The organism is Pseudomonas sp. YQ_6 (assembly GCF_043103245.1).
Classification (GTDB): Bacteria; Pseudomonadota; Gammaproteobacteria; order Pseudomonadales; family Pseudomonadaceae; genus Aquipseudomonas; species Aquipseudomonas alloputida.
The window spans coordinates 57012-113134 of record NZ_JBICJR010000061.1; the positions used below are offsets into that span (position 1 = coordinate 57012).

At 61.6% G+C, this 56123-nt stretch carries 53 protein-coding genes and 2 pseudogenes (2 of these 55 cut by a window edge); 16 read left to right on the top strand and 39 right to left on the bottom strand.

From position 1 onward, the window contains the following. From ACF8FG_RS20860 to ACF8FG_RS20870, 3 genes and pseudogenes are all read right to left on the bottom strand, one after another. Positions 1-626 (bottom strand): annotated as a pseudogene (locus ACF8FG_RS20860) (thymidylate synthase); its annotated part reaches 70 nt to the left of the window's first position; the annotation flags it as partial. Positions 627-677: 51 nt separating this feature from the next. After that, a complete protein-coding gene (gene lgt / locus ACF8FG_RS20865) occupies positions 678-1484 on the bottom strand; it encodes a prolipoprotein diacylglyceryl transferase (RefSeq protein ID WP_014592753.1) in 807 nt (268 codons plus the stop codon). 16 nt (positions 1485-1500) lie between these two features. Further along, positions 1501-2283 carry a sulfite exporter TauE/SafE family protein gene (locus ACF8FG_RS20870; protein WP_064613749.1) on the bottom strand — a complete coding sequence of 261 codons (783 nt, stop codon included), beginning with the start codon at positions 2281-2283 and terminating at the stop codon, positions 1501-1503. A gap of 129 nt (positions 2284-2412) precedes the next feature. On the opposite strand from ACF8FG_RS20870, the gene ACF8FG_RS20875 reads away from it, so the two are divergent. Then, the gene (locus ACF8FG_RS20875; protein WP_392519175.1) at positions 2413-3159 is read left to right on the top strand and encodes an NRDE family protein; all 747 of its coding nucleotides are present in this window, start codon (positions 2413-2415) and stop codon (positions 3157-3159) included. Between the two features lie 178 nt (positions 3160-3337). On the opposite strand, the gene ptsP is transcribed toward ACF8FG_RS20875, so the two are convergent. Then, complete coding sequence (gene ptsP / locus ACF8FG_RS20880; RefSeq protein WP_014592756.1) at positions 3338-5617, bottom strand: phosphoenolpyruvate--protein phosphotransferase; 2280 nt, start codon at positions 5615-5617, stop codon at positions 3338-3340. A 22-nt stretch (positions 5618-5639) separates the two neighbouring features. After that, a complete protein-coding gene (locus ACF8FG_RS20885; RefSeq protein ID WP_318079974.1) occupies positions 5640-6119 on the bottom strand; it encodes an RNA pyrophosphohydrolase in 480 nt (159 codons plus the stop codon). Between the two features lie 141 nt (positions 6120-6260). On the opposite strand from ACF8FG_RS20885, the gene ACF8FG_RS20890 reads away from it, so the two are divergent. Continuing rightward, positions 6261-6917, top strand: coding sequence for an HAD family phosphatase (locus tag ACF8FG_RS20890; protein ID WP_012054017.1), 657 nt, complete (start codon positions 6261-6263; stop codon positions 6915-6917). Between the two features lie 100 nt (positions 6918-7017). Here the strand turns inward: ACF8FG_RS20890 and ACF8FG_RS20895 are convergent, their stop codons facing one another. Then, on the bottom strand, positions 7018-7443 hold the full coding sequence (locus ACF8FG_RS20895) for a DUF2269 domain-containing protein (RefSeq protein WP_012054018.1): 426 nt from the start codon (positions 7441-7443) through the stop codon (positions 7018-7020). A 147-nt stretch (positions 7444-7590) separates the two neighbouring features. Further along, positions 7591-9105 carry a threonine ammonia-lyase, biosynthetic gene (gene ilvA, locus ACF8FG_RS20900; protein WP_014592757.1) on the bottom strand — a complete coding sequence of 505 codons (1515 nt, stop codon included), beginning with the start codon at positions 9103-9105 and terminating at the stop codon, positions 7591-7593. Positions 9106-9238: 133 nt separating this feature from the next. On the opposite strand from ilvA, the gene rpiA reads away from it, so the two are divergent. Beyond that, the gene (gene rpiA, locus ACF8FG_RS20905; protein WP_003249004.1) at positions 9239-9913 is read left to right on the top strand and encodes a ribose-5-phosphate isomerase RpiA; all 675 of its coding nucleotides are present in this window, start codon (positions 9239-9241) and stop codon (positions 9911-9913) included. Positions 9914-10017: 104 nt separating this feature from the next. Here the strand turns inward: rpiA and ACF8FG_RS20910 are convergent, their stop codons facing one another. From ACF8FG_RS20910 to ACF8FG_RS20925, 4 genes are all read right to left on the bottom strand, one after another. Further along, positions 10018-10920 carry an SdiA-regulated domain-containing protein gene (locus tag ACF8FG_RS20910; protein WP_014592758.1) on the bottom strand — a complete coding sequence of 301 codons (903 nt, stop codon included), beginning with the start codon at positions 10918-10920 and terminating at the stop codon, positions 10018-10020. Positions 10921-11010: 90 nt separating this feature from the next. Continuing rightward, positions 11011-11931 carry an SdiA-regulated domain-containing protein gene (locus ACF8FG_RS20915; protein ID WP_014592759.1) on the bottom strand — a complete coding sequence of 307 codons (921 nt, stop codon included), beginning with the start codon at positions 11929-11931 and terminating at the stop codon, positions 11011-11013. 181 nt (positions 11932-12112) lie between these two features. Then, positions 12113-12778 (bottom strand): fumarylacetoacetate hydrolase family protein, encoded by a 666-nt coding sequence (locus ACF8FG_RS20920; RefSeq protein ID WP_010955685.1) that lies wholly within the window; start codon positions 12776-12778, stop codon positions 12113-12115. 26 nt (positions 12779-12804) lie between these two features. After that, a complete protein-coding gene (locus ACF8FG_RS20925; RefSeq protein WP_019439116.1) occupies positions 12805-14202 on the bottom strand; it encodes an FAD-binding oxidoreductase in 1398 nt (465 codons plus the stop codon). 171 nt (positions 14203-14373) lie between these two features. Here ACF8FG_RS20925 and serA point away from each other — a divergent pair, with 171 nt between their 5' ends. Next, the gene (gene serA, locus ACF8FG_RS20930; protein WP_014592761.1) at positions 14374-15603 is read left to right on the top strand and encodes a phosphoglycerate dehydrogenase; all 1230 of its coding nucleotides are present in this window, start codon (positions 14374-14376) and stop codon (positions 15601-15603) included. A gap of 46 nt (positions 15604-15649) precedes the next feature. Here serA and ACF8FG_RS20935 read toward each other — a convergent pair whose 3' ends face one another. Further along, positions 15650-16126: a DUF4399 domain-containing protein gene (locus ACF8FG_RS20935; RefSeq protein WP_014592762.1), complete on the bottom strand. Its 477-nt coding sequence runs from the start codon at positions 16124-16126 to the stop codon at positions 15650-15652. A 223-nt stretch (positions 16127-16349) separates the two neighbouring features. Here ACF8FG_RS20935 and ACF8FG_RS20940 point away from each other — a divergent pair, with 223 nt between their 5' ends. Beyond that, on the top strand, positions 16350-16835 hold the full coding sequence (locus ACF8FG_RS20940) for a transporter substrate-binding domain-containing protein (protein ID WP_014592763.1): 486 nt from the start codon (positions 16350-16352) through the stop codon (positions 16833-16835). A 114-nt stretch (positions 16836-16949) separates the two neighbouring features. Here the strand turns inward: ACF8FG_RS20940 and ACF8FG_RS20945 are convergent, their stop codons facing one another. After that, entirely contained in the window at positions 16950-17453 is a 504-nt protein-coding gene (locus tag ACF8FG_RS20945; protein ID WP_019439115.1) for a DUF523 domain-containing protein, read from the bottom strand. Next, the gene (locus tag ACF8FG_RS20950; protein WP_014592765.1) at positions 17440-18072 is read right to left on the bottom strand and encodes a 2OG-Fe(II) oxygenase; all 633 of its coding nucleotides are present in this window, start codon (positions 18070-18072) and stop codon (positions 17440-17442) included. Before ACF8FG_RS20950 ends, ACF8FG_RS20945 begins: the two co-directional genes overlap by 14 nt. A gap of 113 nt (positions 18073-18185) precedes the next feature. Between ACF8FG_RS20950 and ACF8FG_RS20955 the strand changes: the two genes are divergently transcribed. Continuing rightward, a complete protein-coding gene (locus tag ACF8FG_RS20955) occupies positions 18186-18938 on the top strand; it encodes a DUF2059 domain-containing protein (RefSeq protein ID WP_014592766.1) in 753 nt (250 codons plus the stop codon). Here the strand turns inward: ACF8FG_RS20955 and ACF8FG_RS20960 are convergent, their stop codons facing one another. After that, positions 18939-19865, bottom strand: coding sequence for an alpha/beta hydrolase (locus ACF8FG_RS20960; protein WP_014592767.1), 927 nt, complete (start codon positions 19863-19865; stop codon positions 18939-18941). A gap of 278 nt (positions 19866-20143) precedes the next feature. Between ACF8FG_RS20960 and ACF8FG_RS20965 the strand changes: the two genes are divergently transcribed. After that, positions 20144-20707: a DUF6436 domain-containing protein gene (locus ACF8FG_RS20965; protein WP_014592768.1), complete on the top strand. Its 564-nt coding sequence runs from the start codon at positions 20144-20146 to the stop codon at positions 20705-20707. Between the two features lie 88 nt (positions 20708-20795). On the opposite strand, the gene ACF8FG_RS20970 is transcribed toward ACF8FG_RS20965, so the two are convergent. Both ACF8FG_RS20970 and ACF8FG_RS20975 read right to left on the bottom strand, forming a co-directional pair. After that, complete coding sequence (locus ACF8FG_RS20970; protein ID WP_392519176.1) at positions 20796-21149, bottom strand: hypothetical protein; 354 nt, start codon at positions 21147-21149, stop codon at positions 20796-20798. Positions 21150-21629: 480 nt separating this feature from the next. Next, complete coding sequence (locus tag ACF8FG_RS20975; RefSeq protein ID WP_023390420.1) at positions 21630-21752, bottom strand: hypothetical protein; 123 nt, start codon at positions 21750-21752, stop codon at positions 21630-21632. A 521-nt stretch (positions 21753-22273) separates the two neighbouring features. Between ACF8FG_RS20975 and ACF8FG_RS20980 the strand changes: the two are divergent. The 3 genes and pseudogenes from ACF8FG_RS20980 to ACF8FG_RS20990 form a co-directional block, all read left to right on the top strand. Then, positions 22274-22519, top strand: a pseudogene (locus ACF8FG_RS20980) (S-type pyocin domain-containing protein); the annotation flags it as partial. A gap of 57 nt (positions 22520-22576) precedes the next feature. Continuing rightward, complete coding sequence (locus tag ACF8FG_RS20985) at positions 22577-22996, top strand: HNH endonuclease (protein WP_080557835.1); 420 nt, start codon at positions 22577-22579, stop codon at positions 22994-22996. Further along, the gene (locus ACF8FG_RS20990) at positions 22993-23268 is read left to right on the top strand and encodes a bacteriocin immunity protein (protein WP_014592770.1); all 276 of its coding nucleotides are present in this window, start codon (positions 22993-22995) and stop codon (positions 23266-23268) included. The genes ACF8FG_RS20985 and ACF8FG_RS20990 overlap by 4 nt, the downstream gene beginning before the upstream one ends. 37 nt (positions 23269-23305) lie before the next feature. Here the strand turns inward: ACF8FG_RS20990 and ACF8FG_RS20995 are convergent, their stop codons facing one another. Continuing rightward, positions 23306-23857 (bottom strand): sugar O-acetyltransferase, encoded by a 552-nt coding sequence (locus ACF8FG_RS20995; protein WP_076402360.1) that lies wholly within the window; start codon positions 23855-23857, stop codon positions 23306-23308. 86 nt (positions 23858-23943) lie between these two features. Between ACF8FG_RS20995 and ACF8FG_RS21000 the strand changes: the two genes are divergently transcribed. After that, positions 23944-26310: a penicillin acylase family protein gene (locus tag ACF8FG_RS21000; RefSeq protein ID WP_135198814.1), complete on the top strand. Its 2367-nt coding sequence runs from the start codon at positions 23944-23946 to the stop codon at positions 26308-26310. 209 nt (positions 26311-26519) lie between these two features. On the opposite strand, the gene ACF8FG_RS21005 is transcribed toward ACF8FG_RS21000, so the two are convergent. The 11 genes from ACF8FG_RS21005 to ACF8FG_RS21055 all read right to left on the bottom strand — a co-directional run bounded on the left by ACF8FG_RS21005 (position 26520) and on the right by ACF8FG_RS21055 (position 38727). Next, entirely contained in the window at positions 26520-27305 is a 786-nt protein-coding gene (locus ACF8FG_RS21005; RefSeq protein WP_014592773.1) for a MetQ/NlpA family ABC transporter substrate-binding protein, read from the bottom strand. Between the two features lie 175 nt (positions 27306-27480). Further along, positions 27481-28311, bottom strand: a complete 831-nt coding sequence (locus ACF8FG_RS21010; protein ID WP_010955696.1) for a sigma 54-interacting transcriptional regulator — start codon at positions 28309-28311, stop codon at positions 27481-27483. Positions 28312-28375: 64 nt separating this feature from the next. Beyond that, the gene (locus ACF8FG_RS21015; protein WP_014592774.1) at positions 28376-28957 is read right to left on the bottom strand and encodes an alpha/beta hydrolase; all 582 of its coding nucleotides are present in this window, start codon (positions 28955-28957) and stop codon (positions 28376-28378) included. Between the two features lie 210 nt (positions 28958-29167). Next, positions 29168-30157 (bottom strand): sulfate/molybdate ABC transporter ATP-binding protein, encoded by a 990-nt coding sequence (locus ACF8FG_RS21020; protein WP_003248965.1) that lies wholly within the window; start codon positions 30155-30157, stop codon positions 29168-29170. Between the two features lie 3 nt (positions 30158-30160). After that, the gene (gene cysW, locus ACF8FG_RS21025) at positions 30161-31033 is read right to left on the bottom strand and encodes a sulfate ABC transporter permease subunit CysW (protein WP_010955698.1); all 873 of its coding nucleotides are present in this window, start codon (positions 31031-31033) and stop codon (positions 30161-30163) included. Between the two features lie 11 nt (positions 31034-31044). Then, positions 31045-31863, bottom strand: coding sequence for a sulfate ABC transporter permease subunit CysT (gene cysT / locus ACF8FG_RS21030; RefSeq protein WP_003248961.1), 819 nt, complete (start codon positions 31861-31863; stop codon positions 31045-31047). 185 nt (positions 31864-32048) lie between these two features. After that, the gene (locus ACF8FG_RS21035; protein WP_003248959.1) at positions 32049-33056 is read right to left on the bottom strand and encodes a sulfate ABC transporter substrate-binding protein; all 1008 of its coding nucleotides are present in this window, start codon (positions 33054-33056) and stop codon (positions 32049-32051) included. Between the two features lie 51 nt (positions 33057-33107). Next, entirely contained in the window at positions 33108-33290 is a 183-nt protein-coding gene (oscA, locus tag ACF8FG_RS21040; RefSeq protein WP_003248957.1) for a sulfur starvation response protein OscA, read from the bottom strand. Between the two features lie 234 nt (positions 33291-33524). Continuing rightward, complete coding sequence (locus ACF8FG_RS21045) at positions 33525-36578, bottom strand: efflux RND transporter permease subunit (RefSeq protein WP_014592775.1); 3054 nt, start codon at positions 36576-36578, stop codon at positions 33525-33527. Further along, complete coding sequence (locus ACF8FG_RS21050; RefSeq protein ID WP_318081809.1) at positions 36575-37642, bottom strand: efflux RND transporter periplasmic adaptor subunit; 1068 nt, start codon at positions 37640-37642, stop codon at positions 36575-36577. Before ACF8FG_RS21050 ends, ACF8FG_RS21045 begins: the two co-directional genes overlap by 4 nt. Further along, positions 37639-38727 (bottom strand): efflux RND transporter periplasmic adaptor subunit, encoded by a 1089-nt coding sequence (locus tag ACF8FG_RS21055; protein ID WP_318081808.1) that lies wholly within the window; start codon positions 38725-38727, stop codon positions 37639-37641. The genes ACF8FG_RS21050 and ACF8FG_RS21055 overlap by 4 nt, the downstream gene beginning before the upstream one ends. Before the next feature lie 317 nt (positions 38728-39044). Between ACF8FG_RS21055 and ACF8FG_RS21060 the strand changes: the two genes are divergently transcribed. Both ACF8FG_RS21060 and ACF8FG_RS21065 read left to right on the top strand, forming a co-directional pair. Then, positions 39045-39809: an RHS repeat-associated core domain-containing protein gene (locus ACF8FG_RS21060; RefSeq protein WP_392519178.1), complete on the top strand. Its 765-nt coding sequence runs from the start codon at positions 39045-39047 to the stop codon at positions 39807-39809. A gap of 303 nt (positions 39810-40112) precedes the next feature. After that, on the top strand, positions 40113-40568 hold the full coding sequence (locus tag ACF8FG_RS21065; protein WP_019437290.1) for a transposase: 456 nt from the start codon (positions 40113-40115) through the stop codon (positions 40566-40568). A gap of 235 nt (positions 40569-40803) precedes the next feature. Here ACF8FG_RS21065 and ACF8FG_RS21070 read toward each other — a convergent pair whose 3' ends face one another. The 7 genes from ACF8FG_RS21070 to ACF8FG_RS21100 all read right to left on the bottom strand — a co-directional run bounded on the left by ACF8FG_RS21070 (position 40804) and on the right by ACF8FG_RS21100 (position 49109). Further along, a complete protein-coding gene (locus ACF8FG_RS21070; RefSeq protein WP_014592779.1) occupies positions 40804-41697 on the bottom strand; it encodes an ABC transporter permease subunit in 894 nt (297 codons plus the stop codon). Continuing rightward, a complete protein-coding gene (locus tag ACF8FG_RS21075) occupies positions 41694-42614 on the bottom strand; it encodes an ABC transporter permease subunit (protein ID WP_003253736.1) in 921 nt (306 codons plus the stop codon). Before ACF8FG_RS21075 ends, ACF8FG_RS21070 begins: the two co-directional genes overlap by 4 nt. After that, the gene (potA, locus tag ACF8FG_RS21080) at positions 42611-43753 is read right to left on the bottom strand and encodes a polyamine ABC transporter ATP-binding protein (RefSeq protein WP_010955706.1); all 1143 of its coding nucleotides are present in this window, start codon (positions 43751-43753) and stop codon (positions 42611-42613) included. Before potA ends, ACF8FG_RS21075 begins: the two co-directional genes overlap by 4 nt. A gap of 70 nt (positions 43754-43823) precedes the next feature. After that, the gene (locus tag ACF8FG_RS21085; RefSeq protein WP_010955707.1) at positions 43824-44918 is read right to left on the bottom strand and encodes a polyamine ABC transporter substrate-binding protein; all 1095 of its coding nucleotides are present in this window, start codon (positions 44916-44918) and stop codon (positions 43824-43826) included. A 156-nt stretch (positions 44919-45074) separates the two neighbouring features. After that, positions 45075-46172 (bottom strand): polyamine ABC transporter substrate-binding protein, encoded by a 1098-nt coding sequence (locus tag ACF8FG_RS21090; protein ID WP_014592782.1) that lies wholly within the window; start codon positions 46170-46172, stop codon positions 45075-45077. 168 nt (positions 46173-46340) lie between these two features. Beyond that, on the bottom strand, positions 46341-47702 hold the full coding sequence (locus tag ACF8FG_RS21095; protein WP_318080662.1) for an aspartate aminotransferase family protein: 1362 nt from the start codon (positions 47700-47702) through the stop codon (positions 46341-46343). 48 nt (positions 47703-47750) lie between these two features. Continuing rightward, positions 47751-49109, bottom strand: coding sequence for a glutamine synthetase family protein (locus ACF8FG_RS21100; protein WP_003253727.1), 1359 nt, complete (start codon positions 49107-49109; stop codon positions 47751-47753). Positions 49110-49683: 574 nt separating this feature from the next. Here ACF8FG_RS21100 and ACF8FG_RS21105 point away from each other — a divergent pair. Further along, positions 49684-51060, top strand: coding sequence for a glutamine synthetase family protein (locus ACF8FG_RS21105; protein ID WP_392519180.1), 1377 nt, complete (start codon positions 49684-49686; stop codon positions 51058-51060). Between the two features lie 152 nt (positions 51061-51212). Here the strand turns inward: ACF8FG_RS21105 and argA are convergent, their stop codons facing one another. Both argA and argE read right to left on the bottom strand, forming a co-directional pair. Continuing rightward, positions 51213-52511 (bottom strand): amino-acid N-acetyltransferase, encoded by a 1299-nt coding sequence (argA, locus tag ACF8FG_RS21110; RefSeq protein ID WP_003253723.1) that lies wholly within the window; start codon positions 52509-52511, stop codon positions 51213-51215. A 124-nt stretch (positions 52512-52635) separates the two neighbouring features. Then, positions 52636-53778 (bottom strand): acetylornithine deacetylase, encoded by a 1143-nt coding sequence (gene argE, locus ACF8FG_RS21115; protein WP_318080661.1) that lies wholly within the window; start codon positions 53776-53778, stop codon positions 52636-52638. Between the two features lie 116 nt (positions 53779-53894). Between argE and ACF8FG_RS21120 the strand changes: the two genes are divergently transcribed. Continuing rightward, positions 53895-55262, top strand: coding sequence for a CYTH domain-containing protein (locus ACF8FG_RS21120; RefSeq protein WP_318080660.1), 1368 nt, complete (start codon positions 53895-53897; stop codon positions 55260-55262). Positions 55263-55392: 130 nt separating this feature from the next. Here the strand turns inward: ACF8FG_RS21120 and ACF8FG_RS21125 are convergent, their stop codons facing one another. After that, on the bottom strand, positions 55393-55863 hold the full coding sequence (locus tag ACF8FG_RS21125; protein WP_014592787.1) for an Lrp/AsnC family transcriptional regulator: 471 nt from the start codon (positions 55861-55863) through the stop codon (positions 55393-55395). Positions 55864-55989: 126 nt separating this feature from the next. On the opposite strand from ACF8FG_RS21125, the gene ACF8FG_RS21130 reads away from it, so the two are divergent. Further along, a protein-coding gene (locus tag ACF8FG_RS21130; RefSeq protein ID WP_003253715.1) for a hypothetical protein crosses the window boundary here: on the top strand, positions 55990-56123 show its 5' portion. 172 nt of this gene lie beyond the right edge of the window; 134 of the gene's 306 nt are visible here — the first part of the coding sequence; it begins with the start codon at positions 55990-55992; its stop codon lies beyond the right edge, outside the window.

Consider the following 56123-nt stretch of genomic DNA (forward strand, 5'->3'; position numbering starts at 1 on the left):
AGGGAAATTTCCCTGGTCTCGACATTCGGGTGGAACTGGTACAGCAAGTGACACGGTGGCAGTGCCATTTCGTCCAGTTGCGCGCAGTTCCAGCCGTGGAACAGGATGCGGCGGCTACCCGGGTCGTTGGCGATGGTGTCCAGGCACTGACGCACCTGGTCGATCGCCTTGTACAGGATGACGAACGCGACGCCGTCCTCTTCGTCCTGGGCTATACGGCGGAAGCCGGCTTGCTCGGCCATTTCGATGGCCGCCGGGTTGCTCAGCGGGATGCGCTTGTAGCCCGGCCACTGGCGCCATTGCACGCCATAGATCTCGCCCAGGTCGTCATGGCCCTGACGGAACGGGTTGGCGAGCCACTGGGCGTTTTCGTTGGCGTTCTGGTCCCAGACCTTGCAGCCAAGCTCACGGAACTCACCGGCGTTCTTCACGCCACGCAGGAAACCAACCATTTCACCGATCGCCGACTTGAACGCCAGCTTGCGCGTGGTAATGGCCGGAAAGCCCTTCTGCAGGTCGAAACGCAGCATTGCGCCCGGCAGGCTGATGGTGCGGATGCCGGTGCGGTTTCCCTGCAACGTGCCGTTATCAATGACGTCGCGGACCAGGTCCAGATACTGTTTCATGGCTTACCTGTAGCAAAAACGGCAGGGGGATCGCCCCTGCCGTGGGATTAATCAGGCGGGTTTCGCCGTGGGCTTGCGATTATAAGCCCACCAGATCAGACCGAGGCCAGCCAGGATCATCGGCACACAGAGAATCTGACCCATGGTCAGCCAGCCCCAGGCGATGTAGCCCAGCTGGGCATCCGGCACCCGCACGAATTCGACGATGAAGCGGAAGATACCGTAGAACAGCGCGAACATGCCTGACACCGCCATGGTCGGCCGTGGCTTGCGCGAGAACAGCCACAGGATGACGAACAGCGCCACGCCCTCAAGGGCGAACTGGTAGAGCTGCGACGGGTGGCGCGGCAACTGGGCCGGGTCGCTGAACGGCGGGAAGATCATCGCCCATGGCACGTCGGTGGGTTTGCCCCACAGCTCGGCGTTGATGAAGTTGCCGATACGCCCGGCACCCAGGCCGATCGGGACCAGTGGGGCGACGAAGTCCATCAGCTCGAAGAACGACTTGTTGTTGCGCTTGCCGAACCACAAGGCCGCCAGCATCACGCCGATGAAGCCGCCGTGGAACGACATACCGCCCTTCCACACCTCGAAGATCAGCGTCGGGTTGGCCAGGTAGGCGTGCAGGTCGTAGAACAGCACATAGCCCAGGCGACCGCCGACAATCACCCCCATCGACAGCCAGAACACCAGGTCGGACAGCTTCTCGCGGTTCCAGGTGGGGTCGAAACGGTTCAGACGGCGCGAGGCCAGCAGCCAGGCACCGCCGATGCCGATCAGGTACATCAGGCCGTACCAATGGATTTTCAGCGGCCCGATGGCCAGGGCCACGGGGTCTATCTGCGGGTAAGGCAGCATGGAACTTCCTCTCGATTCAAATCAAAAAGCTGAGGCCAACACAGAACAGCAGGGCTGCGAACAGGCGTTTCAACAAACGGGGCGACAGCTTGTGCGCCAGGCGCGCGCCGAAGCGGGCGAAGAACATGCTGGTCACGGCAATGCCGACCAACGCGGGCAGGTACACGTAACCCAGGCTGTGGGGCGGCAGGTGCTCCTCGTGCCAACCCAGCAGCATGAAGCTAAGGGCACTGGCTACAGCAATCGGCAGGCCACAGGCCGATGACGTGGCCACTGCCTGCTGCATGGGCAGGCTACGCCAGGTGAGGAACGGCACCGTCAGTGAACCACCGCCAATGCCGAAAATGGCCGAGGCCCAGCCAATCACGCCACCTGCACCGATCAGCCCAGGTTTGCCGGGGACGCCACGGCTGGCCTTGGGTTTGAGGTCAAGGGCCATCTGCGCGGCGATGACCAGGGCGAACACACCGATGATCTTTTGCAGCAGTGGGCCCTGGATCAGAGAAGCGGTCTTGGCACCGACACCGGCCCCCAGGAGGATGCCGAAGGTCATCCAGACGAAGATCGGCCATTGCACCGCGCGCTTGCGGTGGTGCTCCCGCACGGCGTTGATCGAGGTGAAGACGATGGTGGCCAGTGACGTGCCTACGGCCAGGTGGGTCAGGACCGAAGCGTCAAAACCCTGCAGGGTAAAGCTGAACACCAGCACCGGCACGATGATGATGCCGCCGCCCACGCCGAACAGCCCGGCCAGCACACCGGCACAGGCGCCCAACAACAGATAGAGCACGAATTCCATTCGGCATCTCCTAGAAATCAATCCGGCATGGTAACGGAAGCCGGGCTCGGGGCTCTAGTGAACTCTGTGTCAGGATGGATCCGCATCGTTCCTGTGGGTACAGTGACCAAAAAACACAGAGGCCAACCTATGTGCCTGATCGTATTTGCCTGGCGGCCGGGGCACGCCCTGCCGCTGATCGTGGCGGCCAACCGCGACGAATTCTATGCCCGCCCCACGCAGCCCCTGGCGGCCTGGGAGGATGCACCTGGGGTGCATGCCGGGCGCGACCTGGAGGCAGGCGGTACCTGGCTGGGCGTAGGCCGAAAGGGGCGCTTTGCCGCGTTGACCAACATCCGCGACCCGGGCCAGGCGCCGGGGCCTCGCTCGCGGGGTGAGCTGGTGGCGGCGTTTCTGCAAGGCGAGCTAGGGGTCGAGGCTTACCTGGACCAGGTGGCCAGCCGTAGCGGGCAGTACTCGGGGTTCAACTTGCTGGTGGGTGATGGGCAGCGACTGGGTTATCTGCATGCCCGTGAGGCCGCGCCGCGTCTGCTGAAGGCTGGGGTTTACGGGCTTTCGAACGCCGGGCTGGATACACCGTGGCCGAAGCTGGTGAAGGCACGTGACGGGCTGGAGAGCCTGCTGGACACGCCGGAGCCGCACAGGCTGCTGGATTTACTCGCGGATAACGAGCCCGCGGCTGATGGTGATCTACCAGAGACAGGCGTGGGGTTGGCGACCGAGAAGTTGCTGTCGAGCGTATTCATCGCCAGCCAGAATTACGGGACCCGGGCGAGTACAGTGCTGATTGTGGATGAACAGGGGCGAAGGCGGCTGGTTGAGCGCAGTTTCGGGCCTTTTGGCGGGCATTTGGGGGAAATTGAGTTGTTGGTCTGAGCATTTGGTGTTGTCTGTTCGGGCCTCTTCGCGGGTAAACCCGCTCCTACACCGATCCATGTACACCGATCCATTTACACCGATCCACCTACACCGATCCACCTACACCGATCCACGTACGCCGATCCATGTAGGAGCGGGTTCACCCGCGAAGAGGCCGGCACAGGCAGCATCACCCTCACAGGGTTTTATTAGCCCCAGGCCCAATCATCCGCGCCAACCCAAGGTTCTTCAGGGCCAGTTGCAGCGAGCTGTGGATAACCTGGGGGTTGTCATGACTCAAGGCCTCGGCCAGCAGTTCCTTGGCCTTGCCCATATTGATCTGGCGCAGCATCCACTTCACCTTCGGCAGGTTGGTGGCGTTCATCGACAGGCTGTCGAAGCCCATAGCCATCAACAGGACCGCCGCCGCCGGGTCACCGGCCATCTCGCCGCAGATGCTCACCGGCTTGCCTTCGCCATGGGCGTCGCGCACCACCGTGTTCAACGCCTGCAATACCGCCGGGTGCAGGTAATCGTACAGGTCGGCGACCCGCGGGTTGTTGCGGTCCACCGCCAGCAGGTACTGGGTCAGGTCGTTGGAGCCTACCGACAGGAAGTCCACCTGCCGCGCCAGCTCCTTGGTCTGGTACACCGCCGCCGGAATTTCCACCATCACACCCACTGGCGGCATCGGTACGTCGGTACCTTCGTCACGCACTTCACCCCAGGCGCGGTGGATCAGGTGCAGCGCCTCTTCCAGTTCGTGAATGCCGGAAATCATCGGCAGCAGGATGCGCAGGTTGTTCAGTCCCTCGCTGGCCTTAAGCATGGCGCGGGTCTGTACCAGGAAGATTTCCGGGTGGTCGAGGGTGACGCGGATGCCGCGCCAGCCGAGGAACGGGTTTTCTTCCTTGATGGGGAAGTACGACAGTGACTTGTCACCACCGATGTCGAGGGTACGCATGGTCACCGGCAGCGGGTGGAAGGCCGCCAGCTGCTCACGGTAGATGGCCAGCTGCTCTTTCTCACTGGGGAAGCGCTGGTTGATCATGAACGGCACTTCAGTGCGGTACAGGCCTACCCCTTCGGCACCGCGCTGCTGGGCACGGGCCACGTCAGCGAGCAGGCCGGTGTTGACCCACAGGGGCATGCGATGACCGTCGGGGGTGACGCACGGAAGTTCGCGCAGTGCATCCAGCCCTTGGGCCAGCTGGCGTTCCTCCTCGACCACTTCGCTGTACTGCTTGCGCAGCACTTCACTGGGGTTGGTGAACACCTCGCCCTTGTAGCCGTCGACGATCAGTTCAATACCGTCGACCTTGGAGTATGGCAGGTCGACCAGGCCCATCACCGTGGGGATACCCATGGCCCGCGCGAGAATGGCGACGTGGGAGTTGCCCGAGCCGAGTACCGAGACCAGGCCGACCAGCTTGCCTTCCGGCACTTCACCGAGCATGGCCGGTGTCAGTTCCTCACTGACCAGGATGGTGTTGTCGGCATACACCAGCGACTGCGAGCGCGCTTCCTGCAGGTAGGCCAAAAGGCGGCGCCCCAGGTCCTTGACGTCGGAGGCACGCTCACGCAGGTAGTCGTCGTCCATCAGCTCGAAGCGGTTGACGTGCTCACCAACCACCTGGCGCAGGGCGCCCTGGGCCCACTGGCCGGTCTTGATGACCTCGGTCACCTCACCGCCCAGGGCTGCGTCTTCAAGCATCATCAGATAGACATCGAACAGCGCACGCTCTTCCGGGCGCAGCTGGGTGGCCAGTTTGGCCGACAGCTTGCGCATGTCGTCGCGCACACCTTCCAGGGCGTTCTGGAACAACTTGAGTTCGGCGTCGATGTCATCGACGGTCTTGTCCGGGACCACTTCCAGGTCGGCCGGCGGCAACATCACCACCGCACGCCCCACCGCGGCACCAGGCGAACCTGGCACACCCACGAAGCGCGCTTCCTGAATACCTTTGCCCTGACGGCCCAGGCCACGGATCGAGCCGGTAGCCTCGGCGTGGGCGATAACCCCGGCAAGCTGGGCGCTCATGGTGACCAGGAAGGCTTCCTCGCCCTCGTCGAACTGGCGGCGCTCCTTTTGCTGGATGACCAGTACCCCGACCACACGGCGGTGGTGGATGATCGGCGCACCCAGGAAGGAGGCGAATTTCTCTTCGCCGGTTTCGGCAAAGTAGCGGTAACGCGGGTGGTCGGCGGCGTTTTCCAGGTTCAGCGGCTCTTCCCGGGTACCGACCAGGCCAACCAGGCCTTCGTTGGGGGCCATGCTGACCTTGCCGATGGAGCGCTTGTTCAGGCCTTCGGTAGCCATCAGCACGAAGCGGTTGGTTTCCGGGTCGAGCAGGTAGACCGAGCAGACCTGGCTGCCCATGGCTTCCTTGACGCGCAAGACAATGATCCCCAACGCCGACTTGAGATCTTTGGCGGAGTTTACTTCCTGGACGATCTTGCGCAGCGTATTGAGCATGGCTCGGGGTCGAACTCCGTCGTCAGTCGCGCGTCAACAGACGCGGTGCTAGCTCTTTCAGGGCGCGCCGGTACACCTCGCGCTTGAATGTCACAACCTGGCCCAGCGGATACCAATAGCTCACCCAGCGCCAGCCGTCGAATTCCGGCTTGCCGGTCAGGTCCATCCGCACCCGTTGTTCGTTGCTCACCAGGCGCAGCAGGAACCACTTCTGCTTCTGGCCGATGCACAGCGGCTGGCTGTGGGTACGTACCAATCGCTGGGGTAAACGATAACGCAACCAGCCACGGGTGCAGGCAAGAATTTCCACATCGTCGCGTTCAAGGCCAACTTCTTCGTTCAGCTCGCGGTACAGGGCTTCTTCCGGCGTCTCGTCAGGATTGATACCACCCTGGGGGAATTGCCAGGCATCCTGGTTGATCCGTCGAGCCCATAGCACCTGCCCGGCATCATTCGTGAGAATGATCCCGACATTGGGGCGAAAACCATCCGGGTCGATCACGGCAGCAACCTCGCAAACGCATGTCAACGCATTGTTCCACAAAGCTTGCGAGCGCAGCAACGCGCCCGCCAAGCTTATGTGCAGCTGCGTGAAAACTACGTATTCTGCGGGCCTACCCTGTGGCTGATGCGAGTGACCGCGATGCGCCTGGCTTTATTCGACCTGGACAATACCCTCCTCGGTGGCGACAGCGACCATGCCTGGGGTGACTATCTTTGCGAGCGCGGCATTCTCGACCCGGTCGCCTACAAGCAACGCAACGACAGCTTCTACCAGGATTACCTCAACGGCACCCTGGACCTGCAGGCCTACCTGGCCTTTTCCATGGAAATCCTGGCGGCAACACCCATGCCCCAGCTCGACGAATGGCACCGCGACTTCATGCGCGACTGCATCGAGCCCATCGTCCTGCCCAAGGCCCTCGCCTTGCTGCAGCAGCACCGCGAGGCGGGTGACCAACTGGTGATCATCACCGCCACCAACCGCTTCGTCACCGCACCGATCGCTCGGCGCCTGGGGGTGCGGGTGTTGCTGGCAACCGAATGCGAGGTGCGCGACGGCCGCTACACCGGGCGTAGTACTGATATACCGTGTTTCCGTGAAGGCAAAGTGACGCGGCTGGAGCGCTGGATGCTGGAGAACGGCTTTGATCTTGAGGACAGCTACTTCTATAGCGACTCGATGAATGACCTGCCGTTGTTGCAGCGGGTGACGCATGCAGTGGCAGTGGACCCGGCCCCGGACCTTCGGGCCGAGGCGGATAAGCGTGGGTGGCCGGTGATCTCGCTGCGGGATTGAAGCTTCCTGTGCCGCCTTTTCGCGCCCCTACAAGGACCGCGCCGCCCGTTGTAGGAGCGGGTTCACCCGCGAAGAGGCCGGCACAAACAGCACAAGGCTGTCAGACCGGCTTGGCCCCCATCAGCCCGGCAATGGACAGGAAGCAAACCCCACTGAATACCGCCAGCGCCAGGGTAAACCGCAACCCTACCACCTCGGCCTTGCGCAGCCGGTTCAGCCGCACCAGTAGCCACCACACGGCAAACGCACCGAAGGTATAGATGACACTGGATGCCAACACCCAGGTCTGCCCCAGTGGCCAGCCCACCAGGTGTACCAGCCACCAGCCGGTGAACGGCATGCTCACCAGGCACAGCCCCATCACCAGCCAGACGAACACCAACGGCCGGCGCAGCAGCTTGGCGTAGGCTTCGGCATCGCCCTGACGGCGGGCGCGCCAGGTCCAGATCGCCAGGCCCAGGGCGCCCAGAAGCAGCAGCGCGGTGGCGATGATGTGCAGGGTCTTGAGCGTGGTCAGGTGTTCCATGTCTCGGTCGTCCTTAAACGGGCATTTTGCGGTCGCTTCTTCGCGGGCTTACCCGCTCCTGCCAAGGTATCTCAGGCCTTTAGGCCTGCGCAGTACCTGTGGGAGCGGGCAAGCCCGCGAAAGGGCCATCAGCCCTAGCTTAGCCGCTCAGCCCAGGAACAGTTTGTAGGCCGGGTTTTCGGTCTCGTCCCAGTACGGGTAACCGATCTTGGCCAGCGCTGCCGGCACCAGGTGACGTTCGTCCTCCGGTACCTGCAGCCCCGCCACCACGCGCCCGTCAGCCGCGCCATGGTTGCGGTAGTGGAACATCGAGATGTTCCAGCGCCCGCCCAGCTTGTTGAGGAAGTTGAACAGCGCCCCCGGCCGCTCGGGGAATTCGAAGCGCAGCACCATTTCGTCGCTGGCACCGGCCGAGTGGCCGCCGACCATATGACGAATATGCAGCTTGGCCAGTTCGTTGTCGGTCAGATCGGTAACCGGGAAGCCCTGCTCGGTCAGTTGCTGCACCAGCGCAGCGCGCGGGTCGTTTTCCGGGTGGGTCTGCACCCCAACGAAGATATGCGCTTCGTCAGAGGTGTGCTTGCGGTAGTTGAACTCGGTGATCTGACGTTTGCCGATGGCCTCGCAGAAGGCCTTGAAGCTACCCGGGCGCTCAGGGATGGTCACGGCGATGATCGCTTCGCGCTTCTCGCCCAGTTCGGCACGCTCGGCCACATGGCGCAGGCGATCGAAATTGACGTTGGCACCGGAGTCGATGGCCACCAGGGTCTGGCCGCTGACGCCGTATAGCTCGACGTACTTCTTGATGCCCGCCACCCCCAGAGCGCCAGCAGGCTCGGTGATCGAGCGGGTATCGTCGTAGATATCCTTGATTGCTGCGCAGATTTCATCGGTACTGACAGTGACGACTTCGTCCACATGGTGGCGGCAGATATCGAAGGTGTGCTGGCCAATCTGCGCCACCGCCACGCCATCGGCGAACAGCCCGACCTGCGGCAGCACCACACGCTCACCGGCAGCCATGGCCGCCTGCAGGCAGTTGGAATCGTCCGGCTCGACACCGATTACCTTGATTTCCGGGCGCAGGTACTTCACGTAGGCAGCAATGCCGGCGATCAGGCCGCCACCGCCCACCGGCACGAAGATCGCATCCAGCCGGCCAGGGTGTTGGCGCAGGATTTCCATGGCGACGGTGCCCTGCCCGGCGATGGTGTGCGGATCGTCGTAAGGGTGAACGTAGACGAAGCCCTTTTCCTCGACCAGTTTCAGCGAATAGGCCAGTGCCTCAGGGAACGAGTCGCCATGCAGCACCACCTTGCCGCCGCGCGAGCGCACGCCTTCGACCTTGATCTCCGGGGTGGTCTTGGGCATCACGATGGTGGCCTTGATGCCCATTTCACGCGCGGCCAGGGCCAGGCCTTGGGCGTGGTTGCCGGCAGAGGCGGTCACCACCCCGCGGGCCAGTTCTTCCGGGCTCAGCTGGGCCAGCTTGTTATACGCGCCGCGGATCTTGAACGAGAATACTGGCTGCAGGTCTTCGCGCTTGAGCAGAATTTGGTTGCCCAGGCGCTTGCTCAGCTGCCCGGCGCTCTGCAACGGGGTTTCGACGGCAACGTCATAGACGCGCGAGGTGAGGATCTTCTTGACGTACTGTTCGAGCATCGGGAAAGCATCACTGGGCCGCGGGACGAGGGCTGGGAGTCTACCCCAGCGCTACGTCGGGCGACCACAGCAAAGCCGTGCGAGCCGTTATACTAGGCATCTTTGAAACCGCCCTGCCCCTTCCGGAGCCCGCATGACCCAGGACCAACTCAAACAGGCCGTCGCCCAGGCCGCTGTCGACTTCATTCTGCCCAAGCTGGATGAAAAGAGCGTCGTAGGCGTCGGTACCGGTTCGACCGCCAACTTCTTCATCGATGCCCTGGCTCAACACAAGACCGCGTTCGACGGCGCAGTCGCCAGCTCCGAAGCTACCGCCCAGCGCCTGAAGGGCCATGGCATCCCGGTCTACGAACTGAACAGCGTCAGCGAGCTTGAGTTTTACGTGGACGGTGCTGACGAGAGCGACGCACACCTGCACCTGATCAAGGGCGGCGGCGCAGCCCTGACCCGCGAAAAAATCGTCGCGGCCGTGGCCAAGACCTTCATCTGCATCGCCGACGGCAGCAAGCTGGTGCCGGTACTGGGGGCCTTCCCGCTGCCGGTCGAAGTGATCCCCATGGCCCGCAGCCACGTGGCGCGTCAGCTGGTGAAGCTGGGTGGCGACCCGGTGTACCGTGAAGGCGTGGTCACCGACAACGGCAACGTGATCCTGGATGTGTACAACCTGCAGATCACCAACCCGGTGGAACTGGAAGCGCAGATCAACGCCATCGTCGGCGTGGTCACCAACGGCCTGTTCGCGGCGCGGCCGGCGGATCTACTGCTGCTGGGTACCGCTGAAGGCGTTAAGAGCCTCAAGGCCGAGTAAAACCCTTCGCGGGTAAACCCGCTCCTACAAGGTACCCCACCGGCCTGGAACCGTGGCGATCCCTGTAGGAGCGGGTTTACCCGCGAATAGGCCCTGACAGGCGATCAATCAACCGGCTGCTTGAACACATAGAACAGGTTCGGCTCACTGACCAGGTAAATGGTCCCCGCTTCATCCATCGCAATCCCCTCCGCCTGCGGCACCGTCGCCTGCAACCCCTGGAAGCCCTTGCGCAACGACAAGGTACTCAGCGGCTGGCCCTGTACATCCAGCTCCAGCACCAACCGCGACTCGTCCGACAACGCCAGCAAATGCCCACTGCGTTCATCGAACTGCAAGCTCGACAAATCCCGCACAAACAACCGTGAATCGCGCTTGCGGTCCTGTACCACATGCACGGCGTAGGGCTTTTCCGGATTGTCATGCGGGAAGCCATGCACCTCATAGATAAGCATCGGGTCACGCTCTTTCGCCACGAAAAGGCGCTTGCCCGCCGAATCGTAGGCCAAGCCCTCGAAGCCTTTGTTGCCATTGAGACCAATACCCAATGTCAGCTGTTCGGCATCACCGGCATCAAGAAACATCGTGTCGTTTTCCAGCCGTACGCGAATCAGCCGTTGCTGACGCTCGTCGGTGATCACATAGCTGTTTGGCCCAACGTACTCCACAGCCTCCGGGTCGCCGAAGCCAGTCAGCGGCACACGGCGCAGGATACGGCCATCCAGCGACAGCTCGATCAGCTCCGAACGGGCGTTGGTGACCGTGAAGAGGCTTTTGCGGTCGGGGTCGTAGGTCAGCGCCGAGATGTCATCATCCAGCCCTTCGATCGGTTGCGCCTCCAGCACCACCCGGTAGCGATCCAGGCCAATGCTGCGCTCAACAGGCTGCCACCAGGTCTTGAGATTGAACCAGCCACGCTCGAACAGGCGAAACTCCTGCCCGGCCCAGCCAAGCAGGAGCAGACCAAGGGCAGCCAGAACAAGGAACAGGCGAACAAAACGACGCATAGGGACAGACTCGACACAAGGATGGCGAATCTAATCATGAATGGCTGAAGCAAAGCTTAATGCAAGCGTCAGGCAATTCTGATGATGCTGTCAGTTCTTTTTGAATCGATAGAAAAGCGCCGGCTCGCTGACCATGTACAAGGTGCCCTTGTCGTCCATGGCCACCCCTTCAGCCCGCGGAATGGTGCCTTCAAGCCCGTTGAAGCCGCCCAGCAGCGTCATGAAGCTGACTTGCTGGCCCTGCTCGTCCAGCTCCAGCAGCATGTTGGAGTCGGCCGAAAGCACCAGCAAGTGGCCAGTACGCGGGTCGACACCCAGCGCAGACAGGTTGCGCAAGTCGAGTTCATCGCTAGGCAACGGCTGCTTCTCACCCTTGAGCGGGCTGCGGCCATCGGTGTTCCAGGTGTACAGCTTGGGCGGGCGCTCCTCGCCAATGATCAGGCGCTGGCGCAGCGGGTCCCAGGCGATGGCCTCGAAGCCCTTGTTGCTCTTGGCCGAAGGGCCCAGGTCGTGGCTCGGGAAGTCGTCGTGATTCAGTGCAGTGGTCTGCGCGTCCACCTTGACCACGGTCAGATCGTGCAGGCGCTCGTCGGTGATGGCCAGGTTGCCGTCTTCGAGCACCGCGACGCCTTCGGGGTTGTTCCAGCCGTTGAGCGGGATCTTGCGCAGTACATCGCCCTCCAGGCTCAGCTCGACCAGGAACGGGTTCTTGCCCATGACCGCGAACAGGGTGCGGGTTTGCGGGTTGAAGGCCACATCCGAGGCTTCATCATCGTCCATGCCCGGCAGCGGCTTGGCGTCGATGTCCACCTGGTAATCCGGCAGCCACACGCTATCGCTGCGCGCGGTGGTGCTTTCGAAGCTTTCTTTTACCCACAGTGCACCGCGGTCATCCCAGTGCATGGCCACGGCCACGCCATAGCCGATCACCGCCGCCACTGCCAGGCCGAAGGGCCAGCGCAGGTAAAAACGACGCTTGGGGGTTACCGGGGCGCTGGAGGGGAATGGCATGCGGTGATCCTGGGGAAATGGGCGTAGGTGCGCGCATTATCCGGATTAGGTGTGAAAAATCGGTAAACAGGGCCGGCCTCTTCGCCGGTAAACCCGCGCCCAAGGTTCTGCACAGTATTCAAGGCCTGTGCAATCCCTGCAGGAACGCGTCTACCCGCAAAAAAGGCGACGCGGTTTCGAGTTAAAGCACCCGGCTTTCGAAGCGGCTCACACCCGGCAGTTCCAGCACCAGTTCGTCACCGACATTGAACGGCCCAACACCCGCCGGGGTACCGGTGAGGATCACATCCCCCGCTTGTAGCGAGAAATGCGCTGCCATGTACTGAATCATCGGCACGATCGGGTTCAGCATCATCGCGCTGTTACCATCCTGGCGCACTTCGCCGTTCACGGTCAGGCGCACCGGGATGTCTGTCACGTCCTCGAAGCTGGCGGCCGAGACGAACGGTGGCAGCACGCAAGCGCCGTCAAAGCACTTGGCCAGCTCCCAGGGCAGGCCCTTTTCCTTCAGTTTGGCCTGCACGTCGCGCAGGGTCAGGTCCAGCGCCGGTGCGTAACCGGAAATGGCATCCAGCACCTCTTCCTCGCTCGGGTGGGTCGACAGCGGCTTGCCCAGCAGCACGGCAATTTCAACCTCATAGTGCACCGACCCACGCTCGGCCGGGATCTTGAAGCCACCTTCGGCCGGCACCACGCAGCTGCCTGGCTTGATGAACAGCAGCGGCTCGGTGGGGATCGGGTTGTCCAGTTCCTTGGCATGCTCGGCATAGTTACGGCCGATGCACACCACCTTGCCCAAGGGGAAGTGAATGCGCGTGCCGTCTACGTACTGGTGCTGGTAACTCATGGCCGACTCCTTCTGGATACTGCTTTTTATTCAGGTGCGAAGATCTTACCCGGATTCATGATGCCGTTAGGGTCGAACACGGCCTTTATTGCCTTCATGCAGGCGATTTCTTCGGGGGAGCGGCTGTAGCCCAGGTAGTCACGCTTGGTCATGCCCACGCCATGCTCGGCAGAAATCGACCCGTTGTAACGCTCGACGATCTCGAACACCCACTTGTTGACCTTGGCACACGAAGCGAAGAAGTCGTCCTTGCTCATATGCTCAGGCTTGAGGATGTTCAGGTGCAGGTTGCCGTCACCAATATGGCCGTACCACACCACTTCATAGTCCGGGTAATGCGCTGAGACGATGGCGTCGATGTCGCGCAGGAACGCAGGCACTTTCGAGACGGTGACGGAAATGTCGTTCTTGTACGGTGTCCAGTGCGAGATGGTTTCCGACAGGTACTCGCGCAGCTTCCACAGGTTTTTCAGCTGGGTTTCGCTCTGGCTCATCACCCCATCCAGCACCCAACCCTGCTCGACGCAATGCTCGAAGGTAGCCAATGCTTCGTTGGCCACGTCTTCAGTGCTGGCCTCGAACTCCAGCAGCGCATAGAACGGGCAATCCGTCGCGAAGGGCGCAGGCACATCGCCGCGGGCGAGGATCTTGGCCAACCCCTTGTCGGAGAAGAACTCGAAAGCGGTCAGGTCCAGTTTGCCCTGGAAGGCGTGCAGCACCGGCATGATCGAGTCGAAGTCCGGTGTGCCCAGCACCATGGCGGTGAGGTTGCGCGGTGCGCGGTCCAGGCGCATGGTGGCCTCGACAACGAAGCCCAACGTGCCCTCGGCACCGATGAACAGCTGGCGCAGGTCGTAGCCGGTGGCGTTCTTGATCAGGTCTTTGTTCAGCTCCAGCAACTCGCCCTTGCCGGTGATCACTTTCAGTCCGGCCACCCAATTGCGGGTCATACCGTAACGAATCACCTTGATCCCGCCGGCATTGGTACCGATATTGCCGCCAATCTGGCTGGAACCGCTGGAAGCGAAGTCCACCGGGTAATAAAGGCCTTGCTCTTCGGCGTAGGTTTGCAGCTGGCGGGTGACGACCCCTGGCTGGCAAACCACAGTACGGTCGAAAGCATTGAAGCCAAGGATCTGGTTCATGTAGTCGAAGGCGACGACAACCTCGCCATTGGCCGCCACGGCGCCGGCAGAAAGCCCGGTGCGCCCGCCAGAGGGCACCAGCGCCACCTTGTGCGCATTGGCCCAGTGCACAATGGCTTGCACCTGTTCTACCGTTTTGGGAAAGACGATGGCGCTGGGCGCAGGCGGGTAATGCTTGGTCCAGTCCTTGCCATACGCTTCGAGGGAAACCGGGTCAGTCAGGACCTTGCCAGGGTCGACAAGGGTCATCAGTTCTTCAATAACAGCGGGATGGGTCATCGCTGGAACTCTCGACTTATTCATGGTCACCCTGAGCACTCTTCACCTGTCGGGATAAGCTCAGATTGTGTCGCGTATGCTAGCATAGCCCTCCCGCTGTTCATGCTAAGGCTGCCCTCGCGCCTGGCATCACCCCTCGCCAATTTATCTCCGGGATACAGGTTTACGCAGATGAGCAAGACTTCTCTCGACAAGAGCAAGATCCGGTTCCTTCTTCTTGAAGGTGTGCACCAGAACGCGGTCGATACCCTCAAGGCCGCCGGCTACACCAACATCGAATACCTCACTGGTTCGTTGCCGGAAGCCGAGCTGAAGGAAAAGATCGCCGATGCCCACTTCATCGGCATCCGTTCGCGTACCCAGCTCACCGAAGAGATCTTCGACTGCGCCAAGAAACTGGTCGCTGTTGGCTGCTTCTGCATCGGTACCAACCAGGTTGACCTGGAAGCTGCCCGCGAGCGCGGTATCGCCGTGTTCAACGCGCCATACTCCAACACCCGTTCGGTGGCCGAGCTGGTACTGGCCGAAGCCATCCTGCTGCTGCGCGGCATCCCTGAGAAGAACGCCTCCTGCCACCGTGGTGGCTGGATCAAGAGCGCGGCCAACTCGTTCGAAATCCGCGGCAAGAAACTGGGCATCGTCGGCTACGGCTCGATTGGTACCCAGCTTTCGGTACTGGCTGAGAACATGGGCATGCAGGTGTACTTCTTCGACCCGCTGACCAAGCTGCCACTGGGCAACGCCGTGCAGGTCACCAGCCTGAACGAGCTGCTGGGCCTGGCTGACATCGTCTCGCTGCACGTGCCTGAGCTGCCATCCACCCAGTGGATGATCGGCGAGAAGGAAATCCGCTCGATGAAGAAGGGCGCGATCCTGATCAACGCCGCCCGTGGCACCGTGGTCGAGCTGGACCACCTGGCCGCTGCCATCAAGGACAAGCACCTGATCGGCGCCGCCATCGACGTGTTCCCGGTCGAGCCACGCTCCAACGACGAAGAGTTCGAAAGCCCGCTGCGCGGCCTCGACAACGTGATCCTGACGCCGCACATTGGTGGTTCCACCGCCGAAGCCCAGGCCAACATCGGCCTGGAAGTGGCCGAGAAACTGGTCAAGTACAGCGACAACGGTACTTCGGTGTCCTCGGTCAACTTCCCGGAAGTGGCCCTGCCAGCACACCCAGGCAAACACCGTCTGCTGCACATTCACGAAAACATCCCGGGCGTGCTCAGCGAGATCAACAAGGTCTTCGCCGAGAACGGTATCAACATCTCCGGTCAGTTCCTGCAGACCAACGAGAAAGTCGGTTACGTGGTAATCGACGTTGACGCCGAGTACTCGGACCTGGCGCAGGAAAAACTGCAACAGGTCAAAGGCACCATCCGTTCGCGCGTCCTCTTCTAAGGTCGCTGGCGGTATGAAAAAGGGAGGCCCTGGTGGCCTCCCTTTTTTATTTCACTTCAACCGTGATCTTCTTCGACTCGACGCTAGGCTTGAACGGCACATGATACTGGTCACCCAGAATCAGTTGCAGGGTGTGCTTGCCCGGGGTCAGGGTAATGCTGGTTTCGGTCTGTGCCTTGCCGAAGTGCAGTACTTGCGGCCCCGCCGGCAGTGCGACGCCGGCCTCTGGCATCAGGCTGGTTGGCAGTGGCATGTCAGCAACCGGCTCTTTGTCGACATCCACCAGCAGATGGTGGTGCCCGGTGTGCGGGGTTTGGTCACCCGCAGGTTTGAGGCCCATACCCTCGATACCGAACTTGACGGTGAAGGTCTTGTCGACCGTGGCACCATCGGCGGGGGAAACGATGAAGACCTTCGCCTCCTTGGGCGGCTCCTGGCTCTTCAGGGCGTCTGCGGCACTGGCGAACACCGACGCCCCCATCAGCAGACCGGCAACGGCAGCACGCGAAAATAGGCTGTTCATTCACTTCTCCTGTGGTTCACTTATTGACCGCAGCCTGTCATCCAAAAGCGGCGGTAGTTCACCTTAGTTGAAATAACCGCCAAGGTGTTCACATTGCCTGACAGAAATATTTCCGTCAGGGTTAAACAATGCCGAGGCTTGAAGGTCATAGGCTGCGCTCGATCACGGCGAGGAAGAAAGCCGTGGCGATCGATTTCAAACTGCTAAAAGAAAAGGGGCATACATGCGTTCGACCATAGGGGTACTGCTGGCAGTACTGATCAGTCCATTGGCTCAGGCGGAGCTGATCGACGAAATCGCCGACCGGGGCGAACTGCGCATTGCCGTACAGGCCGAGAACTCGCCATACGCCTTCAAACAAGACGACCACCTGACAGGTTTCGACATCGAATTTGGCCAGGCCCTGGCCAAGGAACTGGACTTGCGCGCCGAGTTCGTCGAAGCCCCGGCGACCGAAGTGCTGGCGGGTGTCGAGAGTGGCAAGTACGACATCGCATTCGCTCCGTCGAGTGAATCGCTCACAGGCGACGGCCCGCTCGATGTGAGCCTGCCGATTGGCGAGAAGAAGCTGGTGATCCCGTTTCAGAAGGATAACCCGGCTTTTGAAAGTGCCGTAAACAATGCGTTGCAGCGTTTGAAAGACAGTGGCCGGACTGCCGAGCTTGAGCAGAAGTGGTTCAAGGGTGTGCAGGAGACTGCTGCGCAGTGAGGTCTTCTTTGCAACCTGTACCGGCCTCTTCGCGGGTAAACCCGCTCCTACAGGCCTTGGGTACAGTGCGGTCCCTGTAGGAGCGGGTTCACCCGCGAAAGGGCCGGTACAGGTTCAAACAGATATATCAGCCAAAGCCCGCTGCGCCTGGTCCAGTTCCAGCTCGCTGAACACCTGCACCCCCGCCCGCCGCAGCAGCGCCGTGGTTACCCCTTCCCCCGCCACTTTCACACCACTGAAGGTGCCGTCATAGGTCAACCGGTTGCCACACGAAGGGCTGCCAGACTTCAGCACCGCCACGCGGATGCCATGCCGGCGCACCAGCTCCAGCGCCAGCCGCGCCCCGGCCAGAAACTCGGCACTGACATCTTCGCCCGTCACTGTCAGCACCTGCGTGTCGCCATCGAGCACTGCGCTACCCTGCCCGCCCGGTATCTCCGCTGGCGGCCGCGGTGTCGGCAAGCCGCCTGCTACCTCGGGGCACAACGGCACCACGCGCCCTTCGGCCTGCCACTGCTGCAACAAATCGGGATGGCCGCTGGCCCGGCCGTCATAGCGAACTGGCTGCCCCAACAGGCAGGCGCTCACCAGCACCTTGGGCCTATCAGAACGGGTCATTGCCACGCCGCCTGAACCAGCCGGTCAATGACAGCCGCTCACGCCCGGCCGGTAGTACTTCGTGAGGCACTTCGCCCGACAGGAATACCACCAGGCAACCGGCCACTGGCTCGACATCGTGCTCGACACCGTTGGCCAGGAACATGCGCAACTGGCCACCGTCATGCGGTTGCCAGCCTTCATTGAGGTAAAGCACCGCCGAGACCATGCGCCGGTCATCGTCGCGGAAGCGGTCCAGGTGCCGGCGATAGAACGCCCCCGATGGATACAGGGCAAAGTGGCATTCAAAGTCTTCCAGGCCCAGGAAAAGGCCTTGGTTGATTGCCAGGCGCAGCTGATCCATGGCCGCCAGGTACTGGTCGCAGGCCTCGGCCTGCCCCGGGTCGACCCACTGGATCTGGTCACCGCGAATGGTTTCGCGCACCTCCTGGGCAGCTCCCCGCCCAACCCCTGCGGGGTTGAGTTCGCCTTCGGCATCACGGCGCCGGCACTCGGCTGCAAGTGCGCGCACCAGGTCGGCAGGCAGAAATTGCGCCTGCTGGGACCAGCCATGGGTGGCCAGATCGTCGACGACGGCCGCAAGCATCGGGTGTTCAGGGGATATGTGCATGGCGCGCATCATATCCATTCGCCCTGTCGCCGCACAGCGCCACTTGGCCGAGAAACACGCGGATATCTCGACAAACCGGCGCCGGGCCAAGGACAATAGCCACCTGCCGACAGGAGTCCTGAATGCGCCGTCTGTTTTCCCTGATTCTGCTGATGATCTGCACCATGCCTGTCTGGGCAGACAACCTGAATCAACTGTACAAGGCTGCCGGCTGGCCCGACCAGCGCGCCCACTTCAACGATGCCCTGACCGCTGCCCAGGAGCGCTACCGCAACAGTTTGCCACCCGCCGTGTACCAGGCGCTGGTCAACAACAGCAACCAGCGCTTCCAGGCCCAGGCGGTGGACCGTCGCGCCCAGGCAAAGCTGCGCGCCACCCTGGCCGACCCGGCACCAGCCCTGGCCTTCTTCCAGTCGCCGCTGGGGCGCAAAGTGGTGGCGGCCGAGCTCAAGGCCACCCGCAAGGACGAACTGGCCAAGAACGCCAAAGGCCTGCCCAAGATCCAGGCCAGCGACGATCGTCTGCTGATCATCGGCCACCTGGCCCAAGCCCTGCCTGCGCGGGAAGCCGGCGCCGAAGTCAGCCTTGCCATTGCCGGTGTAGCCGCCGACAGCCTCAGCTCGATGATCCCCGGCCTGTTCAGCGGCGGCCAGGCCCAGAGCCTGCTGGATGGCCAGCGCCAGCGGTTGATGGGGCAGATTGGCGAAGACCTGAACAACACCCTGTTGTACGTCTACCGCGACCTGTCCGATGCCGAGCTGGAAGCGTTCGCCACCTTTGCCGAGTCGCCCGAGGGCAAGGCTTACTACCAGGCGGCCCTGGCCGCTGTACGTGCCGGCCTGGCGGTTGGCCAGAGCACCAACGACCTGAAGTGATCAGCCCAGGCGCTGATCGATGAAGTCGAAGTAGCGCTGGCGGATGCCCGGCAACTCGTTGGCCAGGTGGTGACGGGCTTCGGGCAGCATCAGGATCTGTGGCTCGGCAAACTTGGCCTTGAGCACTTCGAGGTTGTGGGGCCAGTCCACCGTGCCATCCGCCTCCCCCTGCACGATCAATGGCCGACGCGCACTACGCGGCGCAGCCTCGATGCGTTTGACCCAGGCAATCAGTGCGCCCACCCAGGCCGTTGGCAGGCGACGCGGTTGCAGCGGGTCGGCCTCCAGGAACGGCAGGAAGGCCGGGTCGTTGGTGTTCTCACTGAAGCGCCGTTCGATGCCATTGACGAAGTGGCGCAGCACGCAATAACTGAACTTCGACCAACGCCAGGAACTTGGCCGCACCAGCGGGGCCAGCAGGATGACCTGGCCATCGACGGGGCTGCGTGCGCCCTGGTGCAGCAGATGGTCCACGGCAATCGCCCCCCCCGTGCTCTGCCCACAAAGATGCCACGGGTGCGGCAGTTGCAGCGTGTGCGCCTGTTCGAACAAGGCCTCCAGCACCTGCTGGTACACCGCAAAGTCATTGATGCTGGCCCGCTCGCCGCTGGACAGGCCGTGGCCGGGCAGGTCGCAACTGATCACCGCAAAACCTTGCTTGAGTGCCCACGCAATCACATGCTGGTAGAGGCCCATGTGGTCGTAATAGCCGTGCAGCAGGAACAACGTCGCGCTGGGCTGGTCGGGTAGCCAGGCCTGCCCGACCAGGTCGAACCCCGCCGCCTGGAAGCCGCCCAGCCAGCTGTGTGCCGGCAGGTCCAGGCCATAGAAGCGCTGGTAGTCCTGCGCTTGTGCCGACAGTGGCTGGCGAGTGGTGAACGGCGCCAGGCTTGTGCGCAGGCGGTCGGGGTGAAAGGCAGGGGGCATCGGGTACATCCACATTGATGCAAGTATTGATCTGGAATCTTCAGCTCTGGCCGGCGCCATGGCAAGCTTGCTCACCTCGAACAACCAGCATCGAACTAATTGTGGGAGCGGCCTTGTGTCGCGAAAGGGCCGCAAAGCGGCCCCAGCGATCTATGCATGATGCCGAGACCTGGGCCGCTGCGCGGCCCTTTCGCGACGCAAGGCCGCTCCCACGGGGATCGCGCCAGCTTTTAGAAATTGAGCAAGACAGTTGCTTCCACAAGGGCCACCGACTCTTCATGAATAGCCGAATCATCAAACCGCTGTGCACGGTCATCGCCTTGTTGGTCGGCGCCGTAATCCTCTGGCAGGCCTACAGCGCCTTTCAGGCTCGCTACCTGCGCCCGTTCGACAACCAGGCCACGCTGTTCGACGGCAGCCAGTTACAGCTACCTGCCGAGCTGGCCGGTACTGGCCCGATCCGCGTGGTGCATTTCTGGGACCCGGCCTGCCCATGCAACGTCGGCAACCAACAGCACCTGGGCGACCTTATCAGCCAGTTTGCAGGCCACGACGTTACCTTCCACGTGCTGCAAAAGCCCGGCAGCCACGGCCAGCTACCGGCCAATATCGGCAGCTTGCAACCCATCACCCACCTGCCCGGCAGCGAGCACCTGCCTGCCTCTCCGGCCGTGGCCATCTGGGACCGGCAAGGCAACCTGGCCTACTTCGGCCCCTACAGCGAAGGTGCGGTGTGCAACGCCAGCAACAGTTTCGTGGAGCCTATCATCAAGGCCTTGCTTGAAGGCCGTCCGGTGCAGGCAACCAATACCTTGGCAATAGGGTGCTACTGCCCTTGGTAGATAGTGGGTACCCCATAGATATCTACAGCTTCGACCCATGGGAGGATTTTTACCGTAGCGACATACAGATCAATGGAGAAACTGTATGTCACCACAAGGCTTCACCGAGCTGCCCGATAGCCATGTCCACGGCACGCGCCCGATCTTCGTCCCTGGCGTTTTCTGGGGCCACAACCGCATACCTTATCAGCTGGTATCCAGCTTCCGTCCAGGCAGCCTCGTCATCGATCTGATTCCACAGATCGAAAACGACAAGCGGCAGGTCAAGCAAGCCCATGAGCAGCGCCAGGCCGCACTTGACCAGGATCTCGACCAGGCCATTCTCGCTCAAGCCGGCTCGCTGGCCGGCCTGAGCGAAGTCCAGGCAATCGAGCGAAGAATCGCGGCGATCAGCCAGCTTCAGACGCAGCTTGGGCCACGCCTGGAAGCTGCCCGCCAACAAGCCAACAGCTTCTATGGCAAAGCCCCGGAGCATCGCTCCTTTCAGGAGTTCCTGGCTGTCACCCGCGCCCCCAACGGGCCAGCAGATCCACGCACCGCGTGGCTCGCATCCTACCGGGCCGCGTTCGAGGCCAAGTTGCTAGAGCAGCAAAGCAGCGAGTTGATACAGCGCCAGCATCGACTTCGAAGTGCGTTGTCCGCAGCCAGATTAAAAGAAAGTAACAACCGGAAGATCGATCAAACGCTCTATCAGACCGAGCAAGCACTGGTCCGCATCCTTGCTGCCAGCCATGAGTTCCAAATAGCGCGCAGTGCACTGCAGGACTTGCTCACTGCCTTCACCCGCCACCTGCATGAGGACATTGCCGAGGAAGCGGCACTGGAGCACAGCCGCGAACTGGTACAGGAAACCTCCGGCCTGCTCAGGGCGCGAGCGCGGCTGGTGCAGGCCTACTCTACCTGGGGCAGGCTTCATAGCCTGTTAGAGGTCGAAGCTCACCGCATCGATTTCGCCCTGCGAGTCATAGCAGTTGGCACCTCTGCAGATCGACGGCCAGAGTTGCTCGCCCTGCAAGCTCAGGTGCAAGCTCAAGCAGCCGAGCATGCAAGTACGTCATCTACCGATGCAACGACTGCCAGGCAGCTGCGAGACCAGGCGGACATCGCCCTGCAAGCGGCTTTCGACGAGCAGGCAGTACTCGCGGCGCTCTCGGGTCACACACCCAGCAATACCCCGATTACCTTCAACGCCTGGACTGCAAGCACTCGCCACCCGGTGATATTGAGTTCCTCGCGCGGTGGCACGGCCGAATTCGAGTTGATCTGGGAGAGCCTCGCCGAGTCAATTGGCAAGACTGCACAGCGCCTGCTGACGGGCGCTGCACTGACGGCCATTCGGTATGCGTCACTGATGCTCTACGCCACGCGCCTGGGCGATGGCGAGCGCATGGGCGTCACCGTCCCGCTGGCCATGATGACGCCCGGTGCGGACCTGACCCTGGAGGCAAACCGCAAGGTCGGCCAGAACCTTGAGCTGCCGCTGCGGATGAACGCCGTCCCGCAAGGCAACCAGACCGAGCTGTACCTGGCAGCCACTGATGGCAGCGGCGTGCTGCGTGACTACGTGTGCGCCAGGCTCAGTGGGATGCCACTCACGGCGCCTATCGCTTTACCGCGGAAGGCCCGGGTGGTGCCACGCTGCTTTGGCACCCCGCAACGCCGCCCTCGACCTTGGGCCAGTACGACGACGAGAGGGGCACCTACATCCCGGGCGCGACCATTGTCGAGGACCTGCAGACGCACCTGCCGGGCAACATCATCGCTCCTCCGGAACCGGATATCCGCACATTCCCCGGGTTGCCCGACCTGCACATTGATGACTACGTCATCGTCTTCCCGGCAGACTCGGGACTGGCGCCGATCTATGTGATGCTGCGCAACCCACGGAATTTGCCGGGGGTTGCCAGTGGAAACGGTCAACTCACACAGGACAAATTCCTGGAGGATGCATTCTCACAGCATGGGGCGGCGCCTATTCCTTCGCGCATTGCGCAGAGACTCACAGGACGGCGATTTACCAGCTTTGATAAGCTTCGGGAGGCATTGTGGATTGAAGTAGCCGCAGACCCGGAGCTTAGGCAGTACTTCACATTAAGTAACCGGCTCAGAATGGCCGAAGGTATCGCGCCCCGTGTTCCCGCCCAAGAGCGCGTGGGAAAACGAGCGACATTCGAGCTGCACCATGTTGAAGAGATAGCCAAAGGCGGCGCTGTCTATGACTTGGACAATATTGTTGTAATGACACCCCGCCGACATATCGACCACCACAACAAGAGGGGAAGCGAATGATCAGCAAGAATCATATCGAAGACTTCACAGAGAGCGAGTTTCTGGCCTTTGTAGGCGAATTTTTTGAAAATCGCTCAGGCTTGAAGGGGGCAGCCCTTGGACAACACTTGGACGACTTGGCACTCAAATTTGAAGAAATCATCGAGAATCCCCTAGGATCTGATCTCATTTACTATCCAGGTGATGATGCCGATGACTCTCCCCAAGGCGTCGTCAACCGCGTAAAAGCCTGGCGCGCCGCCAACGGCAAACCCGGCTTCAAACCCGCCTGACCTAAGCCCTGCGGCCAACACCGCAGGGCTTTTCATATCACCCTCGCACCCGCGCCGGGTTACCCACCACCGTCGCGCCCGCGGGCACATCCCGGGTCACCACACTGCCGGCGCCGACGATGGCATTATCACCGATGGTCACCCCCGGCAGGATAATCGCCGCGCCACCAATCCACACGTTGTTGCCGATGGTCACCGGCCGCCCGCTCTCCAGCCCGCTGCGTCGCACTTCAGGATCGAGCGGATGGTCGGCGGTATAGATCTGCACGTTGGGGCCGATCTGACAGTCGTCGCCGATACGCACCGGCACCACGTCGAGGATCACGCAGTTGAAGTTCATGAAAGTATTACGGCCAACGCTGATGTTGTAGCCATAGTCGCAATAGAAAGGCGGGCGAATCACCGCGCCTTCGCCAACCTGGCCAAAGTGCTCCACAAGCAGCCCGTGGCGTGCGTCGTTGAGCAGTTCGACACTGTTGTTGTAGCGGTGCATCCAGTGCTTGTTGGCGATCTGCTCGGCCTGCAGTTCAGGGCAGCCAGCGTGGTAGAGCTGGCCAGTGAGCATTTTCTGTTTTTCGCTGAGGGACATGGAAACTCCTTCCTGGGGCTATGCTCTGTTCGCGAATCCGCCGATGATCGGACCACATTTTTCGTTTGAATGCACAAGGAGTCTGAATGAAGCGCAGCCTGACCCTGCTGGCGGTGGTAGTCACGGTGGCCGCTGGCGCCTCCGGGTACTGGTACGTTCAGGGCAAGCTGCCGCAGCGCGAGGGCGAGGTCGCCGTTGCCGGCCTGCAAGCGCCGGTAAGCGTGCGCTACGACGCACGCGGCGTGCCACACCTGCAGGCACAGAGCGAGCCGGACCTTTACCGCGCACTGGGCTACGTGCATGCCCAGGACCGATTATTCCAGATGGAAATCATGCGCCGCCTGGCCCGTGGCGAGCTGGCCGAAGTGCTCGGCGACAAGCTACTGCCCACCGACACCCTGTTCCGTAGCCTGCGCATACGCGAGCAGGCCGCGCTGATGGCCAAGCGGCAGGATCCGCAGGCGCCGGCATGGCAGGCCCTGCAAGCCTACCTCGACGGGGTCAACAGTTGGCAGGCCAGCCACCCCAAGCCCACGGAATTCGACCTGCTCGGCATCACCCCGCGACCGTTCACCGCCGAGGACACGCTGAGCATCGCCGGCTACCTGGCCTACAGTTTTGCCGCCGCGTTCCGCACCGAGCCTGCTCTGACCTACATCCGCGACCAGCTAGGGCCTGACTACCTGAAAATATTCGACCTTGGCTGGCAACCCGAGGGCGCTCTGGGCACGCCACTGGCCGCTGCCGACTGGCAAAGCCTGGAAACACTTGCGCGCTTAAGCGATGAGGCGCTGGGCGATGCCGGCATCCCGCAGTTCGAAGGCAGCAACGCCTGGGCGGTCGCGGGTAGCCGCACCCGCAGCGGCAAACCCTTGCTGGCCGGCGACCCGCACATCAGCTTTGCCGTACCTGCGGTGTGGTACGAGGCCGAGCTGTCAGCGCCCGGCTTCAGCCTCTACGGCTATTTTCAGGCACTTAACCCGTTCGCTCTGCTCGGCCACAACCGTGACTTCGGCTGGAGCCTGACCATGTTCCAGAACGACGACGTCGACCTGATCGCAGAAAAGACCAACCCTGCCAACGCTGAGCAGGTCATGGTCGATGGCCAGTGGCGCACACTGGAAAAGACCGAGCAGCAGATTGCAATCAAAGGCGAGCAACCGGTCACCATCAACCTGCGCCGCTCACCCCACGGGCCAATCGTCAACGAAGTCCTCGGCGCCACGGCAGGGGCCACACCGATTGCCATGTGGTGGGCGTTCCTCGAAACCGAGAACCCGATCCTCGAAGGCTTCTACCAGCTCAATCGCGCCGACACCCTGGGCAAGATGCGCGAAGCGGCTGCCAAGGTGCAGGCGCCGGGGCTGAACTTCGTCTGGGCCAATGCCCGTGGCGATATCGGCTGGTGGGCGGCGGCGAAACTGCCGATTCGCCCGGACGGTGTGAACCCGGCGTTCATCCTCGACGGCGCCAGCAGCCAGGCCGACAAACCCGGCTTTTACCCCTTCAGCGTCAACCCGCAACAGGAGAATCCGGCCAGCGGTTATATCGTCTCGGCCAACTACCAGCCACCCGCAGTGGTGCCGATACCCGGCTACTACAACCTCGCCGACCGCGGCCGCCAGCTTGATCGCCAGCTGGCCAACCCGGAGGTGAAATGGGACATGCAGAACAGCCAGGCACTGCAACTCGATACGGCCAGCGATTACGGCCCGCGCACCTTGGCACCGCTGCTAGCGACGTTGCGTCAGATCGCCCAGGGTGACGAGGAAAAGGAACTGGTCGAGCAGCTGGCTGCCTGGCGCGGCGACTATCCACTGGACTCAACCAGCGCCACGCTGTTCAACCAGTTCCTTTACGAGCTGGCCTATGCCGCGTTGCATGACGAATTGGGCGATACCTGGTTCCCGGTGCTGATCAGCACCCGTGCCATCGATGCCGCGCTGCCGCGCCTTGCCGCCGATGCCGAGTCGCCCTGGTGGAACACCCGCGGCGCCAACCAGCGCACTGACCGCAGCTCGATCGTGCGCGAAGCCTGGCAGAAGAGCCTTGGCCACTTGCGCGACACCCTCGGCAAGGACCCAGCCAGCTGGCAATGGGGCAAGGCCCATACCCTGACCCACAACCATCCGCTTGGGGTGAAAAAGCCGCTGAACCTGCTGTTCAACGTTGGGCCGTTTGCCGCACCGGGTACTCATGAAGTACCGAACAACCTTTCGGCGAAGATCGGCCCGGCGCCATGGCCGGTGACGTACGGGCCGTCGACGCGGCGGCTGATCGACTTTGTCGATGCCGGGCAGGCGCTGACCAGCAACCCGGTTGGGCAGAGTGGCGTGCCGTATGACCGCCATTACGCGGACCAGGCCGAAGGGTATGTGCAGGGGCAGTATCAGAAGGCACAGATGGGGGTAATACCGGCGCAGAGTACCTTGCGATTGGTGCCAGGGCCGTAAGGGGCTGCCTTGCTCAAAACCCCAAAGTTTGCGCGAGCACTGTGGGGCTTTAGCCGCGAACACCGGCGCAGCCGGTGCCATGCACCGCGTTGGATTCTTCGCGGGTAAACCCGCTCCCACAGGGATCGCGCCAGCTTTCAGAGATCCCAGCAATGAAAACGCCGACACAAAGGTGTCGGCGTTGGGTCATGCAAGGTGAAGCAAGCGCATCAGAACGCCGGCAGCACCGCACCCTGGTACTTCTTGGCAATGAATTCCTTCACTTCAGGGCTGGTCAGGGCCTTGGCCAGTTTCTGGATGGCCTCACTGTCCTTGTTGTCCGGGCGGGCCACCAGGAAGTTCACGTAGGGCGAGTCGGCACCTTCGATCACCAGTGCATCTTTAGCCGGGTTCAGGCCAGCTTCCAGGGCATAGTTGGTGTTGATCATGTCCAGGTCGACCTGGTCCAGCACACGGGGCAACATCGCCGACTCAAGCTCGCGGAACTTAAGCTTCTTCGGGTTCTCGGCGATGTCCTTGGGGGTGGCCAGGGCATTCTTTGGGTCTTTCAGGGTAATCAGGCCGGCCTTCTGCAGCAGCAGCAGCGCACGGCCGCTGTTGCTGCCCTCGTTAGGGATGGCAACGGTTGCGCCTTCTTTCAGCTCGCTCAAGGCATTGACCTTCTTGGAGTAGCCACCGAAGGGCTCTACGTGCACACCCACCACGGTTTCCAGGTGGGTGCCCTTGCCTTCGTTGAAGTTTTGCAGGTACGGCAGGGTCTGGAAGTAGTTGGCGTCCAGACGCTTCTGGTCCACCTGCACGTTCGGCTGCACGTAATCGGTGAAGACCTTGATCTGAAGGTCCACGCCTTCTTTTGCCAGGGTCGGCTTGATCAATTCGAGGATTTCGGCGTGCGGTACCGGGGTAGCGGCAACCACCAGTTTCTCGGCAGCAGCGGCCAGGCCGGAGAACGACAGGGCAGCAGCCAGGGCAGTGGTCAGCAGGGTCTTCTTCATGGTGGTCCTTGTTCTGAATCTGGGCCATCGGCGATGGCGAATCGGGTGCCCAACCGGTTCACCAGTGGGCGTGAGGCGGACGATACCCAGATTTTTTATTCCGCAACAATATCTTTTACTTAGTTGCTTATTCCAAAAACAGAATGGCATCAGCCTCTTTACCCAAGAGCGATGTCTAACGCGCGGGGTCAGGCAGGTCGAGGTCTTCTGGCAGGATCTCTTCGCCGTCATTGACCAGCAAGGCAAAGTGGATGACGTTCTCCAGTTCGCGGGTATTGCCGGGCCAGAAATGCCCCTCCAGAACCCGCTGCGCCGCCTCGCTCACCAAGGGCACAGGCCGCTGCAGGCGCACGCTGTAGATGCCCGCGAAGTACTCGGCCAGCGGCAGGATATCGCCCGGCCGCTCGCGCAGCGGCGGCAGCTCCAGCGCCCCCTCGCGCAAATACTGGTACAGGCGCTCGTTGAAGCGCCCTGCACGCACCACACGGGCCAGGTCGATGCTGGTGGCGGCTACCAGACGCACATCCACCGGCTGGGGCTGCTGCGCGCCCACCCGAGTGACCTCGCGGTTTTCCAGGGCCGCCAGCAGCTTGCCCTGGATCGCCAGTGGCAAGTCGGCAATCTCGTCCAGGTACAAGGTGCCGCCGCTGGCCGAACCGAACCAGCCGGCGCGGCTGCTGGCCGTACCGCCATGGCTGCCGGCGCTATAGCCAAACAGCTCGGCATCGGCGTAGGTGGGGCTGATGGCCGCGCAGTTGACGGACACGAACAACCCTCCACGGTCGCTGGTACGGTGGATCTGCCGGGCCAGCAGCTCCTTGCCGGTGCCGGTTTCGCCACGGATCAGCACCGGCAAAGGTTGTGGCGCCAGGCGCTCAAGGTCCTCGCGCAGCTGCTGCGAGCGCGGGTCGATGAACACCAGCGCCTTGGCACGAATGCTAAGCGGGCTCTTGTCCAGCTCGGGGAAGGTCAGCAGCGGCTGGCCGAACGGGTTTTGAAACGTCATGACGAACTCCCGCCCCAGGCCCGTAATGGCCAGGCGTCAGGCAAAGGGTGAACAGTAAGGGCGATCAGGCGCGGCGCAGTGCGCGCTGCTCGATCCGGCTCTGCAAGCGATACAGGTAGGCGAAGCCTTGTTCCCAGCGCTCATGCCCGGACTTGACGTTGATGTGCCCGGCATTGCTCAGCAAACCCGCTTCGGCGCCCCATGCCTGGGCCAGGTACAGCGCCCGTGGCACGTTCACGGCCGGGTCGTTGTCCGAGCTGACGACCTGGCTAGGGAATGGCAGCACCTCGGTAGGGATCGGCGCAAAGTTGCGCAGCACGGGTGCGCAAGTGGGCCGTTCGACATCTGCCGGCGCCACCAGCAGTGCACCACGCACCTGCCGCAGCAAGGCCGGGCTTGCCTGCGCTGCCCAATGGGCGACAGTGATGCAACCGAGGCTGTGGGCAATCAGGATCACCGGCGAGCGCTCGGCGGCAATCGCCTGCTCCAGCGCGTGCACCCAGTCCTGCCGCTGCGGGGTGAGCCAGTCTCGCTGTTCGACCCGTGCACTGTTGGGCAGGGTGCGCTGCCAGTGACTCTGCCAATGGTTGTCTGGCGATCCTTGCCAACCCGGCACAATCAGGTAGCGAATCGACTCATTGCGCATGGGGACGCCTCCAGTAAGTTTGCGTGCTTGGAGACAAGTATAGGGAGGGCGAAATATTCGTAAAGGAATAAGAAGATATTTATTAATATCCATAGGGAATAACAAGTGCGCTACCGCCACTCGCTTGTAAAAGGCTGTAAAGCTGCCCTGTCAAACGTTCAGGCAAGAAAAACCCGGGACCATGCCCGGGCTCTCTTTTCCTTGTGCGACTCAGATATCCGCCACCTTCTGCCAAACCTTCGGTCGGAAGAACAACGTCTCTCCCCGCGCCAACCCGGTCAGGCTGTCATGGTCTTTCACCACCTCGGCCTCGATCAGCTCGCTCTGCCCTTCCACCTTCAAGGTCACCCGCGTGGTCGCGCCCAACGGCCGAATGTCGCGCACCTCGGCCGCATGGTGCCCTTCGGTCTCGTGCCGCGACAGCGACACCTCGTGCGGGCGAAACAGCACGTGATGCCCTTCGCTCAAGGCCAGGCGGTTGGAGTCACCAAGGAAGTGGTAGACGAAATCGTTGGCCGGCTGATCGTACACCTCACCCGGCGAGCCGATCTGCTCGATCACGCCCTTGTTCATCACCACGATGCGGTCGGCTACTTCCATGGCTTCTTCCTGGTCGTGGGTAACGAACACCGACGTCAGGTTGATATCCTCGTGCAGCCGCGCCAGCCAGCGACGCAGCTCCTTGCGCACCTTGGCATCCAGCGCACCGAATGGCTCGTCCAGCAGCAGCACCTTCGGCTCCACCGCCAGGGCGCGGGCCAGGGCGATACGCTGACGCTGGCCACCGGAAAGCTGCTCGGGGTAGCGGTCGGACAGCCAGTCCAGTTGCACCATATTCAGCAGCTCATGCACCTTCTCGGCAATCTTGCTCTCGCTCGGGCGCTCGCCCTTGGGCTTCATGCGCAGGCCGAAGGCAACGTTGTCGAACACGCTCATGTGGCGGAATAGCGCGTAGTGCTGGAACACGAACCCGACATTACGGTCACGCACATCGTGGCCGGAAACGTCCTCGCCATGGAACACGATGTTGCCCTGGTCCGGGGTTTCCAGGCCGGCAATGATGCGCAGCAGGGTGGTCTTGCCGCAGCCGGACGGGCCGAGCAAAGCCACCAGCTCGCCGCTGTTGATGTCCAGGTTGATAGCGTTCAGGGCCTGGAAGCTGTTGAAGCGCTTGCTGACGTTACGAACTTCGATCGACATGAATCATTCCTCCGCGGCGCTGTGGCGCAGGCGGTTAATACGGTTCTCGCTCCACTGCTTGAGCAGCAGGATGAAGAGCGCCAGGATCAGCAACAAGCTGGCCACGCTGAAGGCCGCGACGTGGTTGTACTCGTTGTAGAGGATCTCCACATGCAGCGGCAAGGTGTTGGTCACGCCACGGATGTGGCCCGAAACCACCGACACCGCGCCGAACTCGCCCATGGCCCGCGCGGTACACAGCACCACGCCGTAAATCAGGCCCCATTTGATGTTCGGCAGGGTCACGTGCCAGAACATCTGCCAGCCGTTGGCACCGAGCAGCCGTGCAGCCTCCTCCTCTTGCGTGCCTTGCTCCTGCATCAGCGGGATCAGCTCACGGGCCACGAACGGTACGGTAACGAAAATGGTCGCCAGGACAATGCCCGGCAGGGCGAACACGATCTGGATATCGTGGTCCTGCAGCCACGGCCCGAGCAGGCCTTGCGCGCCAAACATCAGCACGTAGACCAGGCCGGCGATCACGGGGGACACCGAGAACGGCAGGTCGATCAGGGTGACCAGGATGCTCTTGCCACGGAAGGTGTACTTGCTGACGCACCAGGCGGCGCTTACGCCAAATACCAGGTTGAGCGGCACCGAGATAACCACGGCGAGCAGGGTCAGCTTCAGCGCCGACAACGCATCGGGTTCGAATATCGCCTCGAAGAAGGTGCCAAAACCGTTCTTCAGCGCCTGCGATACCACGATCACCAGCGGCAGCAGCAGGAACAGGGCGAACACCAGCCAGCCAAGGCCGATCAGGATACGCCGTGACGTGGCGCTGCCACGGCGGGCGGCGTTGGCTGCGGCACTTGCACTCAGGGATGAACTGGACATGCCGGCCTCCTTCAAGGGGTTTCGATGCGGCGCTGCAGCAGGTTGATCAGCAGCAGCAGGATGAAGGAAACCACCAGCATCAACACGCCGATGGCGGTCGCGCCGGTGTAGTCGTACTGGTCGAGCTTGACCATGATCAGCAGCGGCAGGATCTCGGTCTTCATCGGCATGTTGCCGGCAATGAAGATCACCGAACCATACTCGCCCACGCCACGGGCGAAGGCCAAGGCAAAGCCGGTGAGCCATGCCGGCAGCAGGGCCGGCGCCAGGATGTGGCGGAACACCTGCAGTGGCTTGGCGCCCAGGCAGGCTGCGGCCTCTTCCACTTCGCGCGGGATGTCGGCCAGTACCGGCTGCACCGTGCGCACCACGAACGGCAGGGTCACGAAGGTCAGTGCCAGGGTGATGCCCAGCGGGGTGTAGGCGATCTTGAAGCCCAGGTCGGTGGCGAACTGGCCGACCCAGCCCTGCGGCGCGTACAGGGCAGTCAGGGCGATACCGGCAACCGCGGTGGGCAAGGCGAACGGCAGGTCGATCATCGCATCGATGATCTTGCGCCCGGGGAAGGTGTAACGCACCAGCACCCAGGCCAGCAGGGTACCGATCACACCGTTGATGATGGCGGCGAACAGGGCGGTGCCGAAGCTCAGCTTGAGCGCAGCGATCACCCGCGGCGCACTGATGATGGTCCAGAACTGCTCGAAGGTCAGCTGCGAGGCATGGATGAACATGGCCGCCAGCGGTATCAGCACGATCAGGCTGAGGTACACCAAGGTGTAGCCCAGCGTCAGCCCGAAGCCGGGTATGACGGGGGAGATACGACGCGACATAAATATCCCTGGTTGAACGCACTCAGCCCGGAAACAATCCCGGGCCGGTGCAAGCTTTTGAATCCTGGGGCTGCTTGGCAGCCCATTCGCGACACAAGGCCGCTCCCACAGGGGATCATGGTTCCTTGTGGGAGCGGCCTTGTGCCGCGAATGGCCCGCAACGCGGCCCCGATTTCCTTTGGCCCTTACTGTGCCTGATAGATCTGGTCGAACACACCGCCATCATTGAAGAATTTCGGTTGTGCAGTCTTCCACCCACCAAAGTCCTTGTCGATGGTCACCAGGTCCAGTTTCGGGAACTGCTTGCCAAACTCCGCAGCGACTTTCTCGTCACGCGGGCGGTAGAAGTTCTCGGCGGCAATCTTCTGCCCGGCCGGGCTGTACAGGTGCTTGAGGTATTCGGTGGCAATCTCGGTATTGCCCTTCTTCTCGGCGTTCTTGTCGACCACGGCCACTGGCGGCTCGGCCAGGATCGACAGCGACGGCACGACGATGTCGAACTTGTCGGCACCACCGTCTTCCTTCAGGGCCAGGAAGGCTTCGTTTTCCCAGGCCAGCAACACGTCGCCCTGGCCATTGTTGACGAAGGTGATGGTCGAACCACGGGCGCCGGTATCCAGCACCGGTACATGCTTGAACAGCTCCTGCACATAGGCCTTGGCCTTCTCTTCGCTACCGCCGGCCTTCAGGCCGTACGCCCACGCTGCGAGGAAGTTCCAGCGTGCACCGCCGGAGGTTTTCGGGTTCGGGGTGATGACCGACACGTCCTTCTTGATCAGGTCGCCCCAGTCCTTGATGCCTTTCGGGTTGCCCTTGCGCACCAGGAACACGATGGTCGAGGTGTACGGGGTGCTGGCGTCAGGCAGGCGGGTCTGCCAGTTCTCGGGCAGGGTCTTGCCAAGTTTGGCCACTTCGTCGATGTCACCGGCCAGGGCCAGGGTCACCACGTCGGCGCGCAGGCCGTCGATCACCGCACGGGCCTGCTTGCCCGACCCCCCATGGGATTGCTGGATTTTCACCTTGTCACCCGGGTGGGCCTGTTGCCAGTGTTTGATGAACTCGGCGTTGTACTGCTGGTACAGCTCACGGGTCGGGTCGTAGGACACGTTGAGCAGTTCGTAGTCCTTGGCGATGGCGGAACCGGCAAAAACAGCACTGGCCAGGGCGGCGAGCGCATAACGGCGGATGGACATGGTGAAGCTCCCGATTGGCATTTTTTCTAGTTTTGGATGTTGTGGCGCCGATCAGCCGGGCTTGTTGCCGGGCTGTTGCAGGCGGAACTTCTCCTTGCGCTCGATCTGTACCACCTGAGCGTTGTGCACGGTGATCTCCACCGCACCGAACCGCAGGTCGCGCAAGGCGCTCTGGATTTCACGCAAGATGGTGGCTTCGTCCTGACCGTCGATGCTACGCAGAGATGCACTCATGCTCGTTCTCCTTGGAGTGAGGGCGCCGGGCAGAGGTTTGAAGGGGGTTTGCGCCTGGCTTGAGGGCAATAGTAGTGAGGCGGGATTATTCTTAAAAATACTGTTTAAGAATTTTTATATAACCTTTTTAAAAGCACACGCCCCCTTGTAGGAGCGGGTTTACCCGCGAATACGGTGGTCGATGCACCATCGCATCGCGGGTAAACCCGCTCCTACAAGGGGCCATACAGGCCTTCAGGAGTGTTTCTGCGGCTCGCGGATCTTGTACCAGGCCACGTACAGCGCCGGCAGGAACAGCAGCGTCAGCAAGGTCGCCACGATGATCCCGCCAATCATGGCGTAGGCCATGGGGCCCCAGAACACCTCACGTGCAATCGGGATCATGCCCAGGCTCGCCGCCGCCGCGGTCAGCAGGATCGGCCGGCGCCGGTGGTTGGTGGCCTCCACCACCGCATCCCACGGCGACAAGCCCTGGGCTTCGAACTCGTCTATCTGGGTCACCAGAATCACCGAGTTACGAATGATGATGCCCGCCAGCGCGAGGATGCCGAGGATCGCCACGAAGCCCATCGGCGTACCCGTAGGCACCAGCGCCAGCACCACGCCGATCAGCCCCAGCGGCGCCACGCTGACCACCAGAAACAGCTTCTGCACGCTGTGCAGCTGGATCATCAGGAAGGTCGCCATCAGGAACAGCATCAGCGGGATAACCTTGCGGATCGGCCCTTGTGCCTTGGCACTCTCCTCCACCGTACCGCCGGTAGCCACTTCGAAGCCTACCGGCAACTTGCTGGCGAATTCGTCGATATTCGGCTTCAGCTGGGCCACCAGGTCCGTGGGCTGGATCTCGCCATTGACCGAGGCCTTGATGGTGATGGTCGGCTTGCGGTCGCGGCGCCACACCAGCGGCTGTTCCAGTTCGTAGCGCACGGTGGCGAACGACAGCAGTGGGATCGACGTGCCGTTAGGGGTAAGAATTTGCAGGTTCTGCAGGGTATCAGGTGAGCCACGCTCGCTGTCTTCGGCGCGCGCGACCACATCGACCAGATAGATGTTGTCGTTGACCTGGGTGATCTGCACGCCACTGACGATGCTGTTCATCACATTGGCAACATCTTCGGACGACAGCCCCAGCTGGCGTGCCTTGTCCTGGGCAATTTCCACGCGCAGCACCTTACCCGGCTCGTTCCAGTCGTAGATCATCTCGCCGATGTTCTCGTTCTGGTCGAGCAAGGTGGCCAGCTCGATGGCGTGTTTGCGTACCTCGTCGATGTTGGCACCGCTGACCCGATACTGAATCGGCCGGCCCACAGGCGGGCCCATCTCCAGCGATTGCACGTTGGTGCCGACGCCGACGAACTCTTCGTGCAGGATCTTCTGCAGGCGGTCCATCATGGCCTGACGCTCTTCGAAGCCCTTGCTGACAATCACCAACTGCGCGTAGTAAGGGTTCTGCAACTGCTGATCGAGAGGCAGGTAGAAGCGGATCGCGCCCTGGCCGATGTAGGTACTCCAGTGCACCAGGTCCGGATCGTCCTTGATCCGTGCCTCGAAGCGGTCGACCACCTTGCGCGTCTCCTCGATCGAGGCGTTCTGCGGCAGGTTGAGGTCGACGAGAATTTCCGGGCGGTCCGAGGACGGGAAAAACTGGTTCTGCACAAAACGCATGCAGAAGATCGACAGGGCAAACAGCACCACGGTGCCGATGATGGTCAACCAGCGGTTGCGCATGCACCACAGCAACCCGCCTTCAAATGCCCGCCCGACCCGGCCAGGCTCAGCCTCGTGAGCCTTGAGCTTGTCGCCTTTGAGAATATGCACGCCAAGCACCGGCGCGAAGAACACAGCCACCACCCACGACACGATCAGGGCCACGGCAATCACCGCGAACAGGGTGAAGGTGTATTCACCCGCAGAGCTGGCGTTGAGGCCGATAGGCACGAACCCGGCCACGGTCACCAAGGTGCCGGTAAGCATGGGGAAGGCTGTGGAGGTGTAGGCGAACGTCGCCGCCTGCTCCTTGCTTTCACCCATTTCCAGCCGCGTGACCATCACCTCCACGGTAATCATCGCATCGTCCACCAGCAGGCCAAGCGCAATGATCAGCGCACCCAGCGAAATCCGCTGCATGGTGATGCCGCTGTACTCCATGAACACGAACACCATGGCCAGCACCAGCGGGATCGAGCAGGCCACCACCAGCCCGGCGCGCACGCCAAGACTGACAAAGCTCACGGCCAGCACGATCACCACCGCCTCGAACAGCGCGCTGGTGAAACCGCCGACCGCCTGCTCGACCACCACGGCCTGGTCAGAAACGGTGTGTACACCAACACCCACCGGCAGGTCCTGGACCACCTGATCCATGCGCTTTTTCAACGCCGCGCCGAACACCTGGATGTTACCGCCGGCCTTCATGCCGATGGCGAGGCCAATGGCTGTCTGGCCGTTGTAACGGAACATTGGCGAAGGCGGGTCAACGTAGCCGCGCTCGATGTCGGCGATATCGGCCAGGCGGAAGAAGCGGTCGTTGATCCTCAAGTTGACGGTTTGCAGGTCTTTTTCCGAGGCAAACTGCCCGGACGTACGCACCGAGATGCGCTCCGGGCCGGCCTCGATCATGCCGGCCGGCGTCACCGCGTTCTGCGCTTGAAGTGCCTGCATCACCTGGCGCTGGTCAATGCCCAGGGCAGCCAGCTTGCGGGTGGAGAAGTTCAGGTACAGCACTTCGTCCTGGGTGCCGACCAGCTCGATCTTGCCGATGTTGGGTACATCGCGGACCTCGGCCCGTGCCTGTTCCACGTAGTCCCGCAGTTGGCGCAGCGTCAGGCCGTCGGCGGTAAAGGCATAGATCGAGCCGAATACATCACCGAATTCGTCGTTGAAGCCCGGCCCCTGGATACCGGCGGGAAATTCGCCACGAATGTCCTGGATTTTCTTGCGCACCTGGTACCAGATATCCGGAATGTCCTTGGCCTTGGTGGTATCGCGAAGGTACACGTAGACCGTGGATTCGCCGGGGCGGGTGTAGCTTTTGGTGTAGTCGAGCGAGTCGAGTTCCTCGAGCTTCTTCTCGATGCGGTCGGTAACCTGGTACAGGGTTTCGTCCTGGGTCGCACCGGGCCAGCGGGTTTGGATGACCATGGTCTTGATGGTGAACGACGGGTCTTCCTCGCGGCCCAGGTTGAAGTAGGAAAAAATCCCCATCAACAGGCTAACGAACATCAGGTACCAGACGAACGATTGATGCTTGAGTGCCCAGTCGGACAGGTTGAAGCTTCCTTTCATTGCGCATCCTCGTCGAAGGTGACCTTCTGGCCAGGCTTGAGGCTGTTGACGCCGGCGGTGACCACGCGCTCACCGGGCTGCACACCAGAGCTCAGCACGATGCTGTCAGCGGTGCGGTCGATCAGCGCCACGTCACGGGTGGCCACGGTCTTGTTCTGCGTATCGATCACCCACACCTGGGTCTTGCCGTCGCGCTCGAGCAAGGCACTCAAGGGCAGTTCGCTGCGCGGGGACACTGCCGAGCTAAGGGTCACACTGATTGCGGTGCCGAGATGGAAGGCCGCCGGTGTGCTGGCCAGGGTCAGGCGAGCGCGGCGGGTACGGGTGGTGGCATCGGCCTGGGGCTCCAGCTCGCGCAGGCTGGCCGTGGTGTTGATGGTCGGGTCCAGTTGCGAGGCAACGGTGAAGGTCAGGCCTTTGCTCAACTGCTCGGCCAGGCCGATCGGCAGGTCGATTACCGCTTCCTTCACGTCCGGCCGGGCCAGGGTCACCACGGCTTGCCCGGCGGTAACGGTTTGCCCGGCTTCGGCCTGCCACGCGGTAATCACGGCAGCGTGGTCGGTACGCAGGGTGCTGTAGTCGAGCTGGTCACGGGCCTGGCTGACGGCAGAGCGCGCCTGCTCCAGTGCCGCGCTGGTGGTTTTCAGGTTGGTCTGGGCGATATCCAGCTGTGCCTGAGCGCCTACCCCACGGTCATACAACTGCTGCTGGCGACGGGCATCGGCCTGGGCGTTGATCCACTGTGCCTGCACCTTGGCCAGATCGCCTTCGGCGGCGCGCAACTGGTTCTGCTGGTCGGTCGGGTCCAGGGTGGCCAAGGTGTCGCCCGGCTTCACCTGGGCGCCCACGTCCAGCCAGCGCCGGGCAATGCGCCCGGAAACCCGGAAGCCCAAGGTGCTTTCGAAGCGCGCCTGGATACTGCCGGCGAAGCGGCCCAGCTGCGACTGCACCTGAGGTTCGACCTTGACCGACAGCACGGGCCGGATCGCCTCTGGTGCCTCTTCTTCGCTACTGCAACCGACCAGCAGCACAGCGGCCGAGAGCATCAGCAACAGACGCTTCATAGCTCACCCCCTGGGCCCTTGGCGTCGACCTTCTGTACCTGCATGCCGGGGTGCAGCAACTGACCGCCGTTGACCACCACGGTCTCGCCGCCTTTCAGGCCGCTGGCGACCACGATCTTGCCGGTGAGGTAACGGCGGATTTCGACTTTGCGCAGTTCCACCTTGTCGCCCTCACCCACCACCCATACAGCAGGCTCATGCAAGGCCTTGGTCAGCGCCGACCATGGCAGCTCGACACTGGGCCGGCCCTGGGCGTTGGTGGTGGCAGTAACCGGTGCCCCCAATTGCATCCCGGGCGGCACATCCTTGAGCCCCACCTTGACCTGCACGGTGCCGCTTTGCGCCGACACGGTGGGGGTGATTTCGCGCACGAAACCATGGGCCTGGACCTTGGGATCGTCCAGCAGGCTCACGACTACCCCGGCATCGCTGGGCGGTGCCACCAGCAGCGACTCGTAGACGTTGAACACGGCATCGCGGTCGCCATCGACGGCCAGGCTGAAGATCGGCATGGTCGCCTGAACCACCTGGCCAACCTCGGCCTGGCGCTCGGTGACTACCCCGGCGGCCTCGGAGACCAGTGCGGTGTAGCTGAGTTGCTCGCTGGCATTGGCCAGTTGGGCCTGGGCGGCCTTGAGTGCGCTCTGATTGCTGCGTAGCGCGGCCTCGGCAGCATCGTACTCGCTCTGGCTGGTGTAGCCCTTGGGCAGCAGTTTTTGCTGGCGCACGAAGGCCGCACTGGTCTGGGTGACCCGCGCCTGCGCGGCAAATACCTCGGCCTTGGCCGAGTCGACATTGTTCTGCAGGTCTTTCGGGTCGAGCCGGGCGAGCACCTGGTTGGCCTTGACGTGATCACCCACGTCGACGCTACGCGAAATGATCTTGCCGCCGACGCGGAATGACAAATCGGTCTGCACCCGCGCCTGCACGTCACCGGTCAAAGTGACCCTGGCAGCGAAATCGGTGGGTTGTACCTGCTGCACACCCACCCGAGGCAGTGTCTCGGGGACCTCTTCCTTGCTACAGCCGGTGAGCATGTACAACAGCCCCAGGCAGACGACCGACAGCGGACGCATCAACGCCATGCTGGCTCCTTGCTTGTGCACAAATGATTTGTGGGATGCGACTGTGAGCGTAGTTCAGGGTTCGATAAACATCACTGGCGGGGATCATCCCGACATTTTCACAGCCGGTGCGAACCTCGCACAAATGAATCGTGGGATGCGAGGGAAAGCGTAGATCAGTGTTCATTGAACGTCATTGACCTGCATGCTTTTAGCTGCATCCAAGCAGCAGGAAAAGCGCAGCTAACTCACAAAAGCACTCGCTGAGACCTGATATTTCTAATAGTTGCCAAACGGCCAGAAAAGTAGATAGTCAACCTGGAAAGGAGGACCTAAAAATGGCGAAGCTAAGCAACACCAATCGAAACCATACATTTACCCCCTACGGGCACTCAAAGACGCCCTGTAACCCTACCAACTCTTTACAGTTTCACGGCGAACTTCTACACAGCACAGTGGGCTTATACTTTCTTGGTCTTGGCGCCCGAACATACAACCCCAGAATTTTTCGTTTCCACTCCAGCGATAGCTTGAGTCCTTTTTCGCTTGGCGGTATAAACTCATATACCTATTGCTTTAATGACCCCATAAACCTATCCGACCCAACAGGCCGCTCACCCCTACTACCCCGCTCCAAGACAATAACAATCGATACAAACTGGACATTGAAATCCAAGCCTGATTATGTACAAAAACAGTTTCGCTGGGGAAACTCGAGCGCTAAAATTTTCAATTCAGATGAGAGCCCTGCTACGCTATCAGCTACGCCAGCATCCAAACAACAACTCCATGAATCTTCAGATAGCATACCACCCTCACGACGAGCTCCCGAATTCATTAACGTAGCCCCTCAAGCAATCGCTAGGCTTCCTGACAGCACTCGCATTTATTTAAAAAGTTATATTCGCACTGCAAATCAGCACAATGACTTCAAAGCTCAGAACGTTCGGCACCTTCCTCCAGATTCGCCAATAGTGAAGGATTTCATTCAAAATTTCGGTGAAGCCAGGCGCCTACGCACTGCCTTGAAAGAAATCGTCCATTCCACTCTCGATGAATTTGAACATGAATTGCTGTCTGCCGTTCTTCGCGTCAGGCTGTGAAGCGTACTCAAAGATAGCCCTGCGGCTAAAGGAAAGTAGTATCTCGTCGCCAGTACTCGCAACGCAGCGACGTGAGTTCATGAAAGTCGTACACCTTCAGGGCCTCTTCGCGGGCACGCCCGCTCCCACAGAGAGAGCGCACTATTTGAGACTTGCGCGGTACCTGTGTGAGCGGGCGAGTCCACGAAGAGGCCTCCACAGCCATGTATCAGTATCTGCCATATCCAGAAACCATCAGTCATCTGCCATCCCCGCTCCAACCGCTACCTTTCACAGGGAGGTTCACATTCAAGGAAGATCAAAATGCCGTTAGCCGAATCCCACCGACTGCGCCGTGGGCGCTTCTCCGAGCCCGGCAGGCTCTACATGCTGACCACCATCACGCATCAACGCAAACCACTGTTCCGCGACTTCCACCATGCCCGTCTGGTGGTCAAACACCTTCGGCTCTCAGATGACATTCAGGACTGCCAATCGTTGGCCTGGGTAGTGATGCCGGACCATCTGCATTGGCTAATTGAGCTGAAAGAAGTGACATTGGGAACGTTGATGCGCAAGTTCAAATCACGCACAGCGATTGCCTTGCGCAAGGCCGGTGTCGGGCACAAGCCGATATGGCAATCGGGTTACCAGGACCATGCGCTGCGGCGGGAAGAGTGTGTGGTTCATGTAGCCCGGTACATTGTTGCCAATCCCTTGAGGGCCGGATTGGTCAGAAGTATCAGGGACTATCCACATTGGGATGCGGTATGGCTTTGAATCGGTGCAGGAGCCTTCGCGGGCATGCCCGCTCCCACAGGGCTCACCACAACCCTGAAAGCTATGACACCCCTACCCCACACGGCTCACCACAACCCTGAAAGCTCTGATACCCCTACCCCACAGAGCTCAGCACAACCCTGAAGATCGTGATGCACCTACCCCACAGGGCTCAGCACAACCCTGAAGGCTGTGAGGTCCCTGTGGGAGCGGGCGTGCCCGCGAAAGGGCCCGGTCAGGCCGACGCAGCCACCTGCGACGGGCGCTTGACCTGCGGCTGCGAAGCGTTGGCTGCAGCACCCTCTTCGATCGCCTGCTGAATCGCCTTGCGACGACGCTCTTCGGCCTGGCGGCTGAAGTACCAGACGAAGAAGGTCACCAGCGATACCGACAGCAATATCAGGCTGGCCACGGCGTTGATCTCAGGCTTCACGCCCAGACGAACCGCCGAGAACACTTCCATCGGCAAGGTGGTCGAGCCAGGCCCGGAGACGAAGCTGGCCAATACCAGGTCGTCCAGCGACAGGGCGAACGACATCATGCCGCCCGCCGCCAGCGATGGCGCGATCATCGGGATGGTGATCAGGAAGAACACCTTCCACGGCTTGGCACCCAGGTCCATCGCCGCTTCCTCGATCGACAGGTCCAGCTCACGCAGGCGTGCCGACACCACCACCGCCACATACGCCGCACAGAACGTTGTATGGGCGATCCAGATAGTGACGATACCCCGCTCCTGCGGCCAGCCGATCATCTGCGCCATGGCCACGAACAGCAGCAACAGCGACAGACCGGTGATCACTTCGGGCATCACCAGCGGCGCTGTGACCAGGCCACCGAACAGCGTGCGGCCCTTGAAGCGGGTGACGCGGGTCAGCACGAAGGCCGCCAGGGTACCCAGCGCCACCGCTGCCACCGCCGTGTAGCAAGCGATTTCCAGCGAGCGCATCACCGACCCCATCAGCTGGGAGTTGTCGAGCAGGCCGACGTACCATTTGATCGACCAGCCGCCCCACACCGTCACCAGCTTGGAGGCGTTGAACGAGTAGATCACCAGGATCAGCATCGGCAGGTAGATGAACAGCAAGCCGAGCACCAGCATCAGCTTGGAGAAACTGAAGCGTTTCATGCGCGGCCCTCCATCTCTTTGGCCTGGCTACGGTTGAACAGCAGGATCGGCACGATCAGGATCGCCAGCATCACCACCGCCAGGGCGGATGCCACCGGCCAGTCACGGTTGTTGAAGAACTCCTGCCACAGCACTTTACCGATCATCAGGGTTTCCGGGCCGCCGAGCAGTTCCGGGATCACGAACTCGCCCACCACGGGGATGAACACCAGCATGCAGCCGGCGATGATGCCGTTTTTCGACAACGGTACCGTGATCTTCCAGAAGCTGTTGAAGGTGCTCGAACCCAGGTCGGAGGCAGCTTCGAGCAGGCTCGGATCATGCTTCACCAGGTTGGCGAACAGCGGCAGGATCATGAACGGCAGGTACGAATAGACCACGCCGATATACACCGCCAGGTTGGTGTTGAGGATCTGCAACGGCTGGTCGATCAACCCGGTCCACAGGAGGAAACCGTTGAGCAGGCCGTTGTTGCTGAGGATACCCATCCAGGCATAGACGCGGATCAGGATCGCGGTCCAGGTTGGCATCATGATCAGCAACAGCAGGACCGTCTGGGTCTCCTTCTTGGCGTTGGCAATGGCGTAGGCCATCGGGAAGCCGATCAGCAGGCACAGCAGGGTGCTGAAGAACGCCATCTTCAACGAACCCAGGTAGGCCGAGAGGTACAGCTCATCCTCGGTCAACAGCCCGTAGTTGGCCAGGTTGAGGACCAGCTGGATCTTGTCTTCGACGTAGGTGTAGATCTCGGTATACGGCGGGATTGCCACGTCAGCTTCGGCAAAACTGATCTTCAGGACGATGAAGAACGGCAGCATGAAGAACAGGAACAGCCAGATGAACGGCACGCCGATCACCAGGTGCCGCCCCTCCGGGACCAGACGCTGGAAGGCTCGCTTGAGCTTGCGCAGTTTCATGACCGCAGTACCACGCCGCTGTCGTCTTCCCACCATACGTACACTTCATCGCCCCAGGTAGGACGGGTACCTTGGCGCTCGGCGTTGGCGACGAACGACTGGACGACCTTGCCGCTCGGCAGCTCCACATAGAACACCGAGTGGCCGCCCAGGTAGGCGATGTCGTGGATCTTGCCGCGCGACCAGTTGTGCTCGCAGGTTGGCTGCTGGGTGGTGACCAGCATCTTTTCCGGGCGCAGGGCGTAGGTGATGTGCTTGTCTTCCACCGAGGTGGTGATGCCGTGGCCCACGTAGATCTTGCGCTCCAGCTCCGGGCTGGCAATGATCGCGTAGCCTTCGGCGTCGTCGACCACGTCACCTTCGAACAGGTTGACGTTACCGATGAACTCGCACACCAGGCGGCTGGTAGGTGTCTCGTAGATGTCCACTGGCGAGCCGATCTGGGCGATCCAGCCCAGGTGCATGATGGCGATGCGCTGGGCCATGGTCATGGCCTCTTCCTGGTCGTGGGTCACCATCACGCAGGTTACACCCACGCGCTCGATGATCTCGACCAGCTCCAACTGCATCTGCGAACGCAGTTTCTTGTCCAGTGCACCCATCGGCTCGTCGAGCAGCAGCAGTTTGGGGCGCTTGGCCAGCGAGCGGGCCAACGCCACACGCTGACGCTGGCCGCCCGACAACTGGTGCGGCTTGCGCTTGGCGTACTGGGTCATGTGCACCAGCTTGAGCATCTCGGCCACGCGGGCATCGATCTCTGCCTTGGGCATCTTGTCCTGCTGCAGGCCGAAGGCGATGTTCTGCGCCACGGTCATGTGCGGGAACAGTGCGTAGGACTGGAACATCATGTTGATCGGCCGCTCGTAGGGCGGCATGTCGGTGATGTCGACGCCATCGAGGAAGATCCGCCCTTCGGACGGGCGCTCGAAGCCGGCCAGCATGCGCAGCAAGGTGGACTTGCCAGAACCGGAGCCGCCCAGCAGGGCGAAGATCTCGCCCTTGCGGATTTCCAGGGACACATCGTCCACGGCTACCGTTTCGTCGAACTTTTTCGTGACCCGGTCGATCTTGACCAGCACCTGCTTGGGTTGCTGGCCACCCTCGAGGGCTTTTTTATAGGCACCGGAGGCAACTGCCATGAGTGAAACTCCCAACAAGATTTTTGTGCCCGCGTGGCCTGTTCTACTGTGCCGTCGCGGGTCTGGATTTTTACTTGCCCGACTTGACCTTGGTCCAGCTACGGGTCATCAGCCGTTGCACCTTGGGTGGCAACTCTGAGTTCACGAACATCTTGTCCAGCACTTCCTGCGGTGGGTAAACCGCGGCGTCAGTCCTTACGGCCTGGTCCATCAGGGCGCCAGCCTTGGGGTTCGGGTTGGCGTAACCGACGTAATCACTGACCTGGGCGATAACCTCAGGTTTCAGCAAATAGTTGATGAAGGCATGCGCCTCTTTGACGTTCTTGGCGTCCTTGGGGATCGCCAGCACGTCGAACCAGAGGTTGCCGCCTTCCTTGGGAATGGCGTAGGCCAGGTTCACACCCTTCTTCGCTTCTTCAGCGCGGGCCTTGGCCTGGAACACATCACCCGAGAAACCTGCCGCGACGCAGATGTCGCCATTGGCCAGGTCGGTGATGTACTTGGACGAGTGGAAGTAGGTCACGTACGGGCGCACCGCCAGCAGCTTCTGCTCGGCCTTGGCGTAATCCTTGGGGTCGGTGCTGTTGGGGTTGAGGCCCATGTAGTTGAGCACCGCTGGCAGCATTTCGTCCGCCGAGTCGAGGAAAGCCACACCGCACTTGGAGAGCTTCTTCATGTTTTCGGGTTCGAACAGCACGGCCCAGGAGTCGATGGTGTCAACGCCCAGCGCGGCCTTGACCTTGTCGACGTTGTAACCGATGCCGTTAGTACCCCACAGGTAAGGCACCGCGTACTGGTTGCCCGGGTCGTTCTTTTCCAGGCGCTTCATCAACGCCGGGTCGAGGTTGGAATAGTTGGGCAGCAGGTTCTTGTCGAGCTTCTGGAAGGCGCCCGCCTTGATCTGCTTGCCGAGGAAATGGTTGGACGGCACCACCACGTCATAGCCGGTGTTGCCGGCCAGTAGCTTGCCTTCCAGGGTTTCGTTGGAGTCGAACACGTCTTGCACAGGCTTGATGCCCGTAGCTTTCTCGAAATCCGCGAGTGTGGTCGGGCCGATGTAGTCGGACCAGTTATAGAAGTGCACCGTCGGCGCCGCTTGGACGCTGCATGCCAGCGTCAGGCCCGCGCCGGCCATCAAGGCCTTGCGGAATACAGAAATAGACAAGTGGGGGTCCTCACAATCAGTGCCTGGGTAGCGACAATGCTGCCGCACACGCAAAACCGGCGCGCAACTTAACTTCGCAGCTTCGATGCCGCAATCATCAATTACCTTTCAATGGCTCTGGGCCGAAAAACGCGGCCCAGAGCTGTCGCATCGGGCTTACTTGCCCGACTTGATCTTCGTCCAGCTGCGGGTGATCACTCGCTGCACAGAAGCGTCAGGCGCAGCGATCGCGTACAGCTGCTTCTTCACTTCGGCAGGCGGGTAGATGCTTGGGTCGCTGGTGATGTCTTTGTCCACGAACGGGGTGGCAGCAGCGTTACCGTTCGGGAAGCGCACGGCGTTGGTGATTTCAGCCATGATTTCCGGCTGCATCAGGAAGTTCATGAACTGGTAGGCAGCGTCTTTATGTTCGGCATCTTTCGGGATGGCGACCATGTCGTAGAAAGTACCGGCACCTTCCTTCGGAATGACGTAGTCCACTTTGACCTTGTCGCCCGCTTCATGGGCACGGGCCTTGGACTGCTCCAGGTCACCCGAGTAACCGACGGCTACACAGATGTTGCCGTTGGCCATGTCGCCAATGTACTTGGACGAGTGGAAGTAGGTGATCGAAGGACGGATCTTGAGGAACAGGTCCTCGGCGGCCTTCAGGTCTTCTTTCTTGGTGCTGTCGGTCGGCTTGCCGAGGTAGTGCAGCGCAGCCGGGAGCATTTCGGTCGGGGCGTCGAGGAAGCTCACGCCGCAGCTCTTGAGCTTGGCGATGTTCTCAGGCTTGAACACCACGTCCCACGAATCGATCTTGTCCACGCCCAGCGCAGCCTTGACCTTCTCCGGGTTGTAGCCGATGCCGATCGAGCCCCACATATAAGGGAAGGCATGCTTGTTGTCCTTGTCGCTGGCATCGCCAACGGCCTTGAGCAGGTCGGGGTCGAGGTTCTTCCAGTTCGGCAGCTTGGAACGGTCCAGCTCCTCGTACACGCCCGCCTTGATCTGCTTGGCCAGGAAATTGTTCGAAGGCACGACGATGTCATAGCCCGACTTGCCTGCCAGCAGCTTGGCTTCCAGGGTTTCGTTGCTGTCGAAGACGTCGTACTTGACCTTGATCCCCGTCTGCTTTTCGAACTTGGCGATGGTGTCCGGAGCGATGTAGTCCGACCAGTTATAGACGTTCAACACTTTGTCTTCAGCCTGAACAGCGGAGGCCATGGCACCCATCAGGGCGGCGGCCAGCAACGTCTTGCCCATTTTATTCATGCGTAATGCTCCAGAATTTTTATTTAGCAACTGTCCAGCAGCCAGAACCCACGGTGCAGAGCGCGCGGCGACTGAAACAGTCGCTAGTCTGGCAAGTTACAAGGCCCTGTATCAAGGAAAGCAGGGCCATGTAACGACTTAATGTCACAACGCTAGCCTAGCAAACGCTTATCGAATCGCCTCAAGGGTCAGGTCCAGGCACTTGCGCGCCTTTTCCACCAGTTCGTCGATCTCCGCATGGCTGATTACCAGCGGCGGCGCGATGATCATGGTGTCACCCACCGCACGCATGATCAGGCCGTTCTCGAAGCAGAAGGTGCGACAGATCATGCCTACGCCCTTGCCCTCGTAACGGCTGCGGGTGGCCTTGTCCTTGACCAGCTCGATCGCACCCAGCATGCCCAGGCCGCGCACTTCACCCACCAGTGGATGGTCTTGCAGCTCGCGCAAACGCTTTTGCAAATACGGTGCCGCTTCCGTGCGCGCCTTCTCGACAATTTTCTCGTCACGCAGAATGCGCAGGTTTTCCAGGCCCACCGCGGCCGCCACCGGGTGGCCGGAGTAGGTGAAACCGTGGTTGAAGTCGCCGCCTTCGCTGATCACCCTGGCCACGGTGTCACGCACGATCACACCGCCCATGGGGATGTAACCGGAGGTCAGGCCTTTCGCGATGGTCATCAGGTCGGGCTTGAGGTCGTAGTAGTCAGAGCCAAACCACTCGCCGGTACGGCCGAAGCCGCAGATCACCTCGTCGGCGACGAACAGAATGTCGTACCTGGCGAGGATCTCCTTCACCTTCGGCCAGTAGGTTTCCGGCGGGATGATCACACCGCCAGCGCCCTGGATCGGCTCGGCGATGAAGGCAGCGACGTTGTCCTCGCCGACTTCAAGGATCTTCTTCTCCAACTGCTCGGCGGCCCAGACACCGAATTCGTCAGGGGTCATGTCGCCACCCTCGCCGAACCAGTACGGCTGAGGGATGTGGACGATGCCCGGGATCGGCAGGCCACCCTGCTCGTGCATGCCGCTCATGCCGCCCAGGCATGCACCGGCGAAGGTGGAGCCGTGGTAACCGTTGATGCGGCCGATGATGGTCTGCTTGTGCGGTTTTCCCTTCAGCGCCCAGTAGTGACGCACCATGCGCAGTACAGTGTCGTTGCCTTCGGAGCCGGAGCCGGTGAAGAACACATGGGTCATACCTTTCGGCGCCACGTCGGTGATCGCCTTGGCCAGCTCGAGCGCAGGCGGGTGAGCGGTCTGGAAGAACAGGTTGTAGTACGGCAGCTCACGCATCTGTTTCTCTGCCGCCTGCACCAGCTCCTCACGGCCGTAGCCGACCGCCACGCACCACAGACCGGCCATGCCGTCGAGGATCTTGTGCCCCTCGCTATCCCACAAATGCACACCCTGGGCCTTGGTGATGATGCGCGGCCCCTTCTCCTTCAGCTGCTTGTAGTCACTGAAAGGTGCGAGGTGATGCTCCCCGCTCAGGGTTTGCCATTCACGGGTTTGCGGGTTGTTGACGCTCATGTGCTTCTCCGTTATTGGACCGCCGCGCTTCTGCGGCACCAGGGTTGATCAGACAGCGAACAGCAGGAACTCACGCTCCCAGGAACTGATGACGCGCTTGAAGTTTTCATGCTCGGCGCGCTTGGTAGCGACATACCCGGTGATGAATTTCTTGCCCAGGTACTGCACCAGCGCACGGCTGTTTTCCATGCGTTCCAAGGCGTCTTCGATGGTCAGGGGCAGGCGCAGGTTGCGGCGTTCGTAACCACGGCCCTGCACTGGCGCGCTGGCCTCAATGCCTTCGACCATGCCGATGTAGCCACACAGCAGGCTGGCGGCGATGGCCAGGTATGGGTTGGCGTCGGCGCCCGGCAGGCGGTTTTCGACGCGCCGGCTTTGTGGGCCGGCATCCGGTACACGCAGGCCGACGGTGCGGTTTTCTTCGCCCCACTCCACGTTTACCGGCGCCGAGGTGTCGGGCAGGAAGCGGCGGAACGAGTTGACGTTGGGCGCGAACAGCGGCAGCGCCTCGGGGATGAACTTCTGCAGGCCGCCAATGTGGTTGAGGAACAGCTCACTCATGCTGCCGTCTTCATTGCTGAAGATGTTCTTGCCGGTGGCCACGTCGACCACACTCTGGTGCAGGTGCATGGCACTGCCCGGCTCGCCGGTCATCGGTTTGGCCATGAAGGTGGCAGCCACGTTGTGTTTGAGCGCCGCCTCGCGCATGGTGCGCTTGAACACCAGGATCTGGTCGGCCAGGTGCAGGGCGTCGCCGTGACGGAAGTTGATTTCCATCTGCGCCGTGCCGTCCTCGTGGATCAGCGTGTCGAGGTCCAGTTGCTGCAGCTCGCACCAGTCGTAGACGTCTTCGAAAAGCGGGTCGAATTCGTTGGCAGCTTCGATCGAGAACGACTGACGGCCGGTTTCCGGGCGACCGGAACGGCCTACCGGGGGCTGCAGCGGGAAGTCCGGGTCTTCGCTGCGCTTGGTCAGGTAGAACTCCATCTCCGGTGCGACGATCGGCTGCCAGCCCTTGTCAGCATATAGCTTGAGCACTTTCTTCAGCACGTTGCGCGGCGACAGTTCGACCGGGTTGCCCTTCTTGTCGTAGGTGTCGTGGATGACTTGTGCGGTCGGCTCGATGGCCCACGGCACGAGGAACACGGCGTTCTCGTCAGGGCGGCAGATCATGTCGATGTCTGCAGGGTCGAGCAGTTCGTAATAGATGTCGTCGTCGACGTAATCGCCGGTCACGGTCTGCAGCAGCACGCTCTCGGGCAGCCGCATGCCTTTTTCAGCGATGAATTTGTTGGTTGGCGAAATCTTGCCGCGCGTGATGCCGGTCAGGTCGCTGATCATGCATTCGACTTCGGTGATCTTGTGCTCTTTCAACCAATCGGTGAGCTGGTCGAGGTTGTTACTCATAAATACCTCAGGAGGTAAGGTGGTCCGCGACTTGATTCTGGATGGAGTCGATTGCTAAAGCAAAAACCCACGCGCAGAGCCACAGTGGATACACTGAAATCAGCTGTGTCCGTAATGAGTTCAAAAGGCAGGAAGGCGAAGCGAAAGGCGGCAAGCCGCTGCGAGGACCGGTCCGGGAACGCGAAACGTCAATTATTGCGGCCAGGGCGACCACGCCATAGACGAAGCTTGCAAAAACGACGGATGTACCCGATGGCACTGCGCAGGCAATGCTTTCAGGTCGCGGCAAGCGGACCATGTGACCCTCGTATTATTGTGTTCTGGGTTGAAACCGAGCTTAGCCTTGTTCATTTTTTTACACAACACCTCCGTAAAAAATAAAACACGGCGCACCGGAGATAGCCCTTTACGCGGGAAATAGCGGATAATGGATTGCCCCGATATGCAGCAAATCTGCCGTAGATGTGCCATTTCAGGGCATCATGGGGTTGGCTTGACATCAGTATCTCTTTTCGATTGACTGGTCTTGCAAGCCCCCCTTGATTGATATTTTTAACAACAAAGGTGTTGCATCATGTCGGTACCCCCGCGTGCCGTTCAGCTTAACGAAGCGAACGCGTTCCTTAAGGAACATCCTGAGGTTCTCTACGTTGACCTTCTGATTGCAGATATGAATGGTGTGGTGCGTGGCAAGCGCATAGAGCGCACCAGCCTCCACAAGGTTTACGAGAAAGGCATCAACCTGCCGGCCTCCCTCTTTGCCCTGGACATCAACGGTTCCACCGTCGAAAGCACCGGGCTGGGCCTGGACATCGGCGATGCTGACCGCATCTGCTATCCAATCCCCGACACGCTCTGTAATGAGCCGTGGCAAAAACGCCCTACCGCCCAGCTGCTGATGACCATGCACGAGCTGGATGGCGAGCCGTTCTTCGCCGACCCGCGTGAAGTGCTGCGCCAAGTGGTGAGCAAGTTCACCGATATGGGCCTGACCATCTGCGCCGCATTCGAGCTGGAGTTCTACCTGATCGATCAGGAGAACGTGAATGGCCGCCCGCAGCCGCCGCGCTCGCCAATTTCGGGCAAACGCCCACAGTCAACCCAGGTGTACCTGATCGACGACCTCGACGAGTATGCCGACTGCCTGCAGGACATCCTCGAAGGCGCGAAAGAACAAGGCATCCCGGCCGACGCCATCGTCAAGGAAAGCGCCCCGGCACAATTCGAAGTCAACCTGCACCACGTGGCGGACCCGCTCAAGGCCTGCGACTACGCGGTACTGCTCAAGCGGTTGATCAAGAACATCGCCTACGACCATGAAATGGACACCACCTTCATGGCCAAGCCCTACCCGGGCCAGGCAGGCAACGGCCTGCACGTGCACATTTCCGTGCTGGACAAAGATGGCAACAACATCTTCACCAGCGAGGATCCCGAGCAGAACGCCGCGCTACGTCACGCTGTCGGCGGTGTGCTCGAGACCCTGCCCGCGTCCATGGCATTCCTTTGCCCGAACGTCAACTCTTACCGCCGCTTTGGCGCGCAGTTCTACGTGCCGAACGCGCCAAGCTGGGGCCTGGACAACCGCACCGTAGCGCTGCGCGTACCGACCGGCTCGGCCGATGCAGTGCGCATCGAGCACCGCGTCGCCGGTGCCGACGCCAACCCGTACCTGATGATGGCTGCTGTACTGGCTGGCGTGCACCATGGCCTGACCAACAAGATCGAGCCAGGCGCGCCGATCGAAGGCAACTCGTACGAGCAGCTGGAGCAGAGCCTGCCGAACAACCTGCGCGATGCCCTGCGCGAGCTGGACGACAGCGAGATCCTCAACAAGTACATCGATCCGAAGTACATCGACATCTTTGTCGCGTGCAAGGAAAGCGAGCTGGAAGAGTTCGAGCACTCGATCTCCGACCTCGAGTACAACTGGTACCTGCATACCGTGTAAACGAAAACGCCGCCCCTCAAGGGCGGCGTTTTTGTTTAAGACCGGTGTCGCCCTCTTCGCGGGCTCGCCCGCTCCCACAGGGTAATTTCGAGGGCTGAAGCCTGTGGCTTACCTGTGGGAGCGGGCGTGCCCGCGAAGAGGGCGGCCCAGGCTTACAGGGGCTTCTCGAAAATCTTCGAATTGCGCTGGTAGTTGTACAGCGAAGCCCGCGCCGCCGGCAGCCGCTCCACACCACTCGGCGCAAAGCCGCGCTCGCGGAACCAGTGCGCAGTGCGCGTAGTCAGCACGAACAAAGTACTCAAGCCCATCTGCCGTGCCCGACTCTCGATGCGTTCCAGCAGCTCATCGCCACGCCCGCCATGGCGGTACTCCGGGTTCACCGCCAGGCAAGCCAGCTCCCCGGCTTCGGAATCGGCAATCGGGTACAGCGCCGCACAGGCGATGATCATGCCCTCGCGCTCGACCACGCTGAACTGCTCGATCTCTCGCTCCAGCACTTCGCGCGAACGGCGCACCAGGATGCCCTGCTCTTCCAGCGGGCTGATCAACTCCAGCAGGCCACCGACGTCCTCAATGGTCGCCTCGCGCACCACTTCGAACTGCTCCTGCGACACCAGCGTACCGCCACCGCCCCGGGTGAACAGCTCGGTGAGCAGCGCGCCGTCCTCGGCATAGCTGACGATATGGCTGCGCGCCACACCGCCTTTGCAAGCCTCGGCCGCAGCATCCAGCAGTTCGCCTTGGTAATCGCTGCCTAGACGCTGCAAATGCGGAGCAACCTGCTGCGGGCGCAGTTCACGCACCAGCCTACCGTCAGCGTCCAACAGGCCCGGCTCGGCGCCGAACAGCAGCAACTTGTCGGCGCCCAGTTCGATGGCCGCACGGGTAGCCACGTCTTCGCAGGCCAGGTTGAAGATTTCCCCGGTAGGCGAGTAGCCCAAGGGCGACAACAGCACGATGGAGCGCTCGTCGAGGAGGCGGCTGATGCCCTTGCGGTCGACCCGCCGCACTTCGCCAGTGTGGTGGTAGTCCACGCCTTCGAGCACGCCGATCGGCCGCGCGGTGACCAGGTTGCCGGAGGCCACGCGCAGGCGCGAGCCCTGCATCGGCGAAGCGGCGATGTCCATCGACAGCCGCGCTTCAATGGCCAGGCGCAGGGCGCCGACGGCATCGATCACGCAATCCAGGGTAGCCGCATCAGTAATACGCATGCCCCGGTGATAGTGCGGGGTCAGGCCGCGATCGGCCAGCCGGCTTTCGATCTGCGGGCGCGAGCCATGCACCAGCACCAGCCGCACGCCCAGACTGTGCAGCAGCACCAGGTCGTGGACGATGTTGCCGAAATTAGGGTGTTCCACCCCATCGCCAGGGAGCATGACCACGAAGGTGCAGTCGCGATGGGCATTGATATAGGGGGATGCATGACGCAGCCAGTTGACGTAATCGGGCATGACAGGGCCTGTGGATAAGTGGACGGAGAACGGCGATGCAGGGGGCGTTCAGGATCATCGTCGGAACAGGCTTGCGGTCACGCGCGGTCTCCTCTAGGCAGGAACGAATCAGTTCGATTGACGTTTAGTGCAGGCAATAGTGCCGGATCAGGTCACGCAATAGACGCACGGTAGGCTCGATTCGTGACATTTCAAGGTATTCGCCGGGCTGGTGGGCGCAGGCGATGTCGCCAGGGCCCAGCACGATGGTCTGGCAGCCCAGTTGCTGAAGATAAGGTGCTTCGGTGCCGAACGCCACCGCTTCAGCGCGATGGCCGGTCAGGCGCTCCGCGACCTGTACCAGTTCGACATCGGCAGCCTGCTCGAACGGCGGCACCTCCGGGAACAGCGGCGCATAGTCGATGCGCACCTCATGGCGCTCGGCCACGGGTACCAGCTTTTCGCGAATGGCCGCGCGCAGCTGGTCCACGTCCATGCCCGGCAGCGGCCGCAGGTCGAACTCCAGGGCGCACTGGCCGCAGATACGGTTGGGGTTGTCGCCGCCATGGATGCAGCCGAAGTTCATGGTCGGGGTCGGCACGGTGAATTGCGGGTTGCTATAGGTTTGTTGCCACTGCTGGCGCAGGCCCATCAGCTCGCCCATGACCGCATGCATGGCCTCCATGGCGCTGCGGCCCAGGCTTGGGTCCGACGAATGGCCGCTGCGACCGAGGATGTCGATACGGTCCATGAGGATGCCCTTGTGCATGCGGATCGGCCGCAGCCCGGTAGGCTCACCGATTATCGCTGCACGGCCCAGTGGCTGGCCGGCCTCGGCCAGGGCACGGGCGCCGGACATGGAGCTTTCCTCGTCGCAGGTGGCAAGGATCAGCAGCGGCTCCTTGAAGTCGTGCTCCAGCAGGGGGATGACCGCTTCGATGACCAGGGCAAAGAAGCCCTTCATGTCGCAGCTGCCCAGGCCGACCCAACGGCCATCGGTCTCGGTCAGCTTCAGCGGGTCGCTGGCCCACAGTTGCTCGTCATAGGGCACGGTATCGCTGTGCCCGGCCAGCACCAGCCCTCCCGGGCCGGTGCCACGACTGGCCAGCAGGTTGAACTTGCCGGGAGTGACCTGCTGGATATCGCACTTGAAACCCAGGTCGCCCAGCCAACCGGCCAGCAGGTCGATAACCTGGCGGTTGGACTGGTCCAGCGCAGGTTGGGTACAGCTGACCGAAGGCGCGGCGATCAAGGCGGCAAACTGGTCTTTCAGCGTCGGCAACGGCATGCCCGTACTCCTCGGAAACGTTGCCCATCATAGGACTATCCGCTGTCTGGAATAAACCGTTGAGGGCTGACTGCTGTAGACTCTCTGCCAACCACGCCCCCTCTTTCGAGTCTGTGATGCACAAAGAAACCGAACTGAAGCTCCGCGCCAGCCGCGAGACCCTTGCCGCACTGCGCGAGCACCCTCTGCTGAAAAAGCGCAACAAGTCCGGCTGGCAGACCCGTGAACTGCTCAACCAGTACTTCGACACCCCCGAGCGTGAGCTGTCCGCCGCCCGTGTCGCCCTGCGCCTGCGCCGCGATGGCGACGCTGTCATCCAAACCCTCAAGTGCCGCGGCCAGAGCGTGGCTGGCCTGTCCGAGCGCAACGAGTACGAATGGAACCTGGACAAGGTCAAGCTCGACCTGAAGAAGCTGGACGCCACCTGCTGGCCCGAGCAACTGGCCAACCTGGACAAGAAAACCATCAAGCCGCTGTTCACCACCGACTTCATCCGTGAATACGCTGAAATCGCCTGGGGCCGTGGCAAGAGCAAGGTGGTGATCGAGGCCGCGCTGGACCAAGGCTTCGTGATCGCCGGCAAGCGCAAGGAAGAGATCTGCGAGCTGGAACTGGAACTGCGTGAAGGTGAACCGCAAGCCCTGCTGGAACTGGCCGCAGAACTGGCCGCCAGCCTGCCACTGATGCCGTGCGACATCAGCAAGGCTGAGCGCGGTTACCGCCTGCTGGAACCGGACAGCTACGAGCTGGACCTGCCGCATACCGCGCTGGAAGCCGAAATGGCCTTGGACGACGCCTATGCCGCCCTCGCCTGGCAGCTGCTGGGCAGCAGCCAGCGCCTGGCCGAGCAGTACCGCCACAACGGCCACTGGCGCCTGCTCCAGGACTGGGTCGAGTGCCTGAGCGAGCTGCGCGCACTCACCGCCAGCCTGGGCCAGGCGGCACCGCGCGCCACCACCCGCGACCTGCGCGCCAGCCTTGATGCCTTGCTTGAAGACTGGCGCCCGCTGGTTCAGGCCGGCAACGATGACGAAGACATCCGTCGCGCCGCGCCCGAGCAGTTTGCCGAAGAACTGGAAGACGTACGCTGGGGCCAGTTCTCGCTGGAAACCTCACGCTGGCTGATGGCCCGGACCTGGACCGCAGAGCGCAAGGGCCGCGGCGAACGCCAGGGCAAGGCGCAACTGGCCAGCTGGCTGGGGCACCTGCTGGGCGAGGAAGGCCGCGCGCTGAAGCTGCCGCTGTACACCCAGCGCCCGGAAGACCTGGCCGAGCAGCTGCCACGTATCGAGCAGCTTCTGGCCTGGCTGCACCACGCCCGCCAGGTGCTGGAAGCGCCGCAGATGGACCGCTTGTACGGCGACCTGAAAAAGCTGCACGAGCTGGCCGAGCAGCCCATCAGCGATGAAGTGCTGGAAGCGCGTATCGAACAGGCTCGAGCGGTGGACCAGAGCCGCGGCTGGAAGCACCTGCTCAAGGCGTGATACCGCGTCGCCTGCTTCGCGGGTAAACCCGCTCCTACAAAGGTTCGCGTCAGGCGTGAGGCCGGTGTAGGCGCGGGTTTACCCGCGAATGGCCTCACCGGTGTAGGAGCGGGTTTACCCGCGAATATCCTTAACGCGATAGCGGCAGGCTAGTGGTGGACTTGATCTCGGAAAGCGCCACAATCGAGTTCACCTCCTGAATCCCCGGCACGTTCGACAGTTTTTCGAAGAAGAACCGCTCGTAGGCCTCGATGTCCGACGTGACGATTCGCAGCAGAAAGTCCACGGCCCCCATCAGCACATAACACTCCAGCACCTCAGGGAACCCGCGGATCGCCTCGGTGAACTCGGTAAAGTTGGAGCGCCCATGGGCGTTCAGTTTCACTTCGGCGAAAATCTGCGTGTTCAGGCCGACCTTCTTACGGTCCAGCAAGGTCACCTGCCCACGAATCACCCCCTCTTCCTTCAAGCGCTGAATGCGCCGCCAGCACGGCGATTGCGACAGCCCGACGCGCTCGGCGATCTGTGCACTGGACAGCGAAGCGTCCTCCTGCAGCAGCTCGAGGATGCGACGGTCGTAGGTGTCCAGCTCGCTGTGCATTATTTATGCTCCATCTTAGATATTTTTGGATAAAAGAATTCACAAATAGGGCGAAATCCCCCAATCATAGCGAAAAAATACCGCCAGCAACGTGCAAGAATTTCTCCCTCATTTGCGGAGACCAGCATGAACGCACAGCCCCGTACCGACGCCTGGGCCGCCACCAACGCCCACAGCACCGTGCACTATCGCCTGCAGGCCGAGGCCGAGCCCGATAGCCTGTGCCGGGTGCTCAACCTGTTCGCCTTGCAGTTCCTGAC

Coding starts and splice junctions, on each gene's coding strand:
- lgt (WP_014592753.1), bottom strand. CDS start 1,484: ATGCTGCCTTACCCGCAGATAGACCCCGTGGCCCTGGCCATCGGGCCG.
- ACF8FG_RS20870 (WP_064613749.1), bottom strand. CDS start 2,283: ATGGAATTCGTGCTCTATCTGTTGTTGGGCGCCTGTGCCGGTGTGCTG.
- ACF8FG_RS20875 (WP_392519175.1), top strand. CDS start 2,413: ATGTGCCTGATCGTATTTGCCTGGCGGCCGGGGCACGCCCTGCCGCTG.
- ptsP (WP_014592756.1), bottom strand. CDS start 5,617: ATGCTCAATACGCTGCGCAAGATCGTCCAGGAAGTAAACTCCGCCAAA.
- ACF8FG_RS20890 (WP_012054017.1), top strand. CDS start 6,261: ATGCGCCTGGCTTTATTCGACCTGGACAATACCCTCCTCGGTGGCGAC.
- ACF8FG_RS20895 (WP_012054018.1), bottom strand. CDS start 7,443: ATGGAACACCTGACCACGCTCAAGACCCTGCACATCATCGCCACCGCG.
- ilvA (WP_014592757.1), bottom strand. CDS start 9,105: ATGCTCGAACAGTACGTCAAGAAGATCCTCACCTCGCGCGTCTATGAC.
- rpiA (WP_003249004.1), top strand. CDS start 9,239: ATGACCCAGGACCAACTCAAACAGGCCGTCGCCCAGGCCGCTGTCGAC.
- ACF8FG_RS20910 (WP_014592758.1), bottom strand. CDS start 10,920: ATGCGTCGTTTTGTTCGCCTGTTCCTTGTTCTGGCTGCCCTTGGTCTG.
- ACF8FG_RS20915 (WP_014592759.1), bottom strand. CDS start 11,931: ATGCCATTCCCCTCCAGCGCCCCGGTAACCCCCAAGCGTCGTTTTTAC.
- ACF8FG_RS20920 (WP_010955685.1), bottom strand. CDS start 12,778: ATGAGTTACCAGCACCAGTACGTAGACGGCACGCGCATTCACTTCCCC.
- ACF8FG_RS20925 (WP_019439116.1), bottom strand. CDS start 14,202: ATGACCCATCCCGCTGTTATTGAAGAACTGATGACCCTTGTCGACCCT.
- serA (WP_014592761.1), top strand. CDS start 14,374: ATGAGCAAGACTTCTCTCGACAAGAGCAAGATCCGGTTCCTTCTTCTT.
- ACF8FG_RS20935 (WP_014592762.1), bottom strand. CDS start 16,126: ATGAACAGCCTATTTTCGCGTGCTGCCGTTGCCGGTCTGCTGATGGGG.
- ACF8FG_RS20940 (WP_014592763.1), top strand. CDS start 16,350: ATGCGTTCGACCATAGGGGTACTGCTGGCAGTACTGATCAGTCCATTG.
- ACF8FG_RS20945 (WP_019439115.1), bottom strand. CDS start 17,453: ATGACCCGTTCTGATAGGCCCAAGGTGCTGGTGAGCGCCTGCCTGTTG.
- ACF8FG_RS20950 (WP_014592765.1), bottom strand. CDS start 18,072: ATGCGCGCCATGCACATATCCCCTGAACACCCGATGCTTGCGGCCGTC.
- ACF8FG_RS20955 (WP_014592766.1), top strand. CDS start 18,186: ATGCGCCGTCTGTTTTCCCTGATTCTGCTGATGATCTGCACCATGCCT.
- ACF8FG_RS20960 (WP_014592767.1), bottom strand. CDS start 19,865: ATGCCCCCTGCCTTTCACCCCGACCGCCTGCGCACAAGCCTGGCGCCG.
- ACF8FG_RS20965 (WP_014592768.1), top strand. CDS start 20,144: ATGAATAGCCGAATCATCAAACCGCTGTGCACGGTCATCGCCTTGTTG.
- ACF8FG_RS20975 (WP_023390420.1), bottom strand. CDS start 21,752: ATGCTCGGCTGCTTGAGCTTGCACCTGAGCTTGCAGGGCGAGCAACTC.
- ACF8FG_RS20985 (WP_080557835.1), top strand. CDS start 22,577: ATGCTGCGCAACCCACGGAATTTGCCGGGGGTTGCCAGTGGAAACGGT.
- ACF8FG_RS20990 (WP_014592770.1), top strand. CDS start 22,993: ATGATCAGCAAGAATCATATCGAAGACTTCACAGAGAGCGAGTTTCTG.
- ACF8FG_RS20995 (WP_076402360.1), bottom strand. CDS start 23,857: ATGTCCCTCAGCGAAAAACAGAAAATGCTCACTGGCCAGCTCTACCAC.
- ACF8FG_RS21000 (WP_135198814.1), top strand. CDS start 23,944: ATGAAGCGCAGCCTGACCCTGCTGGCGGTGGTAGTCACGGTGGCCGCT.
- ACF8FG_RS21005 (WP_014592773.1), bottom strand. CDS start 27,305: ATGAAGAAGACCCTGCTGACCACTGCCCTGGCTGCTGCCCTGTCGTTC.
- ACF8FG_RS21010 (WP_010955696.1), bottom strand. CDS start 28,311: ATGACGTTTCAAAACCCGTTCGGCCAGCCGCTGCTGACCTTCCCCGAG.
- ACF8FG_RS21015 (WP_014592774.1), bottom strand. CDS start 28,957: ATGCGCAATGAGTCGATTCGCTACCTGATTGTGCCGGGTTGGCAAGGA.
- ACF8FG_RS21020 (WP_003248965.1), bottom strand. CDS start 30,157: ATGTCGATCGAAGTTCGTAACGTCAGCAAGCGCTTCAACAGCTTCCAG.
- cysW (WP_010955698.1), bottom strand. CDS start 31,033: ATGTCCAGTTCATCCCTGAGTGCAAGTGCCGCAGCCAACGCCGCCCGC.
- cysT (WP_003248961.1), bottom strand. CDS start 31,863: ATGTCGCGTCGTATCTCCCCCGTCATACCCGGCTTCGGGCTGACGCTG.
- ACF8FG_RS21035 (WP_003248959.1), bottom strand. CDS start 33,056: ATGTCCATCCGCCGTTATGCGCTCGCCGCCCTGGCCAGTGCTGTTTTT.
- oscA (WP_003248957.1), bottom strand. CDS start 33,290: ATGAGTGCATCTCTGCGTAGCATCGACGGTCAGGACGAAGCCACCATC.
- ACF8FG_RS21045 (WP_014592775.1), bottom strand. CDS start 36,578: ATGAAAGGAAGCTTCAACCTGTCCGACTGGGCACTCAAGCATCAATCG.
- ACF8FG_RS21050 (WP_318081809.1), bottom strand. CDS start 37,642: ATGAAGCGTCTGTTGCTGATGCTCTCGGCCGCTGTGCTGCTGGTCGGT.
- ACF8FG_RS21055 (WP_318081808.1), bottom strand. CDS start 38,727: ATGGCGTTGATGCGTCCGCTGTCGGTCGTCTGCCTGGGGCTGTTGTAC.
- ACF8FG_RS21060 (WP_392519178.1), top strand. CDS start 39,045: ATGGCGAAGCTAAGCAACACCAATCGAAACCATACATTTACCCCCTAC.
- ACF8FG_RS21065 (WP_019437290.1), top strand. CDS start 40,113: ATGCCGTTAGCCGAATCCCACCGACTGCGCCGTGGGCGCTTCTCCGAG.
- ACF8FG_RS21070 (WP_014592779.1), bottom strand. CDS start 41,697: ATGAAACGCTTCAGTTTCTCCAAGCTGATGCTGGTGCTCGGCTTGCTG.
- ACF8FG_RS21075 (WP_003253736.1), bottom strand. CDS start 42,614: ATGAAACTGCGCAAGCTCAAGCGAGCCTTCCAGCGTCTGGTCCCGGAG.
- potA (WP_010955706.1), bottom strand. CDS start 43,753: ATGGCAGTTGCCTCCGGTGCCTATAAAAAAGCCCTCGAGGGTGGCCAG.
- ACF8FG_RS21090 (WP_014592782.1), bottom strand. CDS start 46,172: ATGAATAAAATGGGCAAGACGTTGCTGGCCGCCGCCCTGATGGGTGCC.
- ACF8FG_RS21095 (WP_318080662.1), bottom strand. CDS start 47,702: ATGAGCGTCAACAACCCGCAAACCCGTGAATGGCAAACCCTGAGCGGG.
- ACF8FG_RS21100 (WP_003253727.1), bottom strand. CDS start 49,109: ATGAGTAACAACCTCGACCAGCTCACCGATTGGTTGAAAGAGCACAAG.
- ACF8FG_RS21105 (WP_392519180.1), top strand. CDS start 49,684: ATGTCGGTACCCCCGCGTGCCGTTCAGCTTAACGAAGCGAACGCGTTC.
- argA (WP_003253723.1), bottom strand. CDS start 52,511: ATGCCCGATTACGTCAACTGGCTGCGTCATGCATCCCCCTATATCAAT.
- argE (WP_318080661.1), bottom strand. CDS start 53,778: ATGCCGTTGCCGACGCTGAAAGACCAGTTTGCCGCCTTGATCGCCGCG.
- ACF8FG_RS21120 (WP_318080660.1), top strand. CDS start 53,895: ATGCACAAAGAAACCGAACTGAAGCTCCGCGCCAGCCGCGAGACCCTT.
- ACF8FG_RS21125 (WP_014592787.1), bottom strand. CDS start 55,863: ATGCACAGCGAGCTGGACACCTACGACCGTCGCATCCTCGAGCTGCTG.